This window comes from Herbaspirillum sp. 3R11 (assembly GCF_004563925.1).
Taxonomy (GTDB): domain Bacteria; phylum Pseudomonadota; class Gammaproteobacteria; order Burkholderiales; family Burkholderiaceae_D; genus Herbaspirillum.
This window is the reverse complement of record NZ_SPNJ01000005.1, coordinates 340,237-397,907: the sequence shown is the minus strand read 5'-3', so window position 1 is coordinate 397,907 and position 57,671 is coordinate 340,237. Positions and strand designations below refer to the sequence as shown.

The 57,671-nt window shown below is 59.9% G+C and carries 45 protein-coding genes and 2 tRNA genes (2 of these 47 only partly in view); 10 read left to right on the top strand and 37 right to left on the bottom strand.

Features of this window, described 5'->3' with window-relative positions; translation table 11 throughout:
- Nucleotides 1-522, bottom strand: the beginning of a protein-coding gene (cysS, locus tag E4P32_RS21900; protein WP_116435674.1) for a cysteine--tRNA ligase. The gene continues 891 nt to the left of window position 1, outside the view; the window shows 522 of its 1,413 coding nt (coding positions 1-522); the start codon lies at nt 520-522; its stop codon lies off the left edge, out of view.
- Between the two features lie 206 nt (nt 523-728).
- On the opposite strand from cysS, the gene E4P32_RS21895 reads away from it, so the two are divergent.
- The 5 genes from E4P32_RS21895 to E4P32_RS21875 all read left to right on the top strand — a co-directional run bounded on the left by E4P32_RS21895 (nt 729) and on the right by E4P32_RS21875 (nt 5,287).
- On the top strand, nt 729-1,979 hold the full coding sequence (locus tag E4P32_RS21895) for a nuclear transport factor 2 family protein (protein WP_116435673.1): 1,251 nt from the start codon (nt 729-731) through the stop codon (nt 1,977-1,979).
- Nucleotides 1,979-3,235 (top strand): L,D-transpeptidase, encoded by a 1,257-nt coding sequence (locus tag E4P32_RS21890; protein ID WP_116435672.1) that lies wholly within the window; start codon nt 1,979-1,981, stop codon nt 3,233-3,235. Before E4P32_RS21895 ends, E4P32_RS21890 begins: the two co-directional genes overlap by 1 nt.
- Nucleotides 3,236-3,318: 83 nt before the next feature.
- Nucleotides 3,319-3,906, top strand: a complete 588-nt coding sequence (locus E4P32_RS21885) for a peptidylprolyl isomerase (RefSeq protein ID WP_116435671.1) — start codon at nt 3,319-3,321, stop codon at nt 3,904-3,906.
- 74 nt (nt 3,907-3,980) lie between these two features.
- Nucleotides 3,981-4,469, top strand: coding sequence for a peptidylprolyl isomerase (locus tag E4P32_RS21880; RefSeq protein WP_116435670.1), 489 nt, complete (start codon nt 3,981-3,983; stop codon nt 4,467-4,469).
- A 23-nt stretch (nt 4,470-4,492) separates the two neighbouring features.
- Nucleotides 4,493-5,287: a UDP-2,3-diacylglucosamine diphosphatase gene (locus tag E4P32_RS21875; protein ID WP_116435669.1), complete on the top strand. Its 795-nt coding sequence runs from the start codon at nt 4,493-4,495 to the stop codon at nt 5,285-5,287.
- A gap of 60 nt (nt 5,288-5,347) precedes the next feature.
- Here E4P32_RS21875 and cysE read toward each other — a convergent pair whose 3' ends face one another.
- From cysE to rnr, 3 genes are all read right to left on the bottom strand, one after another.
- Nucleotides 5,348-6,097, bottom strand: a complete 750-nt coding sequence (gene cysE / locus E4P32_RS21870) for a serine O-acetyltransferase (RefSeq protein WP_116435668.1) — start codon at nt 6,095-6,097, stop codon at nt 5,348-5,350.
- 150 nt (nt 6,098-6,247) lie between these two features.
- Nucleotides 6,248-6,985, bottom strand: a complete 738-nt coding sequence (rlmB, locus tag E4P32_RS21865) for a 23S rRNA (guanosine(2251)-2'-O)-methyltransferase RlmB (protein WP_116435667.1) — start codon at nt 6,983-6,985, stop codon at nt 6,248-6,250.
- A 79-nt stretch (nt 6,986-7,064) separates the two neighbouring features.
- Nucleotides 7,065-9,548: a ribonuclease R gene (rnr, locus tag E4P32_RS21860; protein WP_116435666.1), complete on the bottom strand. Its 2,484-nt coding sequence runs from the start codon at nt 9,546-9,548 to the stop codon at nt 7,065-7,067.
- Nucleotides 9,549-9,819: 271 nt separating this feature from the next.
- On the opposite strand from rnr, the gene E4P32_RS21855 reads away from it, so the two are divergent.
- Both E4P32_RS21855 and E4P32_RS21850 read left to right on the top strand, forming a co-directional pair.
- Nucleotides 9,820-9,904: transfer RNA gene (locus E4P32_RS21855), tRNA-Leu, on the top strand.
- A gap of 244 nt (nt 9,905-10,148) precedes the next feature.
- Nucleotides 10,149-10,233 (top strand) — tRNA-Leu (locus tag E4P32_RS21850).
- A 64-nt stretch (nt 10,234-10,297) separates the two neighbouring features.
- On the opposite strand, the gene pbpC is transcribed toward E4P32_RS21850, so the two are convergent.
- The 3 genes from pbpC to E4P32_RS21835 form a co-directional block, all read right to left on the bottom strand.
- Nucleotides 10,298-12,505: a penicillin-binding protein 1C gene (pbpC, locus tag E4P32_RS21845; protein WP_116435665.1), complete on the bottom strand. Its 2,208-nt coding sequence runs from the start codon at nt 12,503-12,505 to the stop codon at nt 10,298-10,300.
- Nucleotides 12,505-18,315, bottom strand: coding sequence for an Ig-like domain-containing alpha-2-macroglobulin family protein (locus E4P32_RS21840; protein WP_116435664.1), 5,811 nt, complete (start codon nt 18,313-18,315; stop codon nt 12,505-12,507). Before E4P32_RS21840 ends, pbpC begins: the two co-directional genes overlap by 1 nt.
- Before the next feature lie 122 nt (nt 18,316-18,437).
- Entirely contained in the window at nt 18,438-19,319 is an 882-nt protein-coding gene (locus E4P32_RS21835) for a LysR family transcriptional regulator (protein WP_116435663.1), read from the bottom strand.
- A 102-nt stretch (nt 19,320-19,421) separates the two neighbouring features.
- On the opposite strand from E4P32_RS21835, the gene E4P32_RS21830 reads away from it, so the two are divergent.
- Together E4P32_RS21830 and E4P32_RS21825 are read left to right on the top strand one after the other, a co-directional pair.
- Nucleotides 19,422-20,606, top strand: coding sequence for an MFS transporter (locus E4P32_RS21830; RefSeq protein ID WP_116435662.1), 1,185 nt, complete (start codon nt 19,422-19,424; stop codon nt 20,604-20,606).
- Nucleotides 20,607-20,654: 48 nt separating this feature from the next.
- Nucleotides 20,655-21,710 (top strand): SDR family oxidoreductase, encoded by a 1,056-nt coding sequence (locus tag E4P32_RS21825; RefSeq protein WP_116435661.1) that lies wholly within the window; start codon nt 20,655-20,657, stop codon nt 21,708-21,710.
- Nucleotides 21,711-21,796: 86 nt separating this feature from the next.
- Here E4P32_RS21825 and E4P32_RS21820 read toward each other — a convergent pair whose 3' ends face one another.
- The 16 genes from E4P32_RS21820 to ndk all read right to left on the bottom strand — a co-directional run bounded on the left by E4P32_RS21820 (nt 21,797) and on the right by ndk (nt 38,512).
- Complete coding sequence (locus E4P32_RS21820; protein ID WP_116435660.1) at nt 21,797-22,333, bottom strand: phosphoribosyltransferase family protein; 537 nt, start codon at nt 22,331-22,333, stop codon at nt 21,797-21,799.
- A gap of 34 nt (nt 22,334-22,367) precedes the next feature.
- Nucleotides 22,368-23,681, bottom strand: a complete 1,314-nt coding sequence (locus E4P32_RS21815) for an adenylosuccinate synthase (RefSeq protein ID WP_116435659.1) — start codon at nt 23,679-23,681, stop codon at nt 22,368-22,370.
- Nucleotides 23,682-23,684: 3 nt separating this feature from the next.
- Nucleotides 23,685-24,836 carry an ATP phosphoribosyltransferase regulatory subunit gene (locus E4P32_RS21810; RefSeq protein ID WP_116435658.1) on the bottom strand — a complete coding sequence of 384 codons (1,152 nt, stop codon included), beginning with the start codon at nt 24,834-24,836 and terminating at the stop codon, nt 23,685-23,687.
- A 295-nt stretch (nt 24,837-25,131) separates the two neighbouring features.
- Complete coding sequence (gene hflC / locus E4P32_RS21805; RefSeq protein ID WP_116435657.1) at nt 25,132-26,016, bottom strand: protease modulator HflC; 885 nt, start codon at nt 26,014-26,016, stop codon at nt 25,132-25,134.
- The gene (hflK, locus tag E4P32_RS21800; RefSeq protein WP_116435656.1) at nt 26,016-27,338 is read right to left on the bottom strand and encodes an FtsH protease activity modulator HflK; all 1,323 of its coding nucleotides are present in this window, start codon (nt 27,336-27,338) and stop codon (nt 26,016-26,018) included. Before hflK ends, hflC begins: the two co-directional genes overlap by 1 nt.
- Before the next feature lie 102 nt (nt 27,339-27,440).
- Nucleotides 27,441-28,607 carry a GTPase HflX gene (gene hflX / locus E4P32_RS21795; RefSeq protein WP_255419433.1) on the bottom strand — a complete coding sequence of 389 codons (1,167 nt, stop codon included), beginning with the start codon at nt 28,605-28,607 and terminating at the stop codon, nt 27,441-27,443.
- 27 nt (nt 28,608-28,634) lie between these two features.
- Nucleotides 28,635-28,874: an RNA chaperone Hfq gene (gene hfq / locus E4P32_RS21790; RefSeq protein WP_034297704.1), complete on the bottom strand. Its 240-nt coding sequence runs from the start codon at nt 28,872-28,874 to the stop codon at nt 28,635-28,637.
- A gap of 119 nt (nt 28,875-28,993) precedes the next feature.
- Entirely contained in the window at nt 28,994-30,334 is a 1,341-nt protein-coding gene (gene der, locus E4P32_RS21785; protein ID WP_116435654.1) for a ribosome biogenesis GTPase Der, read from the bottom strand.
- Between the two features lie 6 nt (nt 30,335-30,340).
- The gene (bamB, locus tag E4P32_RS21780; protein ID WP_116435653.1) at nt 30,341-31,513 is read right to left on the bottom strand and encodes an outer membrane protein assembly factor BamB; all 1,173 of its coding nucleotides are present in this window, start codon (nt 31,511-31,513) and stop codon (nt 30,341-30,343) included.
- Nucleotides 31,514-31,567: 54 nt separating this feature from the next.
- Nucleotides 31,568-32,218, bottom strand: a complete 651-nt coding sequence (locus tag E4P32_RS21775) for a tetratricopeptide repeat protein (protein WP_116435652.1) — start codon at nt 32,216-32,218, stop codon at nt 31,568-31,570.
- Between the two features lie 27 nt (nt 32,219-32,245).
- Nucleotides 32,246-33,598, bottom strand: a complete 1,353-nt coding sequence (hisS, locus tag E4P32_RS21770) for a histidine--tRNA ligase (protein ID WP_116435651.1) — start codon at nt 33,596-33,598, stop codon at nt 32,246-32,248.
- A gap of 74 nt (nt 33,599-33,672) precedes the next feature.
- Nucleotides 33,673-34,941 (bottom strand): flavodoxin-dependent (E)-4-hydroxy-3-methylbut-2-enyl-diphosphate synthase, encoded by a 1,269-nt coding sequence (ispG, locus tag E4P32_RS21765; RefSeq protein ID WP_116435650.1) that lies wholly within the window; start codon nt 34,939-34,941, stop codon nt 33,673-33,675.
- 27 nt (nt 34,942-34,968) lie between these two features.
- Nucleotides 34,969-35,961, bottom strand: a complete 993-nt coding sequence (locus E4P32_RS21760; RefSeq protein ID WP_233526715.1) for a helix-turn-helix domain-containing protein — start codon at nt 35,959-35,961, stop codon at nt 34,969-34,971.
- 61 nt (nt 35,962-36,022) lie between these two features.
- A complete protein-coding gene (gene pilW, locus E4P32_RS21755) occupies nt 36,023-36,841 on the bottom strand; it encodes a type IV pilus biogenesis/stability protein PilW (RefSeq protein WP_116435648.1) in 819 nt (272 codons plus the stop codon).
- Nucleotides 36,838-38,019 carry a 23S rRNA (adenine(2503)-C(2))-methyltransferase RlmN gene (gene rlmN / locus E4P32_RS21750; RefSeq protein WP_116435647.1) on the bottom strand — a complete coding sequence of 394 codons (1,182 nt, stop codon included), beginning with the start codon at nt 38,017-38,019 and terminating at the stop codon, nt 36,838-36,840. Before rlmN ends, pilW begins: the two co-directional genes overlap by 4 nt.
- Nucleotides 38,020-38,086: 67 nt before the next feature.
- The gene (ndk, locus tag E4P32_RS21745) at nt 38,087-38,512 is read right to left on the bottom strand and encodes a nucleoside-diphosphate kinase (protein WP_016834972.1); all 426 of its coding nucleotides are present in this window, start codon (nt 38,510-38,512) and stop codon (nt 38,087-38,089) included.
- A gap of 225 nt (nt 38,513-38,737) precedes the next feature.
- On the opposite strand from ndk, the gene E4P32_RS21740 reads away from it, so the two are divergent.
- Nucleotides 38,738-39,430: a Bax inhibitor-1/YccA family protein gene (locus tag E4P32_RS21740; protein WP_116435646.1), complete on the top strand. Its 693-nt coding sequence runs from the start codon at nt 38,738-38,740 to the stop codon at nt 39,428-39,430.
- Between the two features lie 70 nt (nt 39,431-39,500).
- Here the strand turns inward: E4P32_RS21740 and rlmD are convergent, their stop codons facing one another.
- The 14 genes from rlmD to gltA all read right to left on the bottom strand — a co-directional run.
- Nucleotides 39,501-40,859, bottom strand: coding sequence for a 23S rRNA (uracil(1939)-C(5))-methyltransferase RlmD (rlmD, locus tag E4P32_RS21735; protein ID WP_116435645.1), 1,359 nt, complete (start codon nt 40,857-40,859; stop codon nt 39,501-39,503).
- Nucleotides 40,860-40,951: 92 nt separating this feature from the next.
- Nucleotides 40,952-41,977 carry an RNA polymerase sigma factor RpoS gene (gene rpoS, locus E4P32_RS21730; RefSeq protein WP_116435644.1) on the bottom strand — a complete coding sequence of 342 codons (1,026 nt, stop codon included), beginning with the start codon at nt 41,975-41,977 and terminating at the stop codon, nt 40,952-40,954.
- 3 nt (nt 41,978-41,980) lie between these two features.
- A complete protein-coding gene (locus tag E4P32_RS21725) occupies nt 41,981-42,991 on the bottom strand; it encodes a peptidoglycan DD-metalloendopeptidase family protein (protein ID WP_116435730.1) in 1,011 nt (336 codons plus the stop codon).
- A 125-nt stretch (nt 42,992-43,116) separates the two neighbouring features.
- The gene (locus tag E4P32_RS21720; protein WP_116435643.1) at nt 43,117-44,034 is read right to left on the bottom strand and encodes a protein-L-isoaspartate(D-aspartate) O-methyltransferase; all 918 of its coding nucleotides are present in this window, start codon (nt 44,032-44,034) and stop codon (nt 43,117-43,119) included.
- On the bottom strand, nt 44,031-44,768 hold the full coding sequence (surE, locus tag E4P32_RS21715) for a 5'/3'-nucleotidase SurE (RefSeq protein ID WP_116435642.1): 738 nt from the start codon (nt 44,766-44,768) through the stop codon (nt 44,031-44,033). Before surE ends, E4P32_RS21720 begins: the two co-directional genes overlap by 4 nt.
- Nucleotides 44,769-44,880: 112 nt before the next feature.
- On the bottom strand, nt 44,881-45,831 hold the full coding sequence (locus tag E4P32_RS21710; protein WP_116435641.1) for a flagellar brake protein: 951 nt from the start codon (nt 45,829-45,831) through the stop codon (nt 44,881-44,883).
- Nucleotides 45,832-45,833: 2 nt separating this feature from the next.
- Nucleotides 45,834-47,855: an ATP-dependent DNA helicase gene (locus tag E4P32_RS21705; RefSeq protein WP_116435640.1), complete on the bottom strand. Its 2,022-nt coding sequence runs from the start codon at nt 47,853-47,855 to the stop codon at nt 45,834-45,836.
- A 152-nt stretch (nt 47,856-48,007) separates the two neighbouring features.
- Nucleotides 48,008-48,214, bottom strand: coding sequence for a DUF465 domain-containing protein (locus E4P32_RS21700; protein ID WP_116435639.1), 207 nt, complete (start codon nt 48,212-48,214; stop codon nt 48,008-48,010).
- A gap of 166 nt (nt 48,215-48,380) precedes the next feature.
- Nucleotides 48,381-49,160 carry a hypothetical protein gene (locus E4P32_RS21695; protein WP_233526714.1) on the bottom strand — a complete coding sequence of 260 codons (780 nt, stop codon included), beginning with the start codon at nt 49,158-49,160 and terminating at the stop codon, nt 48,381-48,383.
- A gap of 17 nt (nt 49,161-49,177) precedes the next feature.
- Nucleotides 49,178-50,275 (bottom strand): cell division protein ZapE, encoded by a 1,098-nt coding sequence (gene zapE / locus E4P32_RS21690; RefSeq protein WP_116435637.1) that lies wholly within the window; start codon nt 50,273-50,275, stop codon nt 49,178-49,180.
- A gap of 149 nt (nt 50,276-50,424) precedes the next feature.
- Nucleotides 50,425-51,852: a dihydrolipoyl dehydrogenase gene (gene lpdA, locus E4P32_RS21685; protein WP_116435636.1), complete on the bottom strand. Its 1,428-nt coding sequence runs from the start codon at nt 51,850-51,852 to the stop codon at nt 50,425-50,427.
- Nucleotides 51,853-52,073: 221 nt separating this feature from the next.
- Nucleotides 52,074-53,321 (bottom strand): 2-oxoglutarate dehydrogenase complex dihydrolipoyllysine-residue succinyltransferase, encoded by a 1,248-nt coding sequence (gene odhB, locus E4P32_RS21680; RefSeq protein WP_116435635.1) that lies wholly within the window; start codon nt 53,319-53,321, stop codon nt 52,074-52,076.
- Nucleotides 53,322-53,397: 76 nt separating this feature from the next.
- Complete coding sequence (locus E4P32_RS21675) at nt 53,398-56,262, bottom strand: 2-oxoglutarate dehydrogenase E1 component (protein ID WP_116435634.1); 2,865 nt, start codon at nt 56,260-56,262, stop codon at nt 53,398-53,400.
- A gap of 320 nt (nt 56,263-56,582) precedes the next feature.
- Nucleotides 56,583-57,671, bottom strand: the 3' portion of a protein-coding gene (gltA, locus tag E4P32_RS21670; protein ID WP_116435633.1) for a citrate synthase. The gene runs 216 nt beyond the window's last position; 1,089 of the gene's 1,305 nt are visible here — the last part of the coding sequence; the start codon falls outside the window, past its right edge — the gene reads right to left on this strand; its stop codon occupies nt 56,583-56,585.

Here is a 57,671-nt window from a genome sequence, read left to right as displayed (position 1 = left end):
GTTGACGTCGACGCGCTCGCCGGCGCGCAGGTCGTCGAGCGACTTGCCCGACAATTTGCCGTAGCCGGGGAAATCACGCACCGAATAATTGACGTCGCCGTCGCTGCCTTGATAAGCCAGGCCATTGGTCTGGAGTTTGCTGATCAGGTCCAGCATCTGCGGCACATAGGCGGTGGCGCGCGGTTCATGGTCGGGCCTCTGCACGCCGAGGGCGGCGGAATCCTCGTCCATGGCGTCGATGAAACGCTGCGTCAACTGGCCGATCGATTCGCGGTTCTCGATGGCGCGCTGGATGATCTTGTCGTCGATGTCGGTGATGTTGCGAACATAAGTCACGTCGAAACCGGTCGCGCGCAACCAGCGCTGCACCATGTCGAACACCACCATCACGCGCGCATGGCCGAGATGGCAGTAGTCATAGACGGTCATGCCGCAGACGTAAAGGCGGACCTTGCCCGGTTCGATTGGGGAAAACGTCTGCTTATCACGCGCCAGCGTGTTATAGATTTTCAGATTGCTCATGAATGGGAAATATCGGTTCCGGCAATGGTTCGTGTGGTGTTTCAATGCTGAGCAAGAGGCGCGGGTTGCCATCTGCCAGCACGTTTTCAGTGCGTCCGCGCTTGTTGTTTTATAGCGGTCTACAACATGAATACAACACGATTGCCAAAACCCTTTTTATAGTGCTTCTTTGATAAAATGCGTCTTTTCGTTTGAGTATAGCATTGATGAAAACCATGCCTCTTGCATCCCCGCACACTTATCGCAATGCATTGCGTGGCATTTTGAGCAAGACCGTTATTCTATCCGGCTTGATCGCCGCAATCTACTCGGTGCAGGCCAGCGAAGTTTCGGACATCAGCAAACTCATGCGCAACGGCCAGTATGCCGATGCTCTGGTGAAGACCGACGCGGTCCTTGCCAAGCATCCGCGCGACGCCCAGATGCGCTTCGTGAAGGGGCTGATCCTTGCGGAACAGAACAAGTCCGCCGAAGCCATCGCCATCTTCAGCAAGCTGACCGAAGACTTCCCCGACCTGCCTGAGCCGTACAACAACCTGGCCGTGCTGTACGCCGCCAATGGTCAATATGACAAGGCGCGCACCACGCTCGACATGGCGATCCGCACCAACCCGACCTACGCCACCGCGCTGGAGAACCTTGGCGACATCTACGCCAAGCTGGCCAGCCAGGCTTACGACAAGGCACTGCAGATCGACCCCGGCAGCAATGTGCCGCAGCCCAAGCTGACGCTGGTGCGTACGCTATCCGGCAATATTACCGGCGGCACCATCCCGAAACTGGCGAGCGCGAATACCGGCAACAACAAGCCGTCGACGCCTGCCGCGCCGGTCGTGGTACCTGCCCCGACACCAGCGCCGGAAACCAAACCGAAGCCGGAACCGAAACCAGAACCAGTCGCACCGGTCGAAAAGCCGAAGCCGACGGAAAAACCGGTTGAGAAGCCAGCTGAGAAACCGACGCCGAAGCCTGCTGAAAAGCCGGTTGAAAAACCAGTCGAGAAGCCCGTCGAAAAACCGGCTGAAAAGCCGACCGAAAAGCCTGGCAAGACCGACAAGGCTGCAGAAAAGGCTGACAAGGCCGCCGCAAAGGCAGCCGAATCCGCACGTGAAGAAAAAGACAAGACCGCCATCCTGGCTGCCGTCAACAACTGGGCCAAGGCCTGGAGCGACCTGGACGTGAAGTCCTACCTGGCCGCTTACGGCAACGATTTCCAGACGCCGAAGGGCGAATCGCGCAAGGAATGGGCTGACGAGCGCCGCGCCCGCATCGAGGAAAAAGGCCATATCACCGTCAAGGTCGAGGCGCCGCAAATCGCCATCAAGAACGACACCGCAACGGTCCGCTTCCGTCAGATATATAATTCGAACCGTCTGACAGTTAACAGCCGCAAGACACTGATCCTGACCAAACAGGGCAACAAGTGGCTGATCAAACAGGAGCGCTCGGGAGGCTGATGGTTCGTTTTGCTGCTAATACACGCAAGGGATTGCCCTTGCGATCAGTCCTCGGACGACTGATGCTGAGTTGCCTGGCCTGCGTGCCGGTCGCAACCAGTGTCGCCTCCTCTTCCGCCATTCCGCCGCAGACCCTGCAATCGGAGATCCGCAAGCCGGATCCCGAGGCATTGCTGATCGAGATCTACAAGGACCTGGGCAACAACCGCCTGCAGGAAGCGCAAGCCAAGGCCGATGCGCTGGTGGCGGCGTATCCGCATTTCCGCCTCGGCCATCTGGTGCGCGGCGATCTGCTGATGATGCATGCGCGTCCGGTCAAGGGCTTCGGCGCCATGGCCGATGCCCCGGCCGACAAGCTCAAGGATCTGCGCGCCGAAGCCATGGTGCGCATCAAGTCGCTGCAGGAGCGCCCCAACCCCAACCTGATTCCCAAGCCGGTGCTGCAAGTCGGCGACGACCAGAAGAACGTGCTGGTGGTCGACACCAGCCGTTCGCGCATGTACGTCTACGAGAATCAGGGCGGCCAGTTGCGCTTCATCACCGACTATTACATTTCGCAAGGCCGCTACGGCGTCAACAAGTCGCGTGAAGGCGACCAGCGCACGCCGATCGGCGTGTACTACGTCAATGCCCGCATCCCCGGCCCCAAGCTGCCCGACTTCTACGGTACCGGCGCGCTGCCGCTCAATTATCCCAATGAATGGGACAAGCGCAACGGCCGCAGCGGTTCCGGCATCTGGCTGCACGGCACGCCTTCCGACAATTTCAGCCGTCCGCCGCTGTCGTCCGACGGCTGCGTGGTGCTGGCCAATCCCGACCTGCAAAGTTTGTATTCCACTGCCGAAGTCGGCAAGACCGTGGTTGTGATCAGCGATGGCATCCAGTTCGTCAACAAGACGGAATGGGACAAGGATCGCGGCTCGGCCGGCAAATTCATGGACCAGTGGCAGCAGGACATGGAAGCCACCGATGCCGACAAGGTGCTGGCAAATTATTCGCCGGCCTTCCGCTCCAACCTGGGTGAAAGCCTCAGCACCTGGTTCAGCCGCCAGCAAAAAAGCCTGAACGGCGCCCGTCCTTCCAGTGTCAAAGTGCGAGACCTGAGCTTGTATCGCTACCCCGGCAAGGATGAACTGATCGTAAGTACTTTCATTCAGGAAACTGCCGTCGGCAAGAACAAGAATGCGGTCCGCAAGCGCCAGTACTGGCAAAAAGAAGGATCGCAATGGAAGATCGTCTACGAAGGCGCAGCCTGAGCGAATCCGGTCTTCCCGTCGACATCCAGGCCATCAATTCAAGCCGTCTATTTTCAGCCGTTTTCAAGCAAGGAAAGCTCCTCATGATTCAAGTCCTGTCCCGCCGCAAGCTGCTGCAATGCATCGCCGCGATTTCCCTGTCCGGCGCTGCCGTGCTGGCGCATGCCGCCGACGCGCCACGCGTGCTGCTCAAAACCAGCATGGGCGACATTACACTGGAACTCGATGCCGACAAGGCACCGGTCACCGTGGCCAACTTCCTGCAATACGTCAAGAAGGGTCAGTACAACGGCACCATCTTCCATCGCGTGATCAAGGGTTTCATGATCCAGGGCGGCGGCTTCGACAAGGACATGCGCGAAAAGCCGACTGACGCGCCGATCAAGAATGAAGCCAAGAACGGCCTGAAAAACGATGCGTACACCATCGCCATGGCGCGCACCTCGAATCCGCACTCCGCCACAGCCCAGTTCTTCATCAACGTCAATAACAACAACCAGTCGCTGGATTATCCCAGCCGCGACGGTTGGGGTTACGCCGTGTTCGGCAAGGTCGTGCAAGGCGCGGACGTAGTCGACAAGATCAAGCAGGTTCGCACCGGCAGCAGCGGCATGTACGACGACGTGCCTGTCACGCCGGTGGTGATCCAGTCGGCGACGCTGGTCAAGTAAGTCGCCGCCGGGCTGCAGCACGCATTACCGTATAATTTTTCGCATCATTTCATTTTTCACGCAAAGGAATTCTCATGGCTGTTCTCTTCACTACCAACCACGGCACCTTCACAGTCGAACTGGAGGCTGAAAAAGCGCCGAAGACGGTTGAAAACTTTCTGGCCTACGTCAATTCCGGTCACTACAGCGGCACCATTTTCCATCGCGTGATCGATGGCTTCATGATCCAGGGCGGCGGTTTCGAACCAGGCATGAACCAAAAGCCGACCAACGATCCAGTTGAAAACGAAGCCAAGAACGGTCTCAAGAATGAGCCGTACACACTGGCCATGGCGCGTACATCGGCGCCGCATTCGGCCTCGGCCCAGTTCTTCGTCAACGTCAAGAGCAACAGCTTCCTCGACTTCCCGGGCCAGGACGGCTGGGGCTATTGCGTATTCGGCAAGGTCACCGAAGGCAAAGACGTGATCGACAAGATCAAGAACGTCAAGACCACCCGCTCGGGCATGTTCGCCGACGTGCCGGTCGAAGACGTGGTGATCGAAAAGGCTGAAGTGATCTGATCGTCCTGCATCGATCTTCAGCGATGACCGACATTTCATCCGTACAAGAAGCGCAACCCCGGGCGGTTGCGCTTTTTATTTCCGACCTGCACCTGCAGGCCGCGCTGCCGCGCACGACGCAGGCCTTCTTTGATTTCCTGACCGGGCATGCCGCGTTCGCGCAGCAGCTTTACCTGCTCGGCGATATCTTCGAATACTGGGCCGGCGACGACGATCTGGAAACGCCCTACAACCGCGCCATCGCCGACGCCTTGCGTCAGTTGAGCGAACGCGGCTTGCAGCTGTTCTGGATTGCCGGCAACCGTGATTTCCTGGTCGGACCGGCTTTCGCGGAAGCCGCCGGACTGACCATTCTTGGTGATCCGCATGTGATCCATCTGGCCGGACGCGATATCGCACTGGCGCATGGCGACGCGCAATGCACCGACGACACTGCCTACATGGCGTTTCGTGCACAAGTGCGGCAAGCGGCGTGGCAACAGCAATTCCTGGCCATGCCGCTGGCACAGCGCAAGGCCATCATCGAAGGCGTGCGCCAGAACAGCAAGGACGCCAACAAGGAAAAATCCAACGAGATCATGGACGTCAATGCCGACGCCATTGCCGCGCTTTACGACAGCACCGGCACGCAGGTATTGATCCACGGCCACACGCATCGCCCTGCCCTGCATGCTGTGGAAGCGGGTGGGCAGACGCGCCTGCGCTATGTATTGTCCGATTGGGAGTACGACGTCGACGTCGCACGCGGTGGCTGGATCAGCCTGACTGCCGATGGCGTGCTGCATCGTTTCGATGCCGCCGGCGTTGAGTTACGTTGAATCACATTCGGCACCAAAGCCGCGCGCAATAAAAAAGAGGAGCAATACGCTCCTCTTTTTTTATTCCACCAATTTGTTGAGCCGGGCGGGATCGAATTTCTCCAACTCCTCCAGCTTCTGGCAGCCGATGCCCGCGCTCTTGAGCGCGGCCAGCATCACTTCGATCTGATGCTCCTGCGCCGCAGCCTGATCGATCAGGCCGTGCAACGCCTTCGACAAGGGATCGTCGCCATTAGGCGTGACGCCATAGGCGGCGAACATGCGTGCAGCGGCATGCTCGCGCGGATCCGGCACTTCCTTGCGCACCACGCGCGCCGGATTGCCGATCGCTGTGGCGCCCGGCGGTACTTCCTTGACCACGACAGCATTGGAGCCGACCTTGGCACCGTCCCCGACGGTGAAGCCGCCCAGCACTTGTGCACCGGCACCGATGATGACGCCGCGTCCCAGCGTCGGATGGCGCTTGGCGCCCTTGTTAAGCGACGTCCCGCCAAGCGTGACGCCCTGGTAAATCGTACAGTCGTCGCCGATTTCCGCCGTTTCACCGATCACCACGCCGAAGCCGTGGTCGATGAATACCCGACGGCCGATGGTGGCGCCCGGATGGATTTCGATGCCGGTGAACCAGCGCGCCAGCTGCGAAATGAAACGCCCGAGCCACTTCAGGCCGATCACCCAGCACCTGTTCGCAACACGATGCAACACCACCGCGTGCAGGCCCGGGTAACAGGTCAGGACTTCCCAGGCGTTGCGCGCTGCAGGATCACGATCGATGATGCTGGAGATGTCTTCTCGGAGTCGGCTGAACATAATGTCGGTGTCAATGCGGAATGTGCAATCTTAATCGTTTACCGACAGTCTTGCCGAACAGGCATCGGCTTTCCTGGCGTCAATAAAGGGATCACAGGGGGGCAACACAGAGGAAGAATCGCCTGCCGGGATCCCGGCAGGCAGCCCGAATTACTTGGGCAGACGCTGCCGGCGCGCTTCGTACAGACAGACGCCGGAAGCGACGGAGACATTCAGGCTCTCGACCGAGCCGAACATCGGGATGCTGACCAGCAGGTCGCAGGTTTCACGCGTCAGGCGACGCATGCCTTCGCCTTCCGAGCCCATCACGAGCGCGGTCGGGCCGGAAAAATCACCGGCGTACAAATCTTTTTCGGCGTCGTCGGCCATGCCGATCAGCCAGACGCCGCGGTCCTTGAGGTCGCGCATGGTGCGCGCCAGATTGGTCACGGTAATGTAGGGAACGGTTTCGGCGGCGCCGCTGGCGACTTTGGCAGCGGTAGCATTCAGGCCAACGGCACGATCCTTGGGCGCGATCACGGCATGTGCGCCGGCGCCGTCTGCCACCCGCAGGCAGGCGCCAAGGTTATGTGGATCGGTGATGCCGTCGAGGATCAGCAGCAATGGCGGGCCTTCGACAACGTCGAGCAGCTCGTCCAGATTGCGCGCCAGCGACAGTTCGCCGGCCTTGGCGACGACACCCTGATGGCGGCGCGTGCCGACGATATTCGACAGGCGCTGGTCGTCCGCCTGGATGATGCGCACGCCGGCCGCTTTGGCCGCATGCAGCAGATCGCGCATGCGGGCGTCGTTGCGGTCCGCGTCGACATACAATTCTTCCACCGACGACGCCTCGTGACGAATCCGCGAGGTGACGGCGTGGAAACCAAAAATCATTTTACTTTTCATGTGCTCTACTTCTTGCCTTATCTTGCCAAATTGCTGATTGCTTCAATTACCTGGATTGCCTGATGCCGGTTGAGCCGGATCAGCGCTTTTTCTTGCTGGGACGGGAAAAACCCTTCGCCGGACGCTTGCGCTCCGACTCGACCGCGCCCTTTGCAGCGCCGCTGCGCACAGTTGCCTTACCTTTGCCTGCCGCCTTGCCGGCCTTCGCCGGAGGTGCTGCAGACTCAGGAGCCGCTTTCCCGGCACCGCCGGTTTTGGTTCCGGCGCCACCCTTGCTGCGTGCTTGCTGGGCATTGTCGGCGCGACGCGCCTCATTCTTGAGAATGGTACGGATGCCGGGTTCGGTTACCAGGCGCAGGTCAATCTTGCGCGCATCGAGATCGACGCGGCTGACTTGCACCGTAACGCGGTCGGTAAGCTGATAACGGATGCCGGTGCGCTCGCCGCGCAATTCATGGCGCGCTTCGTCGTACTGGAAGTAATCCGCACCCAGCTCGGTGACGTGCACCATGCCTTCGATGTACAGCGCGTCCAGTTGGACAAAGATGCCAAACGTGGCGACGCCGGAAATCGTCCCGGTGAATTCCTCGCCCAGCTTGTCGCGGATGAAGTAGCACTTGAGCCATGCTTCGACGTCGCGCGACGCCTCGTCGGCGCGGCGCTCGTTGGCGGAACAGTGGATGCCGAGGGCTTCCCAGATGGCGATACTGCTTTCCGATTTCTTCTTGCCGTTGGCGCGATCAACCGCTTGCGCCTTGCGTGCGGCCGGCGACAGCATGGTGTTGAGCACGCTGGTGTCCATGCCCTTGGGCTCGTAGCGCTTGCCCTGCAAAATTGCCTTGATAGCACGATGCGTCAGCAAATCGGGATAGCGGCGGATCGGGCTGGTGAAGTGGGCGTAGGACTCATACGACAGACCAAAGTGGCCGATGTTTTCGGGGCTGTAGACCGCTTGCTGCATGGAGCGCAGCAGCATGGTCTGAACCAGCAAGGCATCGGGACGCGCCTTGATCTTCGGCATCAGCTCGGCGTAATCGGACGCGCTCGGCTTGTCGCCGCCGTTGAGATTGAGGCCGATCTGCTTGAGGAAAGTACGCAATTGCGTGAGCTTTTCCTTGGTCGGTCCCGCGTGGACGCGGTACAGGCCGGGATGCTCATGACGGTGCAACAGGTCGGCGGCGCAGACGTTGGCCGCCAGCATGCACTCTTCGATCAGGCGATGGGCGTCATTGCGCGTGCGCGGCAGGATCTTTTCGATCTTGCCGGCGGCGTTGCAGACGATGTAGGTTTCGGTGGTCTCGAAATCGATCGCGCCGCGCGCATGGCGCGCCTGCAGCAAGGCCTGGAACACTTCATACAGATGCAGCAGATGCGGCACCACGCCGGCGCGTTTGGCGGCTTCCGGTCCCTTGGTGTTGGCCAGCACGGCCGCGACTTCGGTATAGGTCAGGCGTGCGGCCGAATGGATCACCGCAGGGTAGAACTGGTAGGCCTTGATTTCCCCCTTGGCCGTGATGACCGCATCGCACACGAGCGTGAGGCGATCAACATCGGGGTTCAGCGAGCACAGGCCGTTCGACAGTTTCTCCGGCAGCATCGGAATCACGCGACGCGGGAAATACACCGAGGTGCTGCGCTCCAGCGCATCGACGTCGAGCGCATCGTTGGGCTTCACATAATGGCTGACGTCAGCGATCGCGACGATCAGACGGTAGCCGGTGGAGCGACCGATCTTGATCGGTTCGCAATACACCGCATCGTCAAAGTCGCGTGCGTCTTCGCCATCGATGGTGACCAGCGGCACGTCGCGCAAGTCGACACGGTCGTCGAGATCTGCGGCGCGGACTTCACCCGGCAGTTTCGACGCCAGTTTCTTGGCGGCTTCGGAGAATTCATGGGGGACGCCGTACTTGCGCACGGCGATTTCGATTTCCATGCCGGGGTCGTCGATGTCGCCGAGGATTTCAGCGATCTTGCCGACCGGTTGCGTATAGCGCGAAGGCTGCTCTGTCAGTTCAACGCTGACCACCTGGCCGGCCTTGGCCTTGCCCGGCGAACCCGCGAGGATCACGTCCTGGCCGATGCGCTTGTCTTCAGGCGCCACCACCCAGACGCCGTTCTCATTGAGCAGACGGCCGATAACGTGGGTATTGGCGCGCGACACCACTTCGACGATGGTGCCCTCCGGACGGCCGCGACGATCGGTGCCGATGATGCGGGCCTGAACACGGTCGCCGTGCAAGACCTTCTGCATTTCTTTCTCGGGCAGGAAGATGTCGGCGCTGCCGTCTTCCGGCAACAGGAAACCGAAACCGTCGCGGTGGCTGCTGACGCGACCTTCGATAAAACTGTCTGAATGCGTAAGCTGGTAATTGCCGGAACGGTCAGCCTTGATCTGGCCATCACGCTCCATCGCGTTCAGCCGGCGCGTCAGGCCATCCATTTCTTCAGGTTTGACACTGAGCGCGGCGGCCAGTGTCATTGTGTTTTGCGCGCCGGAAGAGGTGCGCAGGATGCCGAGAATTTCCTCGCGGCTGGGGATGGAATAGGGAAATTGGCTCAAAAGTATATTCGCGTAAATTGTTATTCGTCAGCAACGCCTGGCGAATTACCTGACGCGCTGTTGGAATACCGTTGGCCGGGCTATGGCACGGCGCAACATGCCCTAGTGTAACGGAGGTTGCGGCTATTTACCTAACGCGATACCTAACACGAGGCGGCGAAAGGCTACCGCGCGGAATGGTCGCAGGAAATAATTCCGGCATATGCTTCCAAGTGATTGACATCCACAGAAATTGCGCTATAATCTCGTTCTTTCGCTTTTACAGCGTGAAGCCCACGTGGCGGAATTGGTAGACGCGCATGGTTCAGGTCCATGTGCCGCAAGGTGTGGGGGTTCGAGTCCCTCCGTGGGCACCAAAACATAAAAGGCTGGTTGATGAAAATCAACCAGCCTTTTGCGTTTTCTGAGTCACAAAATTCAACGCCCTTCCCCCCCTCTGATTTCTGACTGTAAACCGCTCCTTCACGCCCGTCATTTCGCTCGTCATCGCCGCCTTCAAATCGCCGGAATTTTCCGGCATTATTTTGTTGACCATCAGACACAATGCCAGTATTATTCAGCCCTTCTAAGCGCTGCACAGATGATGTGACAACGTTTTAGGCCCACGTGGCGGAATTGGTAGACGCGCATGGTTCAGGTCCATGTGCCGCAAGGTGTGGGGGTTCGAGTCCCTCCGTGGGCACCAAAACATAAAAGGTCGATTGATGAAAATCAATCGACCTTTTGCGTTTCTGGAACCGCTTCGCAGCCTACTTTGCCACGGTACCTTTCACCTTCACTGCCTTACCCTCAGGCGGTCGCACCAGCGCCCCGCGCACTTCAAACTGCAACTGATCAAGCACCGCGCCGTTCACATCCTGCAATATCAGCTTGTGCTTGCCCGGCCACGGCATCCAGTCGTAACCCAGGTCGCCCGTCTTCTTTCCAGCCGCCCGCACCAGCGGCTTGCCGTCAAGCACCCAGTTCCCCTGCTTCACACCCTGTGCGCTGAAACGCAAACGCTGATGCGCGGGAGGGATATCGGGATCGATCGCCACCAGCATACCGGGCGTCGGATAACTGATCGTCGGCGCAATGTCGTTGGACTTCGCCACGCGCAGCAGGGATTGCTGTGTTCCGGGCAGGAAGTACTCGGTGCGCACTGCCTCAAGCTGATTCTCGAACTGCACCGGCTGCGCGATCACCGATGCCGGCCGGGATGGTTCCTGCGAACCCGATTGCCGGTGCAGGTACTGCATCACTTCCTGCCACACCGGCGCAGCACCCGTGACGCCAGAAACATCCCACATAGGTGCTCCGGAGGCGTTGCCGACCCACACGCCGACCGTATAGCGAGAAGAATAGCCGACGCACCAGTTGTCGCGCATGTCCTTCGACGTGCCGGTCTTGACCGCGGTCCAGATGCGCGTCGACAAGGCGCTCTCCAGTCCGAAAGTGCGCGCCCGCGCGCTGCGGTCCGACAGGATGTCGCCGACGATGAAGGAGGCGCTGCCGTCCATCGCCTGCTGATAGGCCGCGCGCGGATCGCTGGCGGTGGTGCGTACACTGCTGTAGCGCCCCTGGTTCGCCAATGCGCGATAGGCATTGGTAAGCGACAACAGGCTGACGTCGGCGCTGCCGAGCGCCAGGCTGTAGCCGTAATAATCGCCGGACTCGCGCAGGTTGAAACCGAGTGATTGCAAGCGCCGGAAGAAACGCTCCGGCGTCACCGTCACCAGCGTGCGCACCGCGGGAATGTTCAACGACGAGCCGAGCGCGGTGCGCATGCTGACCAAGCCCTTGAACTGCTTGTCGTAATTCTGCGGGATATACAACCCGGAGGAAGTCGCCAGATTGACCGGCGAGTCGTCGAGCAACGAGGCCGCCGTCAGCCATTTTTTCTCGATCGCCAGTTCGTACAAAAATGGCTTCAGTGTCGAACCGGCCTGACGCAACGCCTGCACACCATCGACCTGCGCCGCCCCGGACAGGGAACCGCTGGAGCCGACCCAGGCCAGCACATCGCCGCTGGCGTTGTCGATCACGACCACCGCGCCGTCCTCGATATTGCGCTCGACCAGCGCCGACAATTGCCGGCGCAAGGCATCGCTGGCGAAGCGCTGTGTTGCGGCGTCAATCGTGGAATACACCGGCTTGCCGGCATCCTTGAGCAGTTTGCGCCCCAGATGCGGCGCCAGCTGCGGTGCAGTCGCGGCACCGCTGACCTCGCCCTTCGCCGTCGCGCGCGCCAACACCAGCTCGGTACGGCCCTGCAGGCCGTTGCATTCCTGCGGCGCCTGCTGTTCTTTGAGGATCACGCAGGCGCGTTCGGACACTTTCGTCGGTTTGGCGTTGGGCGCACGAATCAGCGCCACGGCAATCGCCGCCTCGCTCTGGTTCAGGCCGCTTGGATGTTTGCCGAACAGCACGCGCGACAAGGCATGCACGCCGACCAGCTCGCCGCGAAAGCTGACCAAATTGAGATAGGCCTCAAGGATCTGGTCCTTGCGCCAGTTGCGTTCCAGCGACTGCGCGATGAAAACCTGCGATACTTTTTGCGTCATCGAACGCGCCGACGACTTGCGCCGCAAATCGTCGTAGATCAAACCCGCCAGCTGCATCGTGATGGTCGATGCGCCGCGCGTTTTGGTGTTCCACAGATTCCCCCAGGCCGAGGCCGCGACAGCGTTCCAGTCAACGCCGCTGTGCTGATAGAAGCGCCGGTCTTCCGAGGCGATCAGTGCATTGCGCAGCGCCGGTGAAATATCTTCCAGCGCAATCCACGACAAGCGGCGCTCATTGGGGTTGAGCCGCAACTGCTGGATCAGTTCGCCATGGCGGTCGAACATGGAGGCATCCGACGAACGGAACGACTGCTGCACTTCGGCGAAGCCGGGAACGGCAAGCGCGACGCCCGGCGCTCCCAGCAGGAGCGCCGCCGACACGATCACAATATGTCGTCGCAGACTGAAGTTCATCACTGCGCCTTGATGCTCATCCTGGCATTCGGGATTTCACCGAACATTTCCGGCGCATACATTGCCTCGACGCGCGTCGGCGGCAGGCTGAACTCGCCGGCGTTGTTCAGGCGCACCGTGTAGGTAATGCTTGATCGCCCCTTGGGCATGCGCTCGTAATACGCGCGATAGCCCTCGAAGCTGCGCTCCTCATACGCCAGCCATGCGCTGCCGCGTGAACGGCCGTCGTCCTCGCCGCTACGCGTGATCGCCGAATCGCGCGCCAGTCCCGAACCCAGCAAACTCGCGCCGCCAGGAATCGGATCGCTCAGCACCACCCAAGTCATGTCGGTCTGTGCGTCGATATCCAGCGTCACGCGCAAAACGTCACCGCGGCTATAGATGCCCTGCTGTTTCTGCTCTACCGCGACCACCGTTTTGGTGATGCGATAACCGCTAGAGAACGGCGTCTTCAATGGCACCGCTGCCAGGCTCTGCATCGTGATCCACGGCTTGCCGCTGCCCTCTTGCGAGAACTTCAGCGTGCCCGGCGCCGGCGTGCCCCACGGCAGTTGCAACTTGCCGCCGGCGGTGCCCGCACCGCTCCATGCGTGCGCATTGCTGCCGGCGTCGGACGCCACGCGCGTGGTGCCGGTGACTTTTTCGGCCTCGAAGGCGCGGCTGAATTTCTCCAGCGCCAGGCTGCCCCAGACGTTGGCGGTGGTGGTGTTCCAGTGGCCGCGCTGCTGGCGCTGGATGGCGCCGCTGATCAGCTTGGGCATGTCTTCGCGCCAGGCAGGATTGTTCAGCATGGTCAGCACCAGCCGGTTGGCGTTGCTGTCGCCGCCGGCCATCAGCCACCACCAGTAGTCGCCAGCTTCATCCGAGAATCCCATGCGCGTACCCTGATAGTTCAGCCGCGAACGAATGATCTGATCGGCTTCGCCCAGGCGCTTGTCGCGCTCGGGAATCGTCGTCACGCGCTGCAGGATCGCGATCCAGTCCAGCACCGCCGAAGTCGGCCACAGGTTCGGATTGATCTGCACCGAACCGAGCATGGACGGCTGCACGCGGTGATAGCGCGACAGCGCTTCCAGTGCGGCCAGCTTGCGCACGTCGAGGTCTTTTTTCGGCGACCAGAAATCACGCGTGAGCTTGCCTTCGACAAAGGCGGCAAGACCGTCGAGCATCTTGTCCCGGCTCTGCGCCGGCAACACATAAGCTGCCTCGTTCGATGCCGCCAGCAGATACGCGGTCAACGTATCGCTGCCGCGCCGCGCGTTGGACTCGCTCGGCGGGAAGTAATATGCCAGGCCGTCGGCGTCGAGATAGGTCGGCAAGTCGGTGACGATCTTTTGCCACAGGGCGTCATCGCGCAGGCCGATCGCCTTCGACGTCCGTTGTTCGAGGCAGGCAAACGGATAGTCGGCGAAGTACTTGCGGATGCCTTCGCTACCGCCGGCCAGAGACGGCTTGAGCGAAATGTTCAGGCCGCCGCGTCCCGGCAGGCTGTCGGCCGGCTGCGCCACGCTCATTGACGTTGCCTTGTCGAGCTGGAACAGCGTGGCCAGCTGTACCGTCACCGGGATCGCCGGCAAGACCCGCTGCACGAACCTGATGCTGTCTTTGGCCGGCGATGCCGATTGTTCCTGCGCGCCGATTTCCCAGCTCAGTTGCGACACATCTGCAGGCACCGCAACCGGCCACGTGACTTCGCGCGCTTCACCGGCGGGAATCGCGACATCCTTGTCCTGCAAGGCAATCGTGGATGTCGGCGTACCACCACTCGCCTTCGCATTCAGGCGAATCTGCATGGCGCGTGTCGTGGTATTGCGCACCGTGACCATGGCGCTGAACTGATCGCCTTCGCGCACCAGTGGCGGCAGGCCGGAGATCACTTGCACGTCCTGCGACGAGCGGATGCTGGCCGTGCCGGTGCCGAACAAGCCGGCGCCGCTCTCGGCAACCGCAACGATGCGGAACGAGGTCAGCGAATCATTGAGCGGCACATCGATCTGCGCCCTGCCGTTGGCGTCGAGCACGACGTAGGGCTTCCACAACAACAGCGTGTCGAACAGCTCGCGCGTCGGCGACTTGCCGCCGCCGCCGCCAGCCGGCGTGGCTTTCTTGCCGTAGTGGCGTTTGCCGATCACCTGCATCTGCGCGGTTGCGGTTTCGATGCCGTAACTGCGCCGTTGCAGCATCGCAGAGAGCAGATTCCAGCTGTTGTTCGGCTGCAGTTCCAGCAAGGCCTCGTCCACCGCGGCTAACGCAATTTCCGCACCGGCGGCCGGCTTGCCGTCAGGTTGCGTGACCTGCACGTTGACCTTGGCGACCGAGCGGATCGGGTAGCTGGTCTTATCGGCGGTGACGGCCACTTTCAGCACATGCGCGCCGCTGCCGACGGCGATTTCGGCAACACCGAACTTGTACGCCGGCTTGGCCAGATCGACCATGGTGCCGGGCGCCTGATATTCCTTGAACTCATGCCACCAGTTGATCGGCTCTTTCCAGCCCCAGGAGAAGAAGGAATACCACGGCACTTCGCGCATGCGGCCGCGCACGGCCAGCACCGACACATATACGTTCGGTGCGAAGCCGCCTTTGACCGGCAAGCTGATGGTCGGGTCCTGGCCGTTCAGTTGCACGACCTGGGTTTCGATGATGCCTTCGCGTTCCACTGCGACCAATGCCGTTGCGTAGCGGAACGGCATGCGCACCTGGAACTTGGCGGTCTCGCCGGGCTGGTAGGTTTTCTTCTCGGGGAGAATGTCGATGCGGTCCTGGTTTTCACCGTCGAACCACAGCTCGCCCTGGCGCGTCACCCATACCGAGGTTTTGGCGAAGGCGGCGTTGCCGTTGGCGTCCTTGCCGCTGGCGGTCAGCTCCACGTTGCCGGCTTCCGTCAGGGACACTTCGCAGATCAGCACGCCGTGCTTGTCGGTCTTGCCCGAGCACAGCGTGCCGAGGTTTTGCGACGAGCGTGTATTTTCGTAGGCATAGAAACCGCCGACCATGCGCTTGCGATGCGAATTGGTCTGCTTGCTTTCACCGCTGATTTCCACCGGTACATCCGCTTGCGGCTGGCCGGCGGCGTTGAGCGCGACCATGGTCAGCGCCAGTTTCTTTTTCACCGACACCCAGTCGCCGCCCTTGATGCCGATGACGACTGCCGACGGCCACACTGCCGTGACGTTCGAGACAGTCTGGATCTCGCCGTTCGGATCGCTATAGGTCATTTCGGTCAGCAACTCGCGCGGTGTCCGGAAGACCGGCAGCGACTTCACCGTGGTGCGGCCGGCGCCGTTTTTGTCGAGCGTCACCGGCAACTTGTCGGCGACGATTTTCTGGTCGTCATTCGCGGTACCGTCTTCTCCGCCGGAATTGCCGGCATCGAAAGAATAACCTTCATACGCGGGGAAGCTGACTGGCTTCGCGCGCATCAGGCTGGTGACGCGTACGGTCTGGCCGGAGGCGCCGCCGCCGTTGATGTAATTGAGCTGCACGTCGAGCGGCACTTCTTTCGGCGCTACCAGAGCCTCGCCCTTGCCTTTGCCAGTCACCGGCGTGATGCGTCCCTGCATCAGCGGCAGGCGGAATTCTTCCACGCGGAAGCTGCCGCTGCTGTAGGTGCCGGGCGCGTAGCCGCCCTCTTCGCTGTCGCCATCGCCACTGGCGTCACTGCCGGCTTTCGCGGCGCCGCGATCGAGCAGAACTTCATAGCTGCCGAGCTTGGCCTCCTTGGGAATCGCGAAGACGGTCTCCGCGTTCTTCTGATTGCGCCAGTTCAGCGCGAACTGAAATTCCTGTCCGCTGCCCTGATGGATGATGCGCACACGCGTCGGCAACTTGTCTTTACCGGCCAGTGCGAAGCCATTCATGCTCTCAAGCCGGAACTCATGTTTCATCGACACCGTTTCGCCGGCACGGAACAAGGTGCGGTCAAAGATCGTATGCGCGCGGGCGCTTGAGCTTGCCGAGCGATCCGTCGGCAAATTGAAGCGCCATGATTCGATACCGTCATTCCATGAGGTCAGCGCGAACGCCATGTCGGCGCGTCCCTTTTCGTCGGTCTTGCGCGCGCTGACGAACAGGCCATTGATGGCACCGTCTTCATTCTGCCCCATGGCGCAACGATCTTCTAGCGGCTTGGCAATCGTGGCCACGCCGATGGCGTTGGTCTTGCCGCGCCAGATTTCTTCGCCCCGGCAATTGGAGACGCGCACGTCGGCGTCGGCCACCGGCTTGGCGGTATCGAGCGTAGTCACCCAGACCGCATTGTTCTCGCGGCCCAGCTTGACGTGCACCGACAGATTGGTCACCAGCGTGCTGGTGCGCACGTACATCGGCGCCGGCTTACCTAGCAGCGAGGCGCCGAGTTTCTGCGACTCCAGTTCTACGACGTAAAAGCCGGGATCCTTCAGCGGGATGCCGACCACTTCAAACGGCCGTTCGCCGTCCTTGGCATCGGACAGGGCCGGCAGGTTCAGCGTCTTCACGCCAGGCTCCTTGGCCAGCAAACCGATGGCGCGCGTGTCGGGCGTCTTGCCGGAGGTATCGCCCCAGCGCTCGTGGTAGCGATTGAGGCGCGTCAACCAGGCGATCACGCCCTTGTCGCCATCGACCTTGAGATTGGCGACCTTGCCGGGCAAGGCCTTGCCGTCGACGCCGCGCGCCAGCAGATTGGCTTCGACGCGACGCAAGGTCACCGGCAAGGTGGCGTCGGCGTTGAGCTCAATGATGCCGAATGGCGCGGCCGGGAATTTCGCCAGCGGCGGATAGCCGGCGGTGCGCGACTTCAGCGGAAACGCGGAGGCATTGCCGAGCGCACGGCCGCTTTCGTCCTTGAAACCGGACGGCAGATTGATGGTGAACTCACCGTTCTCGGCGAACGGCGGTTTGAAGGTCAGGCCGTAGACGGTCTCGTCGACATTGCCTTTTTCAAAGAAAGGCTTGAGCTTGCCATTGCTGCTTTTGAGCTCCACTGCCTCGGCCAGCTTGCGCGGCACCGGCGAGGAAAACGACACGGTGACGGGGCGGATCGGCGAGCAGGCGGCATTGGCGTTTTCACGTTCGCAGCTGAGGCTGGCGGTGAACTCCTTGCGCACCTTGAACTTGAACGTCTGTGGAATCGTCGTCGCGATGCCGTTCGGCGTGGCAATACCCTTGTCCCAGGTCAACCGCACCGTGGAATCATTGGGCAGGCGCTGCTGGCATTGCACGATGGTGACAGTGGCCGGATCAATCTTCTTGGCGAACTCTTGCAGCAACTGCTTGCGCGTGGCATCGGCGACGAACTTGACTGGGATGCGCTCATGCACGCCTTCGGCTTCGCAATACAGATGGTCGCGCACGGTGTCCTGGTTGGCAGCGCCGTTCTGGAACAGGATGAAGGCCTGTTCTTCTTCGATCTCTTCGCCGCTCGGCATGTGACGGACCACCGCCGGACCGCCGGTGCTGAACTGGAATACGCTCTTGCCGCTCAGCGCAGCGCCGGAGACGGCTTTGACGCCGGGCTTCAAGGTAAAGGAGCAACGCGTGCCGGGCGGCAGGTCGCGTTCGAAATCATAGACCCAGTTCTTGCCGTCGGCCCAGCGCGAGGTGCCGGCCACGGCGCAATTGACGTCGAACGGCGCCGCCGCCTTGGGATCGCCGAACTTGACGATCGGCTCGGAAAACGTGGCGCGCGCCTGACGGATCTGGGCCACCTCGCCTTGCGGTGAAAAACCGGCAACGCCGGCGGCCATGGCGTCAATAGCCGGCGACAAGAGTAAAGCCAATGCCAGTTGCAGTGGCGAGATCCAACGCGCGTTCCGGGAAATCAGGGGCATGCTTGCTCCGTTATATTTTTAATCAGTATTCAGCAATGTTGCAGCGACGCTTCATGATGACGAATCGTCGTGACACGATCAAGACAAATGACGCGTCGAATGGTTCTCTTCCAAGGCAGGCATTACAGCTTGCATTGCAAAAAATCGAGGAAGCAGCTGATGCGTCTCGAAATCTGGGTATTCCGGTAGTACACGGCGTGGATCTGCTGGCGGAATGCCGTATGCGACTTTTCCAGCAAGCGAACCAGACGTCCCGCCGCCACATCGGCATCCGACATGAAATTGGACAGGCAGGCGATGCCTTGCCCGTGCAGCGCCAGTTGCCGGATGGTCTCCCCGCTTGAAGCTCGCAGCGCCGGCCGGATCGGATAACGGTCGCCGTCTTCGTGCTGCAGCGGCCAGTTGTTGAGTCCTTCCGGCTGCGTGAAGCCGATCAGTTGGTGCTTGTCGAGATCCTTGACGGTCTTCGGCGTGCCATGCCGGCGCAGATATTCCGGGCTGGCCAGCAGTTGCAGCCGGGCCGAGGTCAGCGCCTTGGCGTGCAACGTCGAATCCTGCAGCTCGCCGATGCGGATGGCGATGTCGGTGCGCTGCTCGACCAGATCAATGAAGCGGTCATTGGTGGTCAGGTCCAGTTCGATATCGGGATAGGCTTCGCGGAAGGCGCCCACGTACGGCACGATACAGTGGAGCATGAACGGCGCCGAGGCATCCACGCGCAGCTTGCCGACCGGCTTCTGGCTGCGGATGCGGATCGATTCTTCCGCGCGCTCCATGGCGGCGACGATCTCGCGCGCCTGCTCCAGGAACACCTGCCCTTCTTCGGTCAGGTCCATGCGCCGCGTGGTGCGCGTCAGCAAACTGGTGCCGAGCTTTTCCTCCAACCGCGTCAAGGCACGGCTGACACCCGAGGTGGTCTGTTCCAGCACTTCGGCGGCGGCGCTCAGGCTGCCGGCCTCGACCACCGCGATAAATATCCGCATTTCATCCGATTGCATGGTCATTGTTGACTCCAATTCAAATATTTTTTGATTTTAACGGTATTTTTCTCAACAAAGATAGTCGGCACAATGTCACACGTCAAACAAACCTCTGGGAGTTGCATCATGCCGATTGCTTTATGGGCGCTGGCCATCAGCGCATTTGCGATAGGAACCACCGAATTCGTCATCATGGGCCTGTTGCCCGAAGTCGCCGCCAATCTGGGCACGACCTTGTCCTCGGCCGGCTTGCTGGTCACCGGCTACGCGCTGGGCGTGTTCGTCGGCGCCCCGCTGGTCACCGCCACCACCGGCAAGCTACCGCGCAAGACTTTGCTGGTCAGCCTGATGGTGCTGTTCGTCATCGGCAACGTCGGCTGTGCAATCGCGCCGGATTACACCACGCTGATGATTTCGCGCATCGTCGCTTCGTTCTCGCATGGCGCCTTCTTCGGTGTCGGTTCGGTAGTCGCCACCGGCCTGGTGCCGAAAGAAAAGCAGGCTTCCGCGATCGCCCTGATGTTCACCGGCCTGACCGTGGCCAACGTGCTGGGCGTGCCGTTCGGCACCTGGCTGGGCCAGATGTACGGCTGGCGCTCGACCTTCTGGGCAGTCAGCGCCATCGGCGTCGTGGCCTTGTTGGCGACCGCTTATCTGGTGCCCCGCTCGGATGACCAGCAGGATGCCGATTTTCGCAGTGAACTGCGCGTGCTGGGCCGTCCGCAAGTGCTGCTTGGCCTGCTGATGACGGTGCTGGGTTTCGGCGGCGTGTTTGCTGCATTCACCTACATCGCACCGATCCTGACCGACATCACCGGCTTTCAGCCTGGCGCGGTATCGCCGATCCTGCTGCTGTTCGGCGTCGGCCTGGTGGGCGGTAATCTGTTGGGCGGCAAGTTCGCCGACAAGTACCTGATGCCGACGCTGGTGGTCAGCCTGGTGTTGCTGGGCGGCGTGCTGGTGCTGTTCTCGTTCACCAGCCATTACAAGCTGGCCGCCGTGATCACGGTCGGCTTGCTGGGCGCCGCTGCGTTCGCCACCGTGCCGCCACTGCAAATGCGCGTGCTGGAAAAAGCCACCGGCGCACCCAACCTGGCCTCGTCAGTCAATATCGCCGCCTTCAATCTTGGTAACGCTCTCGGTGCTTGGCTGGGTGGCGTCACCATCGATCATGGTCCCGGCCTGCACGCAGTATCGCTGGTCGCGGCATTGATCACGACAGGCGGCCTGGTGGTTGCGCTGATCAGCTGGAAGCTGGACCGCAAAGCAGCGCCTGCGGGTTCGCTGAAGGCCGCCAGCGAAGCTTGCTGATTCCCTGATCCGTTTTCCACCTTAACTCTTGCCCGGAAATCCACCACCATGAACACGCAAAAAGTAGCACTGGTAGTCGGCGCCCAAGGCGTCATCGGCCGCAACCTGATCGATCATCTGCGCGGCCTTGAAGACTGGAACATCATCGGCCTGTCGCGTCGCGGCGGCGAGTCGGACGAGCGTGTACGACACATCGCGGTTGACCTTCTCGACCAGGAAGACGCCCGCGCCAAACTGGGCGGCCTCAAACAAGTCACCCACATCTTCTACGCCGCCTACCAGCATCGTCCGACCTGGGCGGAGTTAGTCGCGCCAAATCTGGCGATGCTGGTCAACACGCTGGAAAACGTCGAGCCCGTCGCCGATCATCTGCAACACGTCAGCCTGATGCAGGGCTACAAGGTCTACGGCGGCCATCTCGGCCCGTTCAAGACGCCGGCGCGCGAAACCGATGCGCATTTCATGCCGCCGGAGTTCATGTTCGATCAACAGACTTATCTTGAGCAACGCCAGCAGGGCAAGGCATGGACCTGGTCGGGCATCCGTCCGGCGGTGGTCGGCGGCTTTGCACTGGGCAATCCGATGAACCTGGCGCTGGCCATCGCGGTGTATGCGTCGGTGTCAAAAGAGCTGGGCTTGCCGCTGCGCTTTCCGGGTAAGCCTGGCGCTTATGACAAGCTGGTGGAGATGACCGATGCAGGCCTGCTGGCCAAGGCCACGGTGTGGGCTGCGACCGATCCGCGCTGCGGCAACCAGGCCTTCAACATCGGCAACGGCGACCTGTTCCGCTGGAGCGAAATGTGGCCGAAGATTGCGCGCTATTTCGATCTCGAGGTGGCGCCGCCTCTGCCCCTGTCGCTGACCACCGTGATGGCGGACAAGGCCGAGGTGTGGCAGCGCATCGTCGACAAGCACGACCTGGCCCGGCATGACCTGGCGGAATTGTCGTCATGGGAGTTCAGCGACTTCGTGTTCTCCTGGGACTACGACATGTTCGGCGACGGCTCCAAGGCGCGGCGCTTCGGCTTTCATGAGTATGTCGAGACCGAGGCGATGTTCATGGCGATCTTTGACGATTTCCGTCGCCGCAAAGTGATTCCCTGAGGCAGCGGCGATGCGGGGATCGCGGACATAGAAAAAGAGCTTACGTGAATGCGTAAGCTCTTTTTTTGGTCTCGCAGAATGGAGAATTACTTCGTCTCGCCCTTCTTGATCCATGCCGCCAACTGATGCGGACCAAGGCCGTCATAGTCTTCGAACGGCTGATGAATCCACGGATTGGTCGGCAGGTAGTCGAGGTGATAGTCCGGCTCGACGATCGAGCAGGCCTTCCACCACAGTACGGCCGATTTGATCTCGGTCACCGCAGGATAGTGTTCCTTGAGGTGCATCTGCACCTTCTGCAGCGTCACGCCGGAATCGACCAGATCGTCCACCAGCAAGACGCGGCCCGACAAGCTGCCCTTGGTGATGGTGATGTATTTGGCGATGTCCAGGCTGCTGCGGATGGTGCCCGCGGCTTCACGGTAGGAGCTGGTCGACAGGATCGCCAGCGGCACGTCGAAGATGCGCGAGAACACATCGCCGGGACGCAGGCCGCCACGCGCAAGGCACAGGACCTGATCGAATTGCCAGCCCGATTCGTGCACTTTCAGGGCCAGCTTTTCGATGCTGCGGTTGTAGTCATCCCAGGAGACCCACAGGTCTTTGTCGTCGGATATTTTCATTATTGATACTCGTCGTACGGAATTGCTTTACGGATTACTTGAATGGATGGCGCAAGACAATGGTTTCTTCGCGATCCGGACCGGTCGAAATCATGTCGATAGGCACACCGACCAGTTCCTGGATACGCGCGATGTAAGCACGCGCGTTCTTCGGCAGGCCGTCCAGCGATTGTACGCCGACGGTCGATTCTTTCCAGCCCGGCATTTCTTCGTAAATCGGCACGCAGGCAGCGGCTTCTTCAGCGCCGACCGGGAAGATGTCGACGGTCTTGCCGTTCAGTGTGTAGCCGGTGCACAGCTTGAGCGACTCGAGGCCGTCCAGCACGTCCAGCTTGGTCAGGCACATGCCGGAGACGCCGTTGATCTGCACCGAACGCTTCAGCAGCGCGGCGTCGAACCAGCCGCAGCGGCGCGCACGGCCGGTGACGGTGCCGAATTCATGACCGACGGAAGCCAGGTGCTTGCCGACGCCTTCATCGGTCGGCAGTTCGGCCGGGAACGGGCCCGAACCGACGCGTGTGGTGTAAGCCTTGGTGATGCCCATGACGTAGTGCAGCATGTCGGGACCGACGCCTGCGCCGGCGGCGGCGTTGCCGGCCACGCAATTGCTCGAGGTGACGAACGGATAGGTGCCGTGGTCAACGTCCAGCAGGCTGCCTTGCGCGCCTTCGAACAGCAGGTTGGCGCCGTTCTGGTTGGCGATATGCAGGTCGTTGGAAACGTCGGCAACCATCGGTTTCAGGCGCGGCACGTTGGCCAGCGCATCGTCCAAGGTCTTCTGGAAGTCGACCGGCTGGGTCTTCAGGTACTGGGTCAGGACGAAGTTGTGGTAATCCAGGTTTTCCAGCAGCTTTTCGGCGAAGCGCTTTTCGTTGAGCAGATCGGCCACGCGAATGGCGCGACGGGCAACCTTGTCTTCGTAGGCCGGGCCGATGCCCTTGCCGGTGGTGCCGATCTTGGCGGCACCGCGCGCGGCTTCACGCGCTACGTCGAGTGCCACGTGATAAGGCAGGATCAGCGGACAGGCTTCCGATACCTTCAGGCGCGACGCGACTTCGACGCCGGCAGCTTCCAGCTTGTCGATTTCACGCAGCAGATCAGGCACGGACAAGACCACGCCATTGCCGATGTAGCAAGCCACGCCGGCACGCATGATGCCCGACGGAATCAATTGCAGCGCAGTCTTCTTGCCGCCGATGACCAGCGTATGGCCCGCATTGTGCCCGCCCTGGAAACGCACCACGCCCTGGGCGTGATCAGTCAGCCAATCGACGATCTTACCTTTACCTTCATCGCCCCACTGCGTACCGATGACGACGACATTCTTTGCATTGCTTTTCTGTAACATGGCTTAACCCAAATTTTTGATAATCCAATTTCCATTGCTGAGCTCCACTGCACGGTCGCAGTCGAATTCGTCCTGGTCGTTCTCGTGTCCCGGGAGACTTTGAATCACGATTTCCCCGGCGCGGCGCAATTCCGCTATTTTCTCACGCAAACCTGCCTCGGTACCCCATGGCGCGCGAATTGCGGGCTTTCTTTCCGCGCCCGGCATCAGGCGAGCCAGTTCACGCAAATCCATGGAAAAACCGGTCGCCGGGCGGGCGCGTCCGAATGCTTCGCCGACGTGATCGTAACGGCCGCCGCGCACCACCGCATTGGGCAGGCCCGGCACGTAAGCCGCGAACATTACGCCGCTGTGATAGTGGTAACCGCGCAGGTCGGCCAGGTCGATGGTGACGTTGGCTTCGCCGGCGAGTTGCGCCAGCGCCTGCAGTTCGTCAAGCGCCTGGGCGATGCCCGGCAGCGCCGGCAAGGCCTTGCGTGCACGTGCGATCACTTCGATGTCGCCGTACAGGCCCGGCAGCGCCAGCAGGGCGTCGCGCGTGGCCGGCAGATAATCTTTGGTCAGTATGTGCAGACCGGGAATGTCCTTGGCTTCCAGCAGGCCGAACAACTGCGCCGCCTGCTTGGCCGCCTTCTCGTCATTGGCGATGATGGCGCGCAGCACGCCGACGTGGCACAGGTCCAGCCGCACCTTGTCGATGCCGGCCAATGCCAGCGAGGCCAGCGCCAGCGCCTGGATTTCGGCGTCGGCTTCGAGGCCGGCGTGGCCGTAGATTTCGGCGCCGATCTGCAGCGGTTCGCGCGTGGCGTGCAGGCCCGAGGGACGGGTATGCAACACGCTGCCGGCGTAGCACAGGCGCGTGACGGAATCACGGTTGAGCAAATGCGCGTCGATGCGCGCAACTTGCGTGGTCATGTCGGCGCGAATTCCCAGCGTGCGACCGGACAGCTGATCAACCAGCTTGAAGGTGCGCAGGTCGGTGTCCTGACCGGCGCCGGTCAGCAGCGACTCCAGGTATTCGAGCAGCGGCGGCATCACCATTTCGTAGCCGTACAAACGGAAATTGTCGAGCATGCGGCGACGCAGCTCTTCAATCTTGCGCGCTTCGGACGGCAAGACGTCGGCAATGTTTTCAGGAAGAAGCCAGTTAGGCATAAAACAATTCAATCAAAAAATATATCCGAAACAAACCCCGGCATGCTCAGGGAGAACTCGGGCAGAACCAGGCGAACCCCGCCACACGCGGCAAGGCACACGCGTCCGAAGAAGCGTATGCCTGGAGCACATCACATCAATGCTGGGGAAACAAATACTCGAAAGAAACGAACAGAAACGACAGAAACAGCGGTCAACAATTCAGGTCAACAAAAACAGAAGGACGCCCCATGCCGGCGGCATCCGTTTTTCTGTTCGCGCAACCCGATATTGTATACCACGAACGGGTCGTGGCTTATTTCTTGGCGCTCACGCCTCCCACGCCCTTGAAATACTTGAAGAACTCGGAGTTGGGGTCCACCACCATCAGGTCGTGACGGTTCTTGAAGCTGGCGCGATAAGCCTCGAGGCTGCGATAGAACTTGAAGAACTCGGGATTCTGTCCGAATGCCTGGGCGTAGACCTGGGAAGCCTTGGCATCGCCTGCGCCGCGGATTTTTTCCGCATCGCGATAGGCTTCAGCCAAGATCACCACGCGTTGGCGGTCGGCGTCGGCGCGAATCTTTTCCGACTCGGCAGCGCCGGTGGAACGCAATTCGTTGGCGACGCGGGCGCGTTCGGACTTCATGCGGTCATACACAGAATTGTTGATCTGGTCGACATAGTCAACCCGGCGCAGACGCACGTCGATGATCTCGGCGCCGATCTGCTTGGCCTCAAGGGCTACCTTGCGCTGGATCGCGTCCATCACCTTGCCGCGTTCACCGGAGATCACTTCGCGCACGGTGCGCTTGGTGATTTCTTCGTTCAGTGCAGCCTTGACGATTTGCGACAGGCGATCTTGGGCGCGACGCTCATCGCCCCCGAAGCTGATGAAGTACAGGCGTGGATCAACGATGCGCCATTTGACGAAGGAGTCCACCAGGACGTTTTTCTTTTCGGCCGTGATGAAACGGTCGGCGTCAGGCGTATCCAGGGTCTGGATGCGCTTGTCGATGTAGATCACGTTCTGGAACGGCGGCGGCAGCTTGAAGTGCAGACCCGGCTCGGTCACCACCTGCTTGACTTCACCGAGGGCGAAGACGATGGCCGACTGGCGCTGCTCAACGATGAAAACGGTCGTCGACACCAGCCAGATGGCGATGACGGCGACGATGATGCTGGTAATCAGGCGGCTCATTAGCGTACCTCCCGATCGCGGGAATCACGCGCATCCCGGTTGCGGGAATCACGTTGGGCATCTGTGGAATACACTGGATCTGTTCCTGGAAGTGTTGGCGAAGCAGCGGATGATGATCCTGCAGGCGCAGTCGCAGGCTTTGCTGCCGCGGCGGCGTTATCGGATTGCTGGATCAGCTTGTCCAGCGGCAGATACAGCAAGTTGTTGCCGCTCTTGGCGTCCACCATGACCTTGGTCGTGTTGGAGAAGATCTGCTGCATGGTTTCCAGATACATACGGTCACGCGTTACAGCCGGCGCTTTCTGGTACTCCTCGAGCACTTGCTTGAAGCGCGCGGCATCGCCTTCGGCGTTGGCGACGATGCGCGAACGGTAGGCTTCGGCTTCTTCCAACAGGCGTGAAGAAGCGCCGCTAGCCTTCGGGATCACATCGTTGGCATAGGCCTGGCCTTCGTTCTTCTGACGCTCGCGGTCCTGCCCTGCCTTGACGGCGTCGTCGAATGCCGCCTGCACCTGTTCAGGCGGTTGCACACCCTGCATGGTGACGTTGGTGATCTGCACACCCGATTTATAGCGATCAAGGATTTGCTGCATCAGTTGACCAACGTCGAGCGCCACCTTTTCACGGCCTTCGTACAACACGAAGTCCATCTTGCTGCGGCCGACGATCTCGCGAATCGCGGTCTCGGCGACCTGACGCACGGTCTCGTCCTGGTCGCGATTGTTGAACAGCCATTCTGCGGCGTTCTTGAGTTTGTATTGAACTGCGAACTGGATGTCGATGATATTCTCATCGTCAGTCAGCATCAGCGCTTCCTTCAGTTGCTTGTTCTTGGCATTGCTGCGATAGCCGATCTCCGCGGTGCGCACCTGCGAGACGTTGACAATCTCATGGCTTTGCAACGGATAAGGCCAGCGCCAGTTAAAGCCGGGCAACGTAGTGTGGCTGTATTTGCCGAAAGTCATGACGACCGCAGTCTGACCTTCCTGGACGATGAAGAAGCCACTGGCCAGCCACAGGAATGCGACGATGACGGCGATCACGCCGGCGCCGATACCGGCGCCCTTGATGTCACCGCGATTGAAGCCGCCGCCGTCGCCGTTATCCGAACCGCCGCCACCACGCTTGCCGAAGAGCCGGCTCAGGCGCTGATTGAAATCGCGCCATAGCTGATCGAGATCGGGAGGGCCGTCTTCCGGCTTTTTGCCGTTATTGCCGTTGTTCTGATTTTGACGGTTATTGTCGTCTTGTGAACCGCGCCCCCATTGAGGGTCGTTCAACGAGAACTTAATACCGAGTTTTTTGAATAGAGAAACGAGCATGCGTTGCGATCCGGCTTAGTAATTGAAAAAATCAAAAGAGGGAATGCCCGCCAACTTCGAGAACCGCCTGGACGACCAGCTGTGGCGGTTCAAGCCAACAGATTAATGCGCGTGCGAATCGTATGCATCGTACACGTCACGCACATCTTGAGAATCGGGAGTCTCTGATCGGGCGCCCCTGCGTGCCTCGATCGACGACCTGAGCGAGTCGGCAATTGCCTGCCGCAGCAAATCCAGGCCGGCGCCAGTTTTTGCACTGACAAAAACCCGGTGGATTCTACCATACTCATCATGCTCAATCGCCGGCTCCAGCTCGGCGGCGTCGATCTTGTTCCAGACCAGAATCTGGGGGATATGATCCGCACCAATTTCCTTGAGAACCAGGTTCACCTGCTCGATTTGCTCCATGCGCACCGGGCTTGCCGCATCGACAACATGCAGCAGCAGATCGGCGTGAATGGTCTCTTCGAGCGTGGCGCGAAACGCCGCCACCAGTTGGTGAGGCAGCTCACGGATGAAGCCGACCGTGTCGGAAATGACCACATGGCCGACTTCCCCCAGATACACCCGGCGCGATGTCGTGTCCAGCGTCGCAAACAACTGGTTGGCGGCATACACGCCGGCTTTGGCCATGGCGTTGAACACCGTGGATTTGCCCGCGTTTGTGTAACCGACCAGCGAGACCGAAAACGTGTCGTTGCGACCACGTGCGCGACGTTGCGTGGCGTGCTGGCGATGCAGCTTGGCCAGTTGGGCGCGCAAGGCCTTGACGCGATCACCGAGCAGACGACGGTCGGTTTCGAGCTGAGTTTCGCCGGGACCGCGCAAGCCGATACCGCCCTTTTGCCGCTCCAAGTGAGTCCAGCCGCGAATCAGGCGTGTGGCCAGATGCTGCAATTGGGCGAGCTCAACCTGCACCTTGCCTTCATGACTCTTGGCGCGTTGGGCAAAAATATCGAGAATCAGACTGGTGCGGTCAAGCACCCGTGTTTTCAGCACCCGTTCGAGATTGCGCTGTTGCGCAGGCGACAAGGCGTGATTGAAGATGACGATGTCGAGTTCCAGATCGGCGACTGCATCTGCAATCTCCTGCGCCTTGCCGGAACCGACAAACAGCGCGGCATCCGGACTGGCGCGTTTGCCGGTTACGGTGGTAACAGGCTCTGCGCCAGCGGACTTGGCCAGCAGGAACAATTCATCCAGACTTGCGGCAAAATCGCTTTTGCCGAAATCCAGGCCGACTAGCGCGGCACGCATATCAGTATGCACACGGCGTAGCGCCGGCTGGATAAACCATTATTCCGCTTCTGCCGAATCGAGGCTCAGATTGACGGCACGGGCTGGTACGACGGTGGAAATGGCGTGCTTGTACACCATTTGGGTGACGGTGTTGCGCAGCAGGACAACATATTGGTCGAATGACTCAACATGGCCTTGCAGTTTGATCCCGTTGACCAGATAGATCGAAACGGGGACGTGTTCTTTTCTTAAGGCGTTAAGAAATGGGTCTTGTAACAATTGCCCTTTGTTGCTCATGGCAGCTCCACTGTGTTGTTGTGATTAGGATTTGGAGGCACCTGACAAAATTTCAAGTGCTTTACCAATCTATGCGTTATGAATGTAAACGATTTCCTACCGACCGCCAAGATTCGAGATTATTTATCTGGGCGCGCGAAAGGATTCTTGCTCGAGCGGAACTCGATACGGAGTGGAGTGCCAACCAACGAGAAAGTTTCACGAAAATGCTTTTCGAGATAACGTTTGTAGCTGTCATCCACGCCTTCAAGGGCGTTGCCGTGGATCACCACGATCGGAGGATTCATGCCGCCCTGGTGGGCGTAGCGCAATTTGGGGCGGATCGAGCCTTTGCGGCGCGGCTGTTGATGTTCGACCGCTTCGATCAGCGCCCGCGTGAGCTTCGGCGTGGTCAGATTGGACATCGCTGCGGCATAGGCCGAGTCGATTGATTTCATGACCGGGCCGATGCCGGTCGACTTCAGCGCGGAGATGAAGTGGAACTTGGCAAACGACAGGAAGCTGAGCTTGCGCTCAAGGTCCATCTTGATCTCGTCGCGACGATCGCTTTGCAGGCCGTCCCACTTGTTGACGCCCACCACCAGCGCCCGACCGGACTCCAGCACGAAGCCGGCGATATGCGCATCCTGCTCCGAAATGTCCTGTTGCGCGTCGAGCAGCAGCAGGACCACGTTGGTTTCCGAAATCGATTGCAAGGTCTTCACTACCGAGAATTTTTCGATAGCTTCGAACACCTTGCCGCGACGGCGGATACCGGCAGTATCGATCAGCGTGTATTGCTTGCCGTCGCGCTCGAAGGGAATCTCGATCGAATCGCGGGTCGTGCCCGGCATGTCGAACGCGATGACGCGCTCTTCGCCGAGCAAAGTATTGACCAATGTCGACTTGCCCACATTGGGACGGCCGACGATGGCAATCTTGATGCCGCGCGCGACGTCGACTTCTTCGCCAAGATCGGGACGCTGCGCCAACGCAATATCCAATGCCTCATCCACCAGGTCGGCGACGCCGTCGCCATGCGCAGCAGAAATCACATACGGATCGCCCAGGCCCAGCTCGTAGAAGTCGGCGGTGACGGACGTGTACTTCATGCCTTCGGCCTTGTTGACCACCAGCATGACCGAACGCCCCGATTTGCGCAGGAAATCGGTAATGGTTTTGTCGTGCGGCGTCAGGCCCTGACGGCCGTCGACGATGAACACAACGATATCGGCCTCGACCACCGCCTGCTTGGTCTGTTTGGCCATTTCAAACATGATGCCCTCTTTGGCCACCGGCTCGAAACCACCGGTATCAATCACCAAAAAGGGGCGTTCGCCGACCCGGCCTTCGCCGTAGTGACGATCCCGGGTCAGCCCGGGCAAGTCTGCGACCAGCGCATCACGTGAACGGGTGAGCCGATTAAACAATGTCGACTTACCGACATTGGGACGACCAACAAGTGCAATAACCGGCTTCATTAAATTTTATTCTGCCGCCAAGGCGACGACTGTTCCTGCTTGAGTTTGAAAAACGACGGCTTGCCCAGCGGCAATCGGCGTCACTTGAATCGGGCTTCCGTCAGTGCTTGTACGGGCGACGAACGCACCGTCATCGCGCGACAGGAAATGGATATAACCCTGATAATCGCCTACTGCGACCGCTTTGCCAACTGCAATCGGCGGCGACAGGCGTCGATAGGCCAGTTTGGCGTTGCGCCACAGCGCGGCGCCGGTGTCACGGGCGAATTCCGTCACGCCGCCCTTGTCATCGGCCGCAAATACAAAGCGGTCATCCAGCGTCAAGCCGGATTCACTCGAAAAATCCTTCGCCCAGCGCACATTGCCATTGATGACATCGAAGCAACCGATACGACCTTGATAAGCCACTGCACACACATCGCGCACGCCCAATCCCGGCACGCCGGACACATCTGCAATACGTTCCAGTTCAGTGGTGCCTTTCGGATCACCGACGGCGACTTCCCAGCGCGGACCGCCGTTGTTCAGTGCCAGCGCCGACAAGCGGCCGCCCGGCAAGGCGACGTATGCGGTTTGCGAATCGAGCACGATGCCAGGCGCAGTGCGCAGGGTCAGCGCCGGCAAAGGACGCAGCACGGTCCAGCGGCGGGTGCCGTTGTCGGCGTCAAATGCGGTAACACGATTGTCGATGCTGCGCACCAGCACCAGCCCCGAACCTACCACCGGAGCGGACAACACTTCGCTTGGCGCCTGGGCTTTCCAAAGCGACTTGCCGTTACCGTCGAAAGCTTGCACGACGCCCTTCTCGCCCACCACGGCAACCACGTTGCCGTCGCTGCCTACACCGGCCGTCAGCGACGAACCGGCGTTGACGCGCCACACAGCCTGGCCGGTGGAGGCATTCAGACGCACCACTGCGCCGTCTGCCCCGGCCGCGAACACGCTGCCACCCGCGTAGACCGGGCTGAACTGGAAGACGCCGGCTTTGCCGACTGACGCAGTCCACACGGTTTGCGTACGCAAGGTTTGCTTGAACTCGACCAGCGCCGCAGGCGGGTTGATTTCCTTCTTGCTCGAAAACAGCGAGCAACCCGACAGCAGGGCTACTGCAGCCAGCGCGCTCAGTTTGATCGCCAGGGAAGCGGTACGCTTGGATACGACTTGTGACTCACGACGCATATGTTTTTTCCTCTTACCGAATTGCAAGATGTTGGAGTGTTGTTATGGCGATGCTCAGGCCGCGGCCTTGGCCGGTGCACCGCCGATGGCGTCGAGCTTCAGCTGGATCAGCTGGCGGCCCGGATTGCGCTCATCGGTCTTGTCCAGCGCCAGTTGGTAGGCGCTGCGCGCTTCGTCGCGTTTGTCTTGCGCCACCAGAATATCGCCCTTGCGGTCGGCAACGGCGCCGGCAAATTGCACCGGAAAATCTCCTGCCAGCAGTTTGAGCGCATCGTCGTAAGCTTTGGCGTCCAGCAACAAGCCGGCCAGGCGAATCGACGCGATCGCCTTGTACTCGGCGTCGCGGCCATGGTCGATGACCCATTGCAATTGTTTCTTGGCGGTCTCGGTATCGTTCGCGTTGAAAGCTGACTTGGCGGCGACCAGCGCGCTCATCTGTGCGTAAGCCGTACCGCTGAATTTGTCCTGCATGTCAGTCGCTGCGCGCAACACTTTGGCGCCGTCCTTGGCCTCTGCCGCCTTTTGCTGCTCTTCATAGAGTTGCGAGGCTTGCTGCGACTGCTTGCTCTGATACAAATTCCAGCCGCTCCAGGCGCCGTAAGCGGCCAGCGCGACGATCAATGCCCAGGTCAGCAGATTGCCGTACTTGCTCCACCAAGCCTTGATGGAAGCCAGCTGTTCTTGTTCTTCGAGATCGTATGCCATGAAATAAGTCTAAAAGTAGTTCAGAAATTAAGGGTGGTAATGCACGTGGTCATGGCCATGATCGTGATCATGGTCGCCGACGATTTGCTCCACGACATAGTCGGTGACGCCGTCGAAAGGAATCGTGACCTGGTTGCTTTCGCCTTCGACTGCACGCAGGGTCTTGACGGTTGCTGTCGCGTTCTTGACTTCGTCTTCGCCGAGAATCACCGCAAACGCCGCCCCGCTGGCGTCCGCCTTCTTCATCTGCGACTTGAAGCTGCCGCCGGCGCTCGCCGATGCGCAATGTAGCACAACATCCAGCCCGGCACCGCGTAATCTTTCCGCCAGCACAAAGGATTGCAGTTGCGCTTCATCGCCCTGATGGACCATGTAGACGTCGCATTGGTTCGGCGCATATTGCTCGCCGCTTGCCTTCATCAGTTCGAGCAAACGCTCCACGCCCATGGCGAAACCGCAGGCCGGCGTCGGCTTGCCGCCGAACATTTCGATCAATGGATCGTAACGCCCGCCGCCACATACCGTACCTTGCGAACCGAGCTGGTCGGTGACCCACTCGAACACCGTACGGTTGTAATAGTCCATGCCGCGCACCAGGCGCGGATTGATCGTGAACGGGATGTTGTTGTGATTCAGGATCTTTTGCACCCCTTCGAAGTGCGCGCGCGACTCTTCACCCAGATAGTCGAGCAGCTTCGGCGCCCCGTTGACCATGTCTTGCATGGTCGGATTCTTGGTATCGAGAATGCGCAGCGGATTCGAATGCAGGCGACGCTGGGCATCTGTATCAAGCAGCTCCTTGTGCTGCTCGAAATAAGCGATCAGGTCGGCGCGATGCTTGCTGCGCTCTTCAGCGTCACCGATGGAATTGAGTTCAAGACGAATGTCTTCCAGGCCGAGATCGTCCCACAGGCGCTGGCACATCATGATTAGTTCGGCATCGATGTCCGGGCCGGTGAAACCGAGCGCTTCCGCGCCGACTTGATGAAACTGGCGATAGCGGCCGCGCTGCGGACGTTCATGGCGGAACATCGGACCCGCGTACCAGAGACGCTTCGGACCGTCGTAAGTAAGGTTGTGTTCGAGCGCCGCGCGCACCACGCTGGCAGTGCTTTCCGGACGTAAAGTCAGATTGTCGCCGTTCATGGAATCGGTGAAGGAATACATTTCCTTCTCGACGATGTCTGTCACTTCGCCCAAGCCGCGCGAGAACAAGGCGGTCGGTTCGACGATCGGTGTGCGAATCTGTTGGAAGCCGTAGCTCTTGAGCACCGAATGCACGGTGTTTTCAAACAATTCCCACAGCGGAGCATCGGCCGGCAGGATGTCGTTCATTCCTTTGACGCCAACGATTTTTTCGATTTTCTTGTTTTCAGACATGCTAGTAATCTTCAGGTTTGTTCAGTCACAGGCCCGCCGACGGCGACCTGTACAAGCGGCGCTCCGGCAACAACTCAGGCCGTGGTTTGCTGGCCGTAATGCGTTTGCACGTAGTCCAGCACGATGGTTTGGAATTCTTCGGCGATGCGCTCGCCGCGCAAGGTCATGCGCTTTTCACCGTCGATGAATACCGGCGCGGCAGGCGACTCGCCTGTGCCCGGCAGGCTGATGCCGATATTTGCATGCTTGGATTCACCGGGGCCGTTGACGATGCAGCCCATGACGGCGACGTTCATGCTTTCGACGCCCGGGTATACGCCCTTCCATTGCGGCATCTGCTCGCGCAAGTAGGTCTGGATCTTGTCCGCCAGATCCTGGAACACGGTCGATGTCGTACGACCGCAGCCGGGGCAAGCGATTACCATCGGCGTGAACTTGCGCAAGCCCATGGTCTGCAGGATTTCCTGCCCGACGATGACTTCGCGAGTGCGGTCGCCGCCCGGTTCCGGCGTCAGCGAAATGCGGATGGTGTCGCCAATGCCCTCTTGCAGCAACACCGACAAGGCTGCGGTCGAGGCGACGATACCCTTGCTGCCCATGCCGGCCTCAGTCAGACCGAGGTGCAGCGGATAGTCGCAACGGCGCGCCAGCTCGCGATACACGGCGATCAGGTCCTGCACGCCCGACACTTTGCACGACAGGATGATCTTGTCGCCGGCCAGGCCCAGCTCTTCTGCGCGCTGGGCGTTTTCGATGGCCGACGTCACCAGTGCTTCGTACATGACGGCCTGCGCCGGCCACGGTTCTGCACGTCCGGCATTTTCATCCATGATGCGCGCCAGCAGCGCCTGATCCAGGCTGCCCCAGTTGACGCCGATGCGCACCGGCTTGTCGTAGCGGCAAGCCGCTTCGATCATCTGGGCGAATTGACTGTCGCGCTTGGCGCCCTTGCCGACGTTGCCGGGGTTGATACGGTACTTCGACAGCGCCTTGGCGCAGTCGGGATAATCGTTGAGCAGCGTGTGGCCGTTGTAATGAAAATCGCCCACCAGCGGCACGTCCACGCCCATCCGATCAAGTTGCTCACGGATCGCCGGCACCGCTGCCGCTGCTTCCGGCGAATTGACGGTGATGCGCACCACTTCCGATCCGGCGCGCGCCAGATCCTTGATCTGGATCGCCGTGCCGATGGCGTCGGCTGTGTCGGTATTGGTCATGGACTGCACCATGACCGGCGCGCCGCCGCCGACCACCACTTCACGATCACCGTATCGAATGACGGCGCGGCGGCTTTGACGACGGCCTGACGGGCCGGATGCGATCGGAAAAGGCGAAGATGACATACGTGCTTTATTTCAAATTCTTCAAATTCATTTCAGGCTCAGACGCGCCACGTTGCTGCTGCTGCCGGTTTCCAGATCCAGCCTGGAGCCGCGCAGGCTGGCGTCGACACCGGCTGCATTACCGACCACCAGCGTGACCGGCTCATTGATGTCGAACGATTCGGTGGTGCCGGCCTTGAGCAAGCGCGAAATCATGGTCGACTTGTCGCCACGGCGGATTTCCACCCACGAATCCTCACGGAAGGTGAGACGCAGCAAATCCTTGCTATTGCTGATGTTCAGACTGCCGGTCACGGGCGACCCCGGATTCACCAGTGCTGCTGCGGCTTTCGGCTGTGCCGGTTCGGCGGCCGGCGTTTTCACCGCAGCCGGCTCCGGCGCGCTCGGCGCTACCGCGCTGGCTACCCGCTCGGAAACAGTGGTGATTGCCGAGCCGGCAGAACTGGCCGCACTCGTCACAGCCGATTCGACCTTTTCAAGCTTGCTCTTGTCCGAACCGTCCTGTACTTCAGCCGGCAAATCCTGCTGAGCGTCTGCCTGCGCTTGCGCCGGCGCCACAGCCGGTTCGTCCGAAGTCGTTTTGGCGCCCGGCTTCAACCATGCCAGTTGCGGCACGTCGTTGAAAGCATCGGTGCGATGGATTACCGCGGCCGCGCCGATCAGCAACACCACCAGCACACCGCCAACCACCAGTCCGGGCGAAACCTTACTGCGATTGCCCAACGGCAGCGGCGACTCTGAAAACGGCGTCGACAGCGTGCGCTGCGGTACGATCGTCCCGGTTTGCGCGGGACCGTCCTGCGGCAACAATGCCACCAGCGCATTCGCATCCAGCCCCAACAACTTGGCGTAGGCACGTACAAAACCGCGCACGATGACAGGTCCCGGCAACGCCGCGTAATTGTCTGATTCCAGTGCGATCACCTGGCGCGTGGCGAATTTCAGCTGACCCGCAGCATGCTCCACAGACCACCCTTTGGCCTGACGTTGCGCAGCCAACAGCGCTCCGGGTAATGCCACTTGCCTTACCTCTTCTGTCCCCGACGCGAAATCGGAGATTGGCGCTTCATTTCCCTGCTGATCACTCATCAAATGCTCCACGTTGATAAGCCGCGTATTCTGACGAAGACGGATAGCGACGGCGCAACTGCGCCGCCAGTTCATTTTCGGCTGATTGATTGCCTAGTTTACGTTCAATCTTGATGGCTAGCCATAGCGTATCGACATTCAAGACATCATTTTTTGCCGCCAGACCAATGTGAAAGCGCGCACGCTCGAACTCACGGCGGTCAAAGTAAATTCTGGTCAAATTCACGTTGGTCGTCAGACTGGCCGGTTCATATTGGAACGCCCGTGCAAAATAGCGCTCTGCCGCCGCGGCATTCTGCAGCTTCAGGCTGCATGCGCCCGCATTGGCAAGCGCCTTGCCCGGCGAACGGTAAGTCGGTTGCGCGATCGCCGCCTCGAAGTACGGTATCGCTTCGGCTGCACGACCGTCGTTGCACAGGAACCAGCCGTAATTATTGGCGAAATCCGGATTGCCGGGTGCGAGATTCAGCGCCTGACGGAAATCGGCCTCAGCTTGCCTGCTGCGCCCCATTTCCATGAATGCCAATGCGCGCATGCCATAGGCTTCAGCAAAATCGGGAACTGCCTGCAAAGCCAGTCCAGCCTCTTCCACCGTCACGGCAAACTGGCGCTGCTCGAAGTAACCCACCGCCAGTTGCAAACGAATATCAGCGCGCTTCTGGGCGTCAGCCTGGACGTTCATGCGGGACGACGATACCGGCACATTGTCGCCGGCGGCGGTCTTGTCCGTTTTGGAAGAAACACATCCGGTCAGCAGCAAAGCAGGCGCCAGCAGCAGGGCAATGACACTATTCTGCCAGCGTTTCCTCACCCGGAGATCTCCACGATGCGACCGAAATCCTTGCCGAATTTTTGCTGGTATTCAGTCATCTTCTGCATGCGCTCCTGCACACGGGTGCGGTCTTTGACCTCGCCCGCCAACTGGCCGCATGCGGCATCGATATCATCACCGCGGGTTTTGCGAATCGTCGTGACGATGCCGGCATCCATGAGGATCTGGGCAAACGCCTTGATGCGCGGATTGTGCGAGCGTTTCAATCCCGATTCAGGGAATGGATTGAACGGAATCAGGTTGAACTTGCATGGCACTGCAGCCTTGGCGTCGCCGCCGCCCTGCACCAGCGCCACCAGTTCGCGCGCATGCGCGTCACTGTCGTTGACGCCGTCCAGCATGCAATATTCGAACGTCACGAAATCACGCGGCGCAAATTCGAGATAGCGCTTGCACGCCGCCATCAATTCATGCAGCGGGTATTTCTTGTTCAGGGGGATCAGGCCGTCGCGCAATGTATCGTTGGACGCATGCAGCGACACCGCCAGCGCCACCGCACATTCCTGCGACAGCTTGTCGATCATCGGCACCACGCCGCTGGTGGACAAGGTCACGCGGCGGCGCGACAGACCGTACGCGTTGTCGTCGAGCATCAGCTTCAAGGCGGTAACGGTAGGTTCAAAATTCAATAAAGGCTCACCCATGCCCATCATCACCACGTTGGTGATCTGGCGCTCGCCTTTGGGACCGGCTTCAACGCCTTTGGTCTTGCGCAGCTCGAACTCGGCCATCCACAACTGGCCGATGATTTCGCCGACGCTCAGGTTACGGTTGAAGCCTTGCTTGCCTGTCGAACAGAAACGGCAATTGACCGCACAGCCGGCCTGGGTCGAAATACACAGGGTGCCGCGGTTTTCTTCGGGAATGAATACGGTTTCAACGGCATTGCCGTTGCCGACATCCACCAGCCATTTGCGGGTGCCGTCGGTAGAAGTATGGTCGCTGATGATGGCCGGAGCGGTCACATGGGCCCGCGTCGACAGCTTTTCACGCAGCGACTTGGCGAGATCTGTCATCTCGGCAAAATCGGCAACGCCGTATTGGTGTATCCAACGTTGCAATTGTTTGGCGCGAAACGGCTTCTCACCCAACTCGCCACAGTAAGCAACGAGTTGCGCGGGATCCAGATCCAGCAGATTGGTGAGAGCTGTTGTCATGACATGTACCACTTTTCGTTAACCTTGATGCATAGATCACTAAACATCAAGGACAACTTGCTACAAATTAACGCGAGTAGATGTTCAGCGCTGGGAAGAAATACGAGATTTCAACCTTGGCTGTTTCTGCTGCGTCGGAACCGTGCACTGCGTTGGCGTCGATCGAATCAGCGAAATCGGCGCGGATTGTGCCTTTTTCTGCCTTCTTCGGATCGGTTGCGCCCATCAGGTCGCGGTGCTTCAGGATGGCGTTTTCGCCTTCCAGGGCTTGCACGATCACAGGACCGGAGACCATGAAGTCGACCAGATCCTTGAAGAATGGACGCTCGCGGTGAACCGCGTAGAAACCTTCAGCTTCGGCACGCGACAAGTGAATCATGCGCGCAGCGATGATTTTCAGGCCGGCGTTTTCGAAACGGGTATAAATCTGACCGATCACGTTTTTCGCAACTGCGTCCGGTTTGATAATCGACAGGGTGCGTTCAATTGCCATGTGTAAAAACTCCAATAAAAAGAAAGGGTTAAAGCTGTTAATTAACAATTCAATCAACCTTTAATTCTACCATGAAACGACCATTTATCAGCCTAATTCGCGTTAAAGCATGACAAACTGACAAAAATTAACCGCTTCCACTACCGAACTTCACCCTTGTGGCGATGTCTCATGCAGTGAGCGTCGTGCTATGCTCTGTTCGCATTTAACGCTACCGGAGGACGAATGAACAATTACTCGCAAAACACACTTGAAAACCTGAATACAGGCGCCGTGGCCCGCAATCGCGTGCTGCGCAACACATACTGGCTGCTCGCATTGTCGATGATCCCGACCGTTCTGGGCGCATGGCTGGGAGTACAGTTCCATCTGAGCCTGTTCGCCGGCAGCCCGATGATCGGTTTCGTGGTGTTCATGGCGGTGGCCTTCGGTTTCTTCTACGCAATCGAAAAGACCAAGAATTCCGGCTTGGGCGTCGCTGTCCTGCTCGGCTTCACCTTCTTCATGGGCCTGATGCTGTCGCGCCTGATCGAATACACGCTGGGCTACTCCAACGGCGCCCAGCTGATCATGACTGCGTTCGGCGGCACCGCGCTGATTTTCGGCGTCATGGCGACGGTTGCGACCGTGTCCAAACGTGATTTCTCGGGCATGAGCAAATGGTTGTTCGCCGGTGTACTGGTGATCATCGTTGCCTCGCTGGCCAACATCTTCCTGCAACTGCCTGCGCTGCAATTGACCATTTCCGTGGTGGCAATCGGAATTTTCTCGGCCTACATCCTGTATGACGTGCAACAAGTCATCAACGGCGGCGAAACCAATTACATTTCGGCCACCCTGGCGATTTACCTGGACGTCTACAACGTGTTCGTCAACTTGCTCTCGATCCTGGGCATCCTGGGCGGCAATCGCGATTGATTCCGCAGCAAAACGCGTCAAATAAAAAGCCGACCTTCTGGTCGGCTTTTTATTACCTCACTGCCATCACTCAATCAGGCAAATCAAATACCGCCATCGATTCCACGTGCGCCGTATGCGGGAACATATTGACCACCCCTGCCAGCGTCAGGCGGTAACCACCCAGGTTGACCAGTTCACCTGCATCGCGCGCCAGCGTCGCCGGGTTGCAGGATACATAGACGATGCGCTTCGGCTTCAGATGGGCGTGCTGTTCGCTCAGACCGGCAATCGCCTTGCACACTTCCAGCGCACCTTCGCGCGGAGGGTCGATCAGCATGCGATCAAACTTTCCCAGTGCGATGAAATCTTCTGTGGTCGCTTCAAACAGATTGCGGCAGTAGAACGCCGTTTTGCCGGCGACCGCATTGACTTTCGCATTCTCGGCGGCGCGCTCGGTCAAGGCCGTGCTACCTTCGATGCCGACAACTTCCCTCGCCAGCGTGGCGATTGGCAGGGTGAAATTGCCGAGGCCGCAGAACAAGTCGGCAACGCGATCTTCCGGCTGCACATCCAATAAACGCAACGCCCGCGCTACCAGCACACGATTGATCTGGTGATTCACCTGGGTGAAATCAGTTGGCTTGAACGGCATGCGGATGCCAAATTCCGGCAGCGTGTAATGCAGGTTCGATTGCGGCGGATAGAAGGGATGCGCCGTATCAGGCCCCTTCGGCTGCAACCACCATTCGACCTTGTGCTCATCGGCAAAAGCCTTGAGCTTGACTTCGTCGTCGGCGCTCGGCGGCTCCATTACGCGCAAGACCATCACCGTGGTTTTCACACCGTTGTCGCCCTCGCCGATCGCAAGTTCGATTTGCGGAAGACGGTTGACGATACTCAGCGAACCGATCAGCGCACGCAGCGGCATCAGCATTGCCGAAACATGCGGGGGCAGGATTTCGCAGGTCTTCATGTCGCTGACGAACGGCGACTTTTTTTCATGGAAACCGACCAGCACAGTGCCCTTCTTGACCACGTTCTTGACTGAAATCCGCGCGCGGTAGCGGTAACCCCAGGTCGGCCCATAGATCGGCCGCAGCATGGTTTCGGCCTTGAGCTTGCTGAGATGCCAGAGGTTGTCTTCGAGTACGCGCTGCTTCATGGCGACCTGCGCGGACGGCTCCAGATGCTGCATGGCGCAGCCGCCGCAAAGACCGAAGTAGTCGCATTGCGGCTTGACGCGCAACGAGGATTCGCGATGCAAGGCGGTCATGGTGGCGGCTTCCCACTTCGGTTTCCTGCGGTAAGACTGGAAACTGACCTGTTCTCCGGGCAACGCGCCTTCGACGAAAATTACTTTGCCTTGAGTGCCGTCCTCGTTCGCCACATGGCCGACGCCGCGGCCGTCCATGTCGAGGGCTTTGATATTGATGATGTTTTGCTGCATAGAAACAATAGAGGCAATAGAAGCGACTATCGTCGCGACCAAATGAAAAGACCAAAACCGCTATTGTCGGCGATACCGTCGGCGGAGGGAAGCTAAAACAGCGCGTCCTTGCTGACGCCACGGGCCAGCAGGCTGCGTTTGAGCTTGATCAGGGCTTCTTGCTGGACCTGGCGTACACGTTCGCGGGTAATGCCCATCTCTGAAGCGAGTTGTTCCAACGTGGAAGGATCGTCGTTGTCCAGTCCGAAACGCCGGGTGATGACGATGCGTTGCTTGTCCGGCAAATTTTTAAGCCAGTCGCGGATCAGTATCGACACTTCGTGGTATTCGGCCTTGGTGTCGGGACTCTCGTCGAGCGAGCCCGGCAACAGGTCGATCAGACTGGCCTGCGGATCATTGTCGAGCGGCGTATCGAGTGAAGCCGCATGTTCGGACAGCGCCAGCACGTCCTGCACGTCTTCGACCGGGCGATCAACCAGATGGGCGATATCTTCCGCAGTGGCGTCGCGGCCGTCGTGGTGCTGTGCTTCCAGATGGTATTTCGCCCGCAGAATCTGGTTCAGTTCGCGCACCATGTGCACCGGCAGGCGCACCGTGCGCGCCTGGTTCATGATGGCGCGTTCGATGCTCTGGCGGATCCACCAGGTGGCGTAAGTCGAGAAACGGAAACCGCGTTCCGGCTCGAACTTGTCGATGGCGCGCATGAGGCCGAGGTTGCCCTCTTCGATCAGGTCGAGCAAGGCAACGCCGCGGTTGATGTAGTGTTTGGCGATCGACACGACCAAGCGCAGGTTGTGCTCGATCATCTTCTGGCGCGAAGCGAAATCGCCTTGCTTGGCCAGCGTGGCGAAATACAGCTCTTCCGGCGCCGTCAGCAGCGGCCGGGTGCCGATCTGGTTAAGGTAATGCTGGGTGGTGTCGGTGGACAGCTCGGCTGCCAGCACCTTCTTGAGTTCTTCTACGCCCTCGGCAACGACGACGACTTCTGCTTCGCCCTCGGCATCAGCTTCTTCACCCTCGTCAATGACTTCCAGATCGTCGACTGCTTCCAACGGCTCGACCGGATCGTCCGATCGGGACTCATCGTCTGGCAGGTGATCGCGAGGGCTTGGGCTCATACGCTAACGTGGCGGTAGGTATTTCGACGGATCGACAGGCTTGCCCTGCTGGCGAATTTCGAAGTGCAACTTGACGCTGTCGCTATCCGAATTCCCCATCTCGGCAATTTTCTGCCCCTTGGTTACGGCTTGTCCTTCCTTCACCAATATCGTCTTGTTGTGCGCGTAAGCCGACAAGAGATTATTCGAGTGCTTGACGATTACAAGGTTGCCGTAACCGCGGATACCGGCGCCGGCATACATGACCTTGCCGGCACCTGCTGCCAGCACCGGCTGACCGCTCTTGCCGGCGATGTCGACGCCCTTCTTGCCGCCGTCAAAGGTGCCGACCACCTTGCCTTCAGCAGGCCACATCCAGGAGACGGCATCATCGTCGCCTGTCGCCGCTGCAGCAGCCGGCTTCTCGGCTGGATGCGCCGCTTCGGCCTTGGCCGGAGCTTGGGCCACAGGGGCCGCAGCAGGCGCTGCTGCCGGAGCCGTCGAAGCGCTCGATGGCGCCGCGTCCGGCTTCTCCAGCTCGGCCAGCGTGCTGTCCGAATAGGCGCGCTTGTCGCCGCGCGGACCTGTCTTGTTGGCGCTGGCGCCCGTGCCGGCCGCTGCCGGAGCAGCACCTGCGGAAGACGACGCGCCCAACGGACGAACTTCAATACCTGACGCACCCACCGCCGGCGCAACTACGGCGCCGGTCTGAACACCGTCAGGCGGCGAAACGCGCAGCACCTGATCGACCTTGATGTCGTTCGCGTTGGTCAGATTGTTCCAGGCCACGATGTCGCGATAGCTCTGCCCCGATTCCAGTGCGATGCGATACAGCGTATCGCCCTTCTTCACCGTGTAATAACCTTTTCCCTCAGGGCGCGCCGGTGCCGCTGCTGCGATCTTGGTGGGGTCTACCGCCGGCTTGGCCGAGCTGGTCGTACGTTCCACCACAGGAGCTGCAGTGCGCGGGGTGGTAGTACACCCTGCCAGCAGACTCACGACAATCCCCAACCAGACCAGACGATTATTTTTCATGCTCATTACATTAAATTTTGTACAACGATAACGTTGACCCGCGTCCTGCGCGAGAAGTTCATCGGGATCGGCGAGGCAAAAAACCGCTCGCCGCCGTATTTTTGAATAGCTTGTTTTATTTCTTGTTACACCGTGCCCGGACGCAGCGGCACAAAATGGCATTCTTCCAGGGTTTCGCTGGTCCACTCGAATTTACTGATACGTTCGATGAGCTGCAACATCTGCTGACGCCCCCCGACCGGCGCCACCAGGCGCCCACCGATCGCCAGCTGTTCCAGCAGCGCCTGCGGCACTTCCAGTCCGGCCGCCGCCAGGATAATGCCGTCGAACGGCGCCACCTGCGGCAGGCCTAGCATACCATCTCCGTAATGCAAGCGGATGTTGGCAATACGCAGCGGCCGCAAATTGGTTTTGGCCAGTTCGTGCAGGGGCTTGATGCGCTCGATCGAGAACACCTCTTTCGCGACCAGCGAAAGAACGGCCGCCTGGTAGCCGCAACCGGTGCCGATTTCCAGCACGCGATCGAGCACCTTGCCCTTGTTGTTGTCGCGCATGATCTCGATCATGCGCGCCACGATATACGGCTGTGAAATGGTCTGGTGATGTCCAATCGGCAACGAGGCATCGATATAGGCCTGACTCGACAGCCCCGGCTCCATGAACATGTGGCGCGGCACTGCCTCCATCGCCGCCAATACCTTTTGATCGCTGACGCCTTGCTTTGCCACGCGCGCCACCATGGCCTTGCGGACCGCTTCGGACACCAGCGGCGCCGAGCGATTGGATGTGGCAATCGGCGTCGGCAATGCCGTGCGTGAGACGGGCATGGCAACAGTCTTGCCGGCTTGCGAAGCTGGCGTCGGCTGCTGCGCAGCGCGCGCTGCCTGCGCCTTCGCGGCCAGGCGACCGGAGTCCAGCGCGGCATTGCGGGTTGCCGTTTGCGGCGTCACCACGGTGCGCGCAGGTGCGCCAGAGGCGGTCTTGCCCTTCTTCTCCACCACGGAAGACAAGGACAGCGGGAAGCGGCTAGGTTTGCCGGTCATACGAGCGCCTTCTTCAGGTCGGCCAACTGACTGGTGTGCGTCAGGTCGATCTGCAACGGCGTGATCGACACGTGGCCGTTCGCGGTCGCATGGAAGTCGGTGCCCTCGCCGGCATCCTTGACGCCACCCGGCGGGCCGATCCAGTAGATGTCCTTGCCGTGCGGATCACGCATTTTGTAGACCGGCTCCGACATATGGCGCTTGCCCAGTCGCGTCGCTACGCAGGACTTGAGTTCGGCATACGGCAGGTTGGGAATGTTGACGTTCAGCAGATACGGTTTGGCGATGGCGTCGAACTGGCGTTCAACCACTTCGCGGGCGATGCGCGCGGCGCTATCCAGATGTTCCCAGCCTTTGTGCAATTGCGAAAACGCGATGGCCGGGATGCCAAACAGGAAACCTTCGGTCGCTGCGGCAACCGTGCCGGAATACAAGGTGTCGTCGCCCATGTTCTGGCCCTGATTGATGCCGGAGACGATCAGGTCGGGACGGTCCGGCAGCAAACCGGTCAGCGCGACGTGCACGCAATCGGAGGGCGTGCCGTTAAGGTAGTAAAAACCATTGCCGGCGCGCTCAACCCATAACGGCCGGTCCAGCGTCAGCGAATTGGAGCTGCCAGAGCGGTTGCTGTCGGGCGCGACCACGGTGATTTCGGCGATGGCGGACAAGGCGTCGGCCAGCGCAATGAGGCCTGGAGCAAGGTAACCGTCGTCGTTGCTGATGAGAATTTTCATCCCGCCATTTTACCCGAAGCGCCCGGCTCAATTCAGGGAGAAATGCGACCGTTCGACGCAAAAACTGCAGCACCTCCGGCCTTGCAGAAAAACCTGTTTTGCAGGCGCGACGTCAGTCCGTTTCGCTGACGGTCTGATAGACGAACGCCGACAGGATGACACGGTCGCGCGCCGACACGTCGACGAATTCCAGACCGTATTTGGCGTAGTGAGGATCAGCGTCGGCCTCCACCATCCGCAACACCACATCAAGATCCAGCCCGCGCTCTTCGCCGGCGACATTGACGATGAAGCGCAAGCGGCCGGTGGCGTCCTTGCCGCTGCCGAGAAAGTTGCCGATGCCGGATACACCGCCGACGCTGATATCCAGCAGGCTGATCTTTGCCGGCGGCGCCGTGCCAATGGTCAGGAAGGCATCCAGGTCGACTTCCACGCGGGCGTCCTGGCGAATCACGGTGCAGCGTATTTCACGTGGGCAGGTCAGGTGCAGATAGGGATAAGGCAGGTTCTGATATTTGAGAACGGTGGTCGCAAAGGCATACGCGCGACGTCCGGACAAGGCCCGCACGACGACTACCTGACCATCGCGCAAATGAATGTACTTGCCATCCTTGACCGGCGCCGACACCAGCACGCTCTTGCCGGCCAGGCTGCCGATCAGGCTGATGTTGTAGCGCAGCTCGGGCGCTTCCTTGATCTGCAGCGTGACAGCGTCGCCGATCTGCCAGCGCACCTCGTCCATGCCGACGATGCTTTCCTGCCCGCGGCTCGGCGCCGGCGGGCGCAGGCCTTTCGAGCGGCGGCGTTTTTGCAGGACATCGAGCGACTTCGGCAACGGCACCGAATCGGTGTCCGGCTCGTCGCCCCATTTTTCGTTGCGGAACAGCCCGTGTTCGAGCAACCCGTCCAACTGGCCTTGCGTATCAATCATGCTGCCGCGCGCCAGCAGCAAATCACCCATGTCGTTATAGATGGGCCAAGGTGACGGTTGCCCGACAATCAGTTCGCTGGCGCGCACCGGCACCAGCGCGGTCGACGCGGATGACGAACGCAGCCCCGCCATTCTCAGCTCTCCTCGACGGCGGCCAGGGCCGCACGGCGCGCAAAGAAATCTTCCACCATGCCGATTTCACGCGTGCGCTTGAACGGCGGCAGGCTTTGCCAGATGCGGCGGCCGTAACCCTTGGAGATCAACCGCGGATCGCAGATCATCAGCACACCGCGGTCGGTTTCGTCGCGAATCAGACGACCGGCGCCCTGCTTCAGGTTGATGATCGCGGCCGGAAGCTGATGATGCATAAAACCGTTGAGGCCTTTCTTCTCCAGCTCGGCAATACGCGCCGCCAACACCGGGTCGTCAGGCGGTGAAAACGGTAGCTTGTCGATGATCACCAGCGACAATGCATCGCCGCGCACGTCGACGCCTTCCCAGAAGCTTTGGCTGCCGATCAGCACGCCGTTGCCGGAAGCGCGGAAACGATCCAGCAATTCGGTACGACCGGCTTCGCCCTGCACCATCAGCGGAAACGGCAGGCCGCGCTGTTCGAATTCTTCGCGCAGGCGTTCCGCAGCGCGATTGACCGCGCGGATCGTGGTGCACAACAGGAAGGTGCGGCCGCCGGCGGCGATGATGGCCGGTAGCGCCGCATCGATCACGGCGTCGGTGTACTCATAGGAATTGGGCTGCGGCAGGTTGTTCGGCACATAGAGCAAACCTTGCTGCTCATAATCGAACGGGCTCGGCCACGATTTTGCAGGCTCGTCCCACAACCCCATCTGCGAGGTGTAATGATGGAAATCGTTCTTCACCGCCAGCGTCGCCGACGTGAAAATCCACGTGCGTGGCACACCTTCGCGCTGCTTGTTGAAGATCGGTGCGATCGACAGCGGCGTGCGATGCAGCTGCAACGATGAGGTGAACGCCTCAACCCACAACACGTAGGTCTGCCCTTCTTCGCTAGCCGCCTTGTCCTGCGCGCCATTCCATTTTTCAAGCTGGTGCGCCAACTCGATCGCGCGGGTGCGGCATTGCTCGATGGTTTCGGCGCGCTCGGCTTGTTTTTCGAGCACGGCGATCATGCCGTCCATGTTGTCGCGCAAAGTTTCCAGCGCGGGGAAGAACACGCTGGACGGCGCAATCTGGTTGACCGCCAGGCGCACGATATCTTCCGGGAACGCCAGCCGCAGGTCGCGCGCCGCCTTCTCGACCGGCGCCACCACCTTGGCCCAGTCAGCGCCGTCACGCGCATGCGACAGGCCTTCGGCCAGCACGTCGCGGCACAGCTCCAGTATCTGCGAGGTCGACACGGTGTCGCCGAAGAACATGGTCGCGGTTTCCGGCAATTGATGCGCTTCGTCGAAGATCACGGTATTGGCGGTCGGCAGCAACTCGGCCACGCCGGTGTCCTTCAAAGCGACGTCGGCGAAGAACAGATGATGATTGACCACGACCACGTCGGCCTGCTGCGCTTCCTTGCGCGCCTTCATGACGAAGCAGTCCTGGTAGTACTGGCATTCGGCGCCAAAACAGGTGTCGCGCGTGGACGTGACCAGATTCCAGATCAACGCGTTTTCCGGGACCTTGGACAACTCTGCCTTGTCGCCCGAGGAGGTGGTTTTCATGAAGCGCGAAATCTCGCGCAGATAACCGACGTCATCGCGCGAAGTCATGCGACCGTTCTGCAGCGTGCGCTCGAGATGGAAATGGCAAACGTAGTTGGAACGCCCTTTCAGCAGCGCCACCGAGACGGGTGCGCTCAAGGCCTTGCGCACGGTCGGAATGTCGCGCAGGTAAAGCTGGTCCTGCAAGTTCTTGGTGCCGGTGGAAACGATCACCTTGCCGCCCCACAGCAGCGCCGGAACCAGGTAGGCGAAGGTCTTGCCGGTGCCGGTGCCGGCCTCGGCGATCAGGGTGCTCTGGCCGGCAATCGCTTCGGCGATGGCCTTGGCCATTTCGGTCTGGGCGTGGCGTGGACGATAGCTGCCAACCTGCCCGCCCAGCGGACCGCCGGCGCCGAACAGGCGCTCAACCTCGGCATCATGGATACCTTGTGGGACCGGTGCGGCGGTATCTTCGATGGAACTCACTGACTCATGCCTGTAAAGAGATTAAACCTGACCCGAAAAATGTCGGACGCCATGCTGTCGCCGACGACGTTGCCGTCCCGGCAAGGTCATGACAACGGGAATGGATGCTGCGAATGAAACCGGCCAAAAGCCGATGAAACGCGCCGTCGGATTCAGGCCGGAATATCGGGGATCAATTGCATTTTCAACAACATGATGTGGTCCTTCAATTGCAGCTTGCGCTTCTTCAAACGACGCAATTGTAATTCCTCGTGACGCACTTCGCGTGAAAGCACATCGATCACGGCGTCCAGATCGCGGTGCTCCACTTCCAGTTCGATAATACGGCGCTGTATATCTTCGCGGTGCGTCATTGTCATGTCGGCTTCTGTTGCAAAAACGGCTGGAGGTTGCAGCAGCGCGTAGCTTGCAGACTGCGCGCCATCGCCGCTAAAAAAGAACTGTACACAGTGTAATCCACCTGTCGCAGGTCAACAATCGTTGTTGGTTGCGGCGCTCACTGCAAAGCAAGCCGCCGCGGCCGGACTACTTGGGTTGATTCGGATCCGCGACGCTTGGTCCGGAGGCCGGTGCCTGCAGTTGCTTGGCGGCACGCTCGCGGTCCTTCTGAGCCTTGTTGGCCTCAACTTCCTTGCGGTGCACTTCGGCCGCCTTGACCTTCTCCTGATAGGCCTTTTCATTGGCCTCGCGTTGCGGCGCCTTGGCGGCGTCGGCAGCTTGTTTCTGCTGAAGCTGCGCTTCATGCGCCTTCACGCGTGCATCCTCTTTGCCTGCGCTCTGCTGCTCGCGTTCCTTGACTTGCTGCTGCTTGGCGGCGCTCTCCTGTACCTTGCGTGCGGCGGCGGCATCGCGCTCTTTCTGATCGGCAGCGCGGCGCGCAGAATCCTGCTCGTCCTTGGCGCGCTGCTCGGCCAGCGATTTGTCGCGATCATCGGCCTTGGCCTGACGCTTGTAGGCATTGGCTTCGACTTCAACGTCACGGATCTGTTTGCCGGCGACGCGATTGCGTTCTTTCGCGCCGTCCAGGCAAACTGCCACAAAGAACTTCTTGTAACAGTCACGCTGTTCCGCGATGTATTGGTCTTCGATGATGAGACGTTCCTTGTCTGCTTCCGCCAGGATCTCGTCGGCTTCATCGGTCGAACGGATCGATCCCGACGGATAGCGTTCATTGAACGCCGGCTTGCCGGGCGTCCCGTAAGGCGCCGGTTCGGCGGCGGCGAGCAACGGCAGCGTCAGTCCGGCGACTGCCAGCATCAGCATTGCGGCCGGAGCGCGGCAGGTCTTCTGAAGAAATGATTGCATGTAACCCTTATCCATAATCAGGCAAGCTTGTCCGCGGCGAGACGGCGTTCGGAATCCATGTACTCGCGCGATTGCATCTCAATGATACGTGAAACCGTTCGGTGGAATTCATTTGCCAGCATGCCTTCGGTATAGAGTTCTTCCGGTTCGACTTCGGCCGACATGATGAGCTTGACCTTGTGGTCGTAGAACACATCAATAAGCCAGGTAAAACGGCGTGCTTCCGACGACATTGCCGCGGACATGCGCGGGATACCCGACAGGATTACGGTCTGAAAGCGGCTGGCGATTTCGAGATAATCGTTCTGCGAACGCGGGCCGCCGCACAAGGTGGCGAAATCAAACCAGATGGCGCTGCCGGCGCGGCGCAAAGCGCGGATCTCACGCGCTTCGATATGTACGCGCGTGTCTTCGTCGGCAGTTTCGGCGACGGCGGCAAACGCCTCGCGCAACTCGCTGTCGGTGCCGGCATTGAGCGGCGTGTGATAAATCCTGACCTGTTCCAGCGCGCGCTTGCGGTAGTCGACGCCGGCGTCGATGTTCATGACGTCGAGCTTGCTGTTGAGCAGTTGGATGGTCGGCAGCATGCGGTCGCGATGCAGGCCGTCCGGATACAGCGTATCCGGCTTGTAATTCGACGTCATGACGAAGGACACGCCATTGTCGAAGAGGCCACCCAACAGGTTGTACAGGATCATTGCGTCGGCGATGTCGGAGACGTGGAATTCATCGAAGCAGATCAGACGGTATTTCTTGGCGATGCGCTTGGCGACATCGTCGAGCGGATTGGCGATGCCCTTCAGCTCGTCCAGTTGGCGATGCACATCGCGCATGAATTCGTGGAAGTGAACGCGTGTCTTGCGCACCACCGGCACCACCGAATAAAAGCTGTCCATCAGGAAGGATTTGCCGCGTCCCACGCCGCCCCACATGTACACGCCGCGCGGTACGTCAGGACGATTGATCAGGCGCTTGAAAGTGCTGGAGCGTTGCGATTTGAACGCCACCCATTCTTCATAGGCGCGCTGCAGGCGATCGATCGCGCGCTGCTGCGCCTCGTCGGATTTGAAGCCACGCTCGCTTAGCGCGTGATCGTAGAATTCGCGGACATCCATGGTTGATCTTTATTTTAATGCGCTGCCTCCGGATGCCGGAGACGGACGATTCATTGCGGCCTAAATACTGCAGCCTAAAACAAAATGGGCGAGCCAGGCTCGCCCATCGGAGATGATCGGAGTTTACCGGTAATGGCAAACTCGTTTCATCAGAAGTTCAGCGCGCGCTTGTCGACTGCCAGTGCGGCTTCCTTCGTTGCTTCGGACAACGATGGGTGAGCGTGGCAGATGCGTGCGATGTCTTCGGCGGAAGCACGGAATTCCATCGCCACGACGGCTTCGGAAATCAGTTCCGACGCCATCGGACCGACGATGTGCACGCCCAGGATTTCGTCAGTCTTGGCGTCCGCCAGGAACTTGACCATGCCCGAGGTATCGCCCAGCGCACGTGCGCGGCCATTGGCCAAGAACGGGAAGGTGCCGGCCTTGTATGCAATGCCGTCGGCCTTCAGTTGCTGTTCGGTCTTGCCGACCCATGCGATTTCCGGCGAGGTGTAGATGACCCAAGGAATGGTGTTGAAGTTGACGTGACCGTGTTGACCGGCGATACGCTCGGCAACGGCAACGCCCTCTTCTTCCGCCTTGTGCGCCAGCATCGGACCGCGCACCACGTCGCCCACCGCCCATACGTTCGGCAGGTTGGTCTTGCAGTCGCCGTCGACGGCGATGAAGCCGCGCTCGTCCAGCTTCAGACCGATGGCTTCGCCGTTCAGGCCGGTTGTATTCGGGGTACGGCCGATCGAGATGATCAGCTTGTCGAACACGGCCTTTTGCGCATTGCCCTTGTCGTCGGTGTAGTCGACGCTGACGTCTTTCTTGCCCGCCTTGATGTCGCCGATCTTGACGCCCAGGCTCACTGTCAGGCCTTGCTTGGCCAGCAGTTTTTGCGCTTCCTTGGCGATTTGCTCATCGACTGCACCGAGGAAAGTCGGCAGCGCTTCCAGCACGGTGACTTCCGCGCCCAGACGACGCCAAACCGAACCCATTTCCAGACCGATGACGCCGGCGCCGATGACGCCCAGTTTCTTCGGCACCTCTGTGATGGCCAGTGCGCCGGTGTTCGACAGGATCAGTTCTTCGTCGAATGGTGCGCCGGGCAATGCACGCGCATTGGAACCGGTGGCGATGATGACTTGCTTGGCGGTGATGGATTCTTCAGTGGCGCCTGCAACCTTGATTTCGTAGCCGTTGGCGTCGCCCTTGACGAAGCTGCCGCGACCGTGGAAGAAGGTGACCTTGTTTTTCTTGAACAGGTACAGGATGCCGTCGTTGTTCTGCTTCACGACGGTGTTCTTGCGACCCAGCATTTGCGGCAGGTTCAGGCTCAGGCCCTTGACGTCGATACCGTGATCCTTGAACGCATGACCGGCATGTTCGTAGTGCTCGGACGATTGCAGCAGCGCCTTGGATGGGATGCAACCAACGTTGGTGCAAGTGCCGCCGGGTGCAGGACCGCCCTTTTCGTTTTTCCATTCGTCGATGCAGGCAGTGTTGAAGCCCAGTTGTGCTGCGCGGATTGCAGCGATGTAGCCGCCAGGGCCACCGCCAATGACGACCACGTCAAAATTCTTGCTCATGTTTTATTCCTAAATTCGTTGTGCGCAAGTCAGCAGACCCGCGGAGACAAAAAAAGCGCTGAACGCCGAAGCTTTCAGCGCCTAGCCGGCTCTGTGGGCCGTCGGGCAAGCGTAGCGAGCAACCCGAGGTCGTCGCGAGAAGCGCAGCCGTACGGATGTACGGTGAGCATCACAGCGGCGAGATCGGGTTGCGCAGTAGCTTTCCCGGCGGCCATGCTGGATTACAGATCCAACAGCAAACGGGCTGGATCTTCGAGCGCTTCCTTGATGGCGACCAGGCTCAGGACGGCTTCGCGGCCGTCGATGATGCGGTGATCGTAGGACAGTGCAAAGTAGTTCATCGGACGAATCACGATCTGACCGTTTTCAACCACGGCGCGATCTTTGGTGGCGTGAATGCCCAGAATCGCCGATTGCGGCGGGTTGATGATCGGTGTCGACAACATCGAACCAAAGGTGCCGCCGTTGGACACGGTGAAGGTGCCGCCGGTCATTTCTTCGATCGACAGCTTGCCGTCCTTGGCCTTCTGACCGAATTCGCCGATCTTCTTTTCGATGTCGGCGATCGACAGTTGATCCGCATCGCGCAGGACCGGAACCACCAGACCACGTGGCGAACCGACTGCAACACCGATGTCGAAGTAACCGTGATAGACGATGTCGTTGCCGTCAACCGATGCGTTGACGATCGGGTACTTCTTCAGTGCGTGAACCACTGCCTTGACGAAGAAGGACATGAAGCCCAGCTTGACGCCGTGTTCTTTTTCGAACTTGTCCTTGTACTTGGAACGCAGGTCCAAGACAGGTTGCATGTTGATTTCGTTGAACGTGGTCAGGATGGCGTTGGTTGCTTGCGATTGCAGCAGACGCTCGGCCACGCGTGCGCGCAGACGGCTCATCGGCACGCGCTCTTCCGGACGGTTTTCCAGGCTTGGCTTGCCTGGTGCGGCAACGGATTGCAGCGCAGGCTTGGCGGCGGCTGGTGCAGGAGCAGCAGCCTTCGGTGTTGCCAGGGACGCCAGCACGTCGCCCTTGGTGACGCGACCATCCTTGCCTGTGCCCGATACTTGCGATGTCGACAGGTTGTTGTCGGCCAGGATCTTGGCGGCAGCAGGCATGGCGACGTCGGACTTGTTGAGCAGTTCAGGAGCCGCGACCGGTGTCGGTTCGTTGGTGCTTTGCGGTGCAGGAGCAGCCTTGACTTCCAGCGGGCTCACTTGCGCGGACGCGTCGGTGTCCAGGATCGCGATGACTTCGCCGGCGACCACGGTGGCGCCGTCGGCCTTGATGATTTGGGTGATGACGCCTGCGGCAGGCGCCGGCAATTCCAGCACGACTTTGTCGGTTTCGACGTCGATCATGTTTTCGTCGCGTGCGACGGCTTCGCCCACTTTTTTATGCCATTGCAGCAGCGTGGCTTCTGCAACGGATTCTGATAATTGCGGGACTTTTACTTCGATTTGTGCCATGTAGCTTCTCCGATTCGGGTTGTTCAATAAACATCAGCGCGCATCGCCCTCGCAATGCGCGCTGTGCAAGATCTGATTACTTGGTCAGGACAAAGCCCTTGAGCTTGGAAAACGCGGTGTCGATCAGCGCCTTCTGTTGCGCATAGTGCTTGTCGTAGTAACCGACCGCTGGCGATGCGCTGGCTGGACGACCTGCGTACGCAAGCTTTTGACCATCAGTCAGATTTTCAAAGATGTTGTGCTGGATTTGCAGCCATGCGCCCTGGTTCTGCGGCTCGTCCTGAGTCCAGACCAATTCCTGGAAGTTCGGGAATTGCTTGAGCGCAGCGGCGAACGCCTTGTGCGGGAACGGATACAGTTGTTCGACGCGGATGATTGCCGTGTCGGTCTGAGCGCGTTCCTTGCGTGCGTTGACCAGATCGTAGTAGACCTTGCCCGAGCAAGCGATGATGCGCTTGACCTTCTTGGCGTCGAGCTTGTCGTCCAGTTCCGGAATGACGGTCTGGAACGAACCCTTGGCCAGGTCGGACAGCGGCGAACCGGCATCCTTGTTACGCAACAGCGACTTCGGCGTGAGGATGATCAGCGGCTTGCGGAACAAACGGATCATCTGACGGCGCAGCAAGTGGAAAATCTGCGCGGCGGTGGTCGGTTGAACAACTTGCATGTTGTTGTCGGCGCACAGCTGGAGATAACGCTCAAGACGCGCGGACGAGTGCTCAGGACCCTGGCCTTCGTAACCGTGCGGCAGCATCTGCACCAGACCCGAAGCGCGGCCCCACTTCACTTCGCCGGAGCTGATGAATTGGTCCATCACAACTTGCGCGCCATTGGCGAAGTCGCCGAACTGGGCTTCCCAGATCGTCAGCGTGTTCGGTTCGGCAGTCGAGTAACCGTATTCGAAACCGAGCACCGCTTCTTCGGACAACACGGAGTCGATGACGGTGTACGGCGCCTGGTTTTCTGCGACGTTTTGCAGAGGGATGTAGGTGCCAGCATCCCAACGTTCACGGTTTTGATCATGCAGAACAGCGTGACGGTGGACGAAGGTGCCGCGGCCGGCATCCTGACCAGTCAGGCGGATGGCGTAACCGGACGCAACCAGCGAAGCGTAGGCCAGATGTTCACCCATGCCCCAGTCCAGGTTCAGATCGCCACGACCCATTGCAGCGCGGTCGTTAATGACCTTCTCAACCAGCGCGTGCGCCTTGAAGCCTTCAGGGATGGTGGTGATGCGTGTCGCCAGGCGCTTCAGTTCCGCCAGCGGTACTGCAGTATCGGCAGCGTCGGTCCACTTGCGATTCAGGAACGGCAGCCAGTCGACGGCGTACTTGCTCTTGAAGTTGGTGATGACCGGATCGACAGTGTGCTTGCCGCTATCCATCGCATCGCGGAAAGCCTTGACCATGTCGTCGCCGCCTTCGGCCGGGATGGTGCCTTGTGCAGCCAGCTTTTCAGCGTACAGCTTGCGTGTGCCCGGATGTTGCGCGATCTTCTTGTACATCAGCGGCTGTGTCAGCGCCGGTGTATCTTGCTCATTGTGACCCAGCTTGCGGAAGCAGATGATGTCGACAACGATGTCCTTCTTGAACAGCATGCGGTAGTCGACCGCGATTTGCGTGGCGAACACGACGGCTTCAGGATCGTCGCCGTTGACGTGCAGCACAGGCGCTTCGATCATCTTGACCACGTCCGAGCAGTACAGCGTCGAGCGCGAGTCGCGTGGATCCGATGTGGTGAAACCGATCTGGTTGTTGATCACGATATGCACGGTGCCGCCGGTGCCGTAGCCGCGAGTCTGCGCCAGATTCAGCGTTTCCATCACGACGCCCTGGCCGGCGAAAGCTGCATCGCCGTGGACCAGAATCGGCAGCACTTGCGAGCCGTCCTTGTCGCCACGACGGTCCATACGCGCCTTGACCGAGCCTTCAACCACAGGGTTGACGATTTCCAGGTGGGACGGGTTGAACGCCAGCGACAGGTGGACTGGGCCGCCCGGGGTGCTGATGTCGGAGGAGAAACCTTGGTGGTACTTGACGTCGCCGGCCGGCAGGTCGTCGGCGTGATGGCCTTCGAACTCCGAGAACAGCTCTTGCGGCGTCTTGCCGAGGATGTTGACGAGCACGTTCAGACGGCCGCGGTGAGCCATGCCGATAACGATTTCCTGCACGCCCTTTTCACCGGCGCGCTGGATGGTTTCATCCAGGGAGGCGATGAAGCTTTCGCCGCCTTCCAGCGAGAAACGCTTCTGGCCGACGTATTTGGTGTGGAGGTAGCGCTCCAGGCCTTCGGCTGCGGTCAGGCGGTCGAGGATGTGCTTTTTCTTTTCCGCCGTGAATTGCGGCAGCGCGCGTGTCGGCTCCAGGCGCTCCTGGATCCAGCGCACTTCAGCCGGATCGCTGATGTAGGTGAATTCGGCGCCGATCGAACGGCAGTATGTGTCGCGCAGCGATTGCAGCAGGTCGCGCAGCGATGCGGTTTCGCCGCCGAAATACGTGTTGCTGATGTTGAACACGATATCCATGTCGGAATCGCTGAAGCCGTAGAAAGTCGGCTCGAGTTCAGGGATGCTTGGACGTTCCTGGCGTTGCAGCGGATCCAGGTTGGCGAAGCGCGAACCCAGGTCGCGGTAACCGGCGATCAGTTGGGTGGCGGCGACGCGCTTGCGGCCCATTTCGGTATCAGCCGAAGCGACCACGGTGCGGATCGGACCTTGCTTGGCGCGCTCGGCGAACGAAGCGATGACCGGTGCATGGGCGACGTCAGGACGATTGGAACCATCAACTGCAGGCACGTGTTGCACCGCGTCGAAATAGGCACGCCAATTGTCTGGTACGGATCCGGGGTTATTGAGGTACGCCTCGTACAGTTCTTCCAAGTACGGCGCATTCCCACCAAAGAGGTAGGAGTTGAGATTATATTGCTCGTAGAGCTGAGTCATATCTGGCTCACCTTTCTTCGCGTTTCGCGAGATTAGCGGGTTAATCTAACCTTCCGCGACACGGCCTGACCGGTTAGCGGATTGCACATCAAGTTGTGGGGAAGGACCATGTCTACCTGAACTTTTTGAGTTATCCAGCCAGCATAGCCCGAATTATATATCCTTATTTCCAATAAAAAAGCGAATCCTTGAGATTCGCTTTTTTATTTGTGCCATTTGTTGCGCTGGCGGAAGGCAAGCCCTCCGCTTTACGCAAGAAGCTGCAACGAGATGATGACAGCTTGATGACCGGCCTTGCCGGACGGCCATCAACGCCGTTATCAGCCGCGCTTGTCGATCGGCGAAACGTCGCGTTTCGCGGAGCCGACGAACAGCTGGCGCGGACGACCGATCTTTTGTTCCGGATCGGAGATCATTTCGTTCCATTGAGCAATCCAGCCCACGGTACGCGCCATTGCAAAGATGCAGGTGAACATCGAGGTCGGGATGCCCAGCGCGCGCTGGACGATACCGGAGTAGAAGTCGACGTTCGGGTACAGCTTGCGCGACACGAAGTAGTCGTCTTCCAGCGCGATCTTTTCCAGCTCCATGGCCAGCTTGAACAATGGGTCGTCGTGCAGGCCCAGTTCATTCAGGACTTCGTAGCAGGTTTCACGCATCAGCTTGGCGCGTGGATCGTAGTTCTTGTAGACGCGGTGACCGAAGCCCATCAGCTTGACGCCGGAGTTCTTGTCCTTCACTTGCTTGATGAACTCAGGGATGTTGTCGACCGAGCCGATACCTTCCAGCATGGTCAATGCAGCTTCGTTGGCGCCGCCGTGGGCAGGGCCCCACAGGCAGGCGATGCCGGCAGCGATACATGCGAACGGATTCGCGCCCGACGAACCGGCCAGACGAACGGTCGATGTCGATGCGTTTTGCTCGTGGTCTGCGTGCAGGATCAGGATACGGTCCAGCGCGCGCACCAGCACTTCATTGACCTTGTACTCTTCGCATGGGTTCGCGAACATCATGCGCATGAAGTTGGCGCTGTACGACAGGTCGTTGCGTGGGTACACGAACGGTTGGCCGATGTTGTACTTGTACGCCATGGCGACCAGCGTCGGCAGCTTGGCGATCATGCGGATCGCGGAAACATCGCGGTGCACCGGATTGCTGATGTCCAGCGAGTCATGGTAGAACGCCGACAAGGCGCCGACCGAACCGGTCAGCACGGCCATCGGGTGAGCATCGCGACGGAAACCGCGGAAGAAGAAATTCATTTGCTCGTGAACCATGGTGTGCTGGGTCACTGTTTCAACGAACTCTTCCTTTTGCGTTGCGGTAGGCAGTTCGCCGTGCAGCAGCAGATAGCAGGTTTCCAGGAAGTCGCAGTTGACCGCCAGTTGCTCGATCGGGTAACCGCGGTA

Excerpts from the sequence above, each read along its gene's own strand:
- E4P32_RS21895 (WP_116435673.1), top strand. The coding sequence starts at position 729 with ATGAAAACCATGCCTCTTGCATCCCCGCACACTTATCGCAATGCATTG.
- E4P32_RS21890 (WP_116435672.1), top strand. The coding sequence starts at position 1,979 with ATGGTTCGTTTTGCTGCTAATACACGCAAGGGATTGCCCTTGCGATCA.
- E4P32_RS21885 (WP_116435671.1), top strand. The coding sequence starts at position 3,319 with ATGATTCAAGTCCTGTCCCGCCGCAAGCTGCTGCAATGCATCGCCGCG.
- E4P32_RS21880 (WP_116435670.1), top strand. The coding sequence starts at position 3,981 with ATGGCTGTTCTCTTCACTACCAACCACGGCACCTTCACAGTCGAACTG.
- E4P32_RS21875 (WP_116435669.1), top strand. The coding sequence starts at position 4,493 with ATGACCGACATTTCATCCGTACAAGAAGCGCAACCCCGGGCGGTTGCG.
- cysE (WP_116435668.1), bottom strand. The coding sequence starts at position 6,097 with ATGTTCAGCCGACTCCGAGAAGACATCTCCAGCATCATCGATCGTGAT.
- rlmB (WP_116435667.1), bottom strand. The coding sequence starts at position 6,985 with ATGAAAAGTAAAATGATTTTTGGTTTCCACGCCGTCACCTCGCGGATT.
- pbpC (WP_116435665.1), bottom strand. The coding sequence starts at position 12,505 with ATGAACTTCAGTCTGCGACGACATATTGTGATCGTGTCGGCGGCGCTC.
- E4P32_RS21840 (WP_116435664.1), bottom strand. The coding sequence starts at position 18,315 with ATGCCCCTGATTTCCCGGAACGCGCGTTGGATCTCGCCACTGCAACTG.
- E4P32_RS21835 (WP_116435663.1), bottom strand. The coding sequence starts at position 19,319 with ATGACCATGCAATCGGATGAAATGCGGATATTTATCGCGGTGGTCGAG.
- E4P32_RS21830 (WP_116435662.1), top strand. The coding sequence starts at position 19,422 with ATGCCGATTGCTTTATGGGCGCTGGCCATCAGCGCATTTGCGATAGGA.
- E4P32_RS21825 (WP_116435661.1), top strand. The coding sequence starts at position 20,655 with ATGAACACGCAAAAAGTAGCACTGGTAGTCGGCGCCCAAGGCGTCATC.
- E4P32_RS21820 (WP_116435660.1), bottom strand. The coding sequence starts at position 22,333 with ATGAAAATATCCGACGACAAAGACCTGTGGGTCTCCTGGGATGACTAC.
- E4P32_RS21815 (WP_116435659.1), bottom strand. The coding sequence starts at position 23,681 with ATGTTACAGAAAAGCAATGCAAAGAATGTCGTCGTCATCGGTACGCAG.
- E4P32_RS21810 (WP_116435658.1), bottom strand. The coding sequence starts at position 24,836 with ATGCCTAACTGGCTTCTTCCTGAAAACATTGCCGACGTCTTGCCGTCC.
- hflC (WP_116435657.1), bottom strand. The coding sequence starts at position 26,016 with ATGAGCCGCCTGATTACCAGCATCATCGTCGCCGTCATCGCCATCTGG.
- hflK (WP_116435656.1), bottom strand. The coding sequence starts at position 27,338 with ATGCTCGTTTCTCTATTCAAAAAACTCGGTATTAAGTTCTCGTTGAAC.
- hfq (WP_034297704.1), bottom strand. The coding sequence starts at position 28,874 with ATGAGCAACAAAGGGCAATTGTTACAAGACCCATTTCTTAACGCCTTA.
- der (WP_116435654.1), bottom strand. The coding sequence starts at position 30,334 with ATGAAGCCGGTTATTGCACTTGTTGGTCGTCCCAATGTCGGTAAGTCG.
- bamB (WP_116435653.1), bottom strand. The coding sequence starts at position 31,513 with ATGCGTCGTGAGTCACAAGTCGTATCCAAGCGTACCGCTTCCCTGGCG.
- E4P32_RS21775 (WP_116435652.1), bottom strand. The coding sequence starts at position 32,218 with ATGGCATACGATCTCGAAGAACAAGAACAGCTGGCTTCCATCAAGGCT.
- hisS (WP_116435651.1), bottom strand. The coding sequence starts at position 33,598 with ATGTCTGAAAACAAGAAAATCGAAAAAATCGTTGGCGTCAAAGGAATG.
- ispG (WP_116435650.1), bottom strand. The coding sequence starts at position 34,941 with ATGTCATCTTCGCCTTTTCCGATCGCATCCGGCCCGTCAGGCCGTCGT.
- rlmN (WP_116435647.1), bottom strand. The coding sequence starts at position 38,019 with ATGACAACAGCTCTCACCAATCTGCTGGATCTGGATCCCGCGCAACTC.
- ndk (WP_016834972.1), bottom strand. The coding sequence starts at position 38,512 with ATGGCAATTGAACGCACCCTGTCGATTATCAAACCGGACGCAGTTGCG.
- E4P32_RS21740 (WP_116435646.1), top strand. The coding sequence starts at position 38,738 with ATGAACAATTACTCGCAAAACACACTTGAAAACCTGAATACAGGCGCC.
- rlmD (WP_116435645.1), bottom strand. The coding sequence starts at position 40,859 with ATGCAGCAAAACATCATCAATATCAAAGCCCTCGACATGGACGGCCGC.
- rpoS (WP_116435644.1), bottom strand. The coding sequence starts at position 41,977 with ATGAGCCCAAGCCCTCGCGATCACCTGCCAGACGATGAGTCCCGATCG.
- E4P32_RS21725 (WP_116435730.1), bottom strand. The coding sequence starts at position 42,991 with ATGAAAAATAATCGTCTGGTCTGGTTGGGGATTGTCGTGAGTCTGCTG.
- E4P32_RS21720 (WP_116435643.1), bottom strand. The coding sequence starts at position 44,034 with ATGACCGGCAAACCTAGCCGCTTCCCGCTGTCCTTGTCTTCCGTGGTG.
- surE (WP_116435642.1), bottom strand. The coding sequence starts at position 44,768 with ATGAAAATTCTCATCAGCAACGACGACGGTTACCTTGCTCCAGGCCTC.
- E4P32_RS21710 (WP_116435641.1), bottom strand. The coding sequence starts at position 45,831 with ATGGCGGGGCTGCGTTCGTCATCCGCGTCGACCGCGCTGGTGCCGGTG.
- E4P32_RS21700 (WP_116435639.1), bottom strand. The coding sequence starts at position 48,214 with ATGACAATGACGCACCGCGAAGATATACAGCGCCGTATTATCGAACTG.
- E4P32_RS21695 (WP_233526714.1), bottom strand. The coding sequence starts at position 49,160 with ATGCAATCATTTCTTCAGAAGACCTGCCGCGCTCCGGCCGCAATGCTG.
- zapE (WP_116435637.1), bottom strand. The coding sequence starts at position 50,275 with ATGGATGTCCGCGAATTCTACGATCACGCGCTAAGCGAGCGTGGCTTC.
- lpdA (WP_116435636.1), bottom strand. The coding sequence starts at position 51,852 with ATGAGCAAGAATTTTGACGTGGTCGTCATTGGCGGTGGCCCTGGCGGC.
- odhB (WP_116435635.1), bottom strand. The coding sequence starts at position 53,321 with ATGGCACAAATCGAAGTAAAAGTCCCGCAATTATCAGAATCCGTTGCA.
- E4P32_RS21675 (WP_116435634.1), bottom strand. The coding sequence starts at position 56,262 with ATGACTCAGCTCTACGAGCAATATAATCTCAACTCCTACCTCTTTGGT.